Below are 55,289 nucleotides of genomic sequence, written 5' to 3' on the forward strand. Positions count from 1 at the left end.
CTGACGTCGATGCCTACCGTGAATCTGTGTCCCTACAATGCACAGGGGCCAATTCGTTGATGACTTTGACGGGATCGGTCCGGGTAAGCAGCCGATGGAGTGCATTCACGCGATCGCGTTTGCATAGCTGAGGGCCTCAGGCTCCTTTGCCTATCCATTCATCTTTGTGAATGGCAAGACTTCGAGAAGCGTCAATCCGGCCAGTAGAGCCTCATCGGATTGTCCACCAGCAGGCGGCGCTGCAGATCAACCGTCGGGGCGATACGAGGGATGATGTCGACCAGCGCGCCATCGTCCGGGATGGCATCCTGCATGTTCGGATGCGGCCAGTCGGTGCCCCACAGCACCCGATCCGGATAATCCTCCACCAGAGGGCGGACGGCGCGCGCGAAGTCATTCCATGGTGGCCCGTTGGGATCAAGCCTGTCGGGGCATGTCACTTTCGTCCAGATATCCTCGCGACTGTCGAGCAGCCCGCGCAAGGCGAGCATATCGGGTCCCTCCGGTCCCGGCGCCACATTCGGCCGCCCCATATGGTCGACCACGATCAAGGTAGGGATCGCATCGAGGAAAGGGCGAAGCTCTTCAAGAATGTCCGCTTCGAAATAGATGACGACATGCCAGCCCAGCCCCTTAATGCGCTGCGCTACCTCCAGAAACCTGTCCTTTGGCGCGTCGTCGACGAGGCGCTTGAGGAAATTGAACCGCACGCCGCGAATGCCGCCTTCGTGCAGCCTTTCCAGCTCCGCGTCGGAAATCGCGGGATCGACCACGGCGACGCCGCGGGCCTTGCCCTCCGACCTGGCGATCGCGTTCAGCGTCGCGCTATTGTCGGTTCCGTGACAACTGGCCTGCACGATCACGTTGCGCGAAAAGCCCAAGCGGTCCCGTAGGGCAAACAGCATGTCCGGCCCGGCATCTCCAGGCAGATATTTCGCTTTCGCGCTGAACGGGAAATCGGCCATCGGTCCGAAGACATGGCAATGGGCGTCCACTGCGCCAGGCGGAGGGGTGTAGGCAGGTCTGGACGGGCTGGGGTGCCAGCTGATGATACGGTCCTGCGTGTCGCTCATATCAGAAAATCTCTCCGTCCATCAGTTTGCGCGCGGTGCGGAGCAGCGCGGCGGTCTTGACCTGTCCCGCTTCGTCCAAATCCATGACGCAGGTCATCTCGCCGGTGGGATGCTCGACCGAAAGGGTCTTGCGCTGCCCTTCGGGGATCGAGGCGACCTCGGCGGCGGGCGAGCCTTCGATCAGGCAAGCGGTGGCGACGCTGACCGCGCCCAGCACGCCGACCGACGCATGGGCGCGGTGCGGAATGAAGCTGCGCACGGTGACGGCGCCGCCCTCGCGCGGCGGGGCGACCAGCATCATCTTCGGCACCGACTTTTCCCGGACGTCGCCGAGGTTCATGCGCTCGCCCACGGCAAGGCGGATCGCCTCAATCCTCGCCTTGAGGTCGGCTGCATTGTCGAGTTCCTCCCGGCTTTCATAGCCAGTGGCGCCGACATCTTCGGCCTTCATCACCACGCAGGGCATGCCATTGTCGATCAGCGTGACGCACACGCCGTTCACCTCGTCAGAGGCGTTGCCGGTCGGCAGCAGCGCGCCGCAGGACGAACCGGCGGTGTCGCGGAATTCCAACGGCACCGGCGCATGGGTGCCCGGCACGCCGTCGATGCGCGCCTTGCCTGCATAGGTGACCTTGCCACCCGGCGTGCACACGGTCGCGACCGCGATCTGGCCGGTATTCTCCATGAAGATGGTGACCTTGGTTTCGCCGTCCTGCGCGGGGACGAGCCCGCGTTCGATCGCGAATGGGCCAATCCCGGCAAGGATGTTGCCGCAATTCTGCGCATCGGTGACGATCGCCTGGTCGACGAATACCTGCAGGAAGAGATAATCGACGTCGACGCCCTCGCGCGCCGATTTGCCGACCACTGCGACCTTGCTGGTCAGCGGATCGGCGCCGCCCATGCCGTCGATCTGCTGCGGATCAGGGGACCCCATGATCCGCAGCAGCAGCGCGTCGCGCGCGGCGGTCTCGGCGGGCAAATCTTCCTTCAGGAAATAGCCGCCCTTCGAGGTGCCGCCGCGCATCCACATGACGTGCGTGCCGTCAGACATATTTCAGCCCCATCTCGGCAAGGCGGCCGCGCATCTCGTATATGTCTAGACCGAGCTCGCCCGAGGCGAGCCGCTGACGTTTGGCCTCCTCATTGGCTTCGCGCGTCTGGGCCATTTTCAATACTGCGGCGGCATCGGCTCGCGGCACGACGCACACGCCGTCGTCGTCGGCGATGACGACGTCTCCGGGATTGACCAGAGCATTGGCGCAGACCACCGGGACGTTTACTGAACCCAGCGTCGCCTTGACCGTGCCCTGCGCATGAACCGCCTTTGACCAGACCGGGAAGTTCATCTGGGTGAGATCGCGCACGTCGCGCACGCCGGCGTCGATGATGAGGCCGCGGCAGCCCCGCGCCTGCGCCGAGGTCGCCAGCAGGTCGCCGAAATAGCCGTCGGTGCAGGGGCTGGTCGGCGCCAGCACGAGAACGTCCCCCGCCTGAAGCTGCTCGATCGCGACATGCACCATCCAGTTATCGCCCGGGGGCGCCGAGATGGTGACCGCGCTGCCCGCGATGCGCGCGCCTGCGTAAATGGGACGCATATGCGGCGCCATCAGCCCGGTGCGGCCCTGCGCCTCATGGACGGTCGCAACCCCGCACAGGGCCAGACCGTCAACCACGGATGCTTCCGCACGCTCGATCGACTGAACGACGATACCGGACAAGGTGTTTCTCCTTTGACAGAACAGTCGAAAGAATGACCCCATGGCGCGCCAAGCCGCAAATGGGTTCTATGCCTGTCTGATAAGAATTTGCTAAGTCACGTCCATGGAACGGTTCAACGTCAATCTCCGCCACCTGCGCGCTTTCCTTGCGATCATGGAGACGGGCAGCGTCACGGCCGCCGCACGCGCCGTCCATCTTACGCAGCCCGCCGTCACGCAGGGCATCGCAAAGCTCGAGCGGCGGTTCGAAGCGTCGCTGTTCGAGCGGCAACCTGGCCAGATGATACCCACGCCGGCGGCGGAGCTTCTGGCATATCGCGCCGCGCCGATCATGCGGCTCGTGGGACAAGCGCGGGCTACCGCAGCGCAGGTGTCCGCTTTCCTCGCGCTCGCGCGCGCCGGCGGCTACGCGGGCGCGGCCACGGCCATGGATTTGAGCGAGGCGTCGGTGCACCGTGCCGTCAGCGATCTTTCGCTTGCCTTAGGACAGACCCTCGTCGAGCGGCGGGGAAGGGGGGTAGTTCTCACGGCGCGGGGGTTTGCGCTTGCCCGTAACTTCCGGTTGGCGCTGGCGGAACTGCGTTCGGCCGACGTGGAATTGGCGGCTCTGCGGGGACAGGAGACCGGACGGATCACGATCGGGGCGATGCCACTGTCACGCGCCCGCGTCCTGCCCAGCGCGATCGCGGCCTTTCATCGCGTTAAGTCCGACATAGACGTGGTGGTTGTCGAGGGATCCTACGCTGAGCTTGCGGGGCCTCTGCATGACGGTGAGATCGACATGATGGTCGGCGCCGTCAGGCCGCGGGTTTCGGCGGACATCACGCAAACGGCCTTGTTCGACGATCCGCTTATTGTTCTTGCCGCAGCCCATCATCCGCTCGCAAGAGCAGCGGAAGCGCCAACTATCGCCGACCTGGCGCGCTTCCCCTGGATTGTCGCGGCCGCAGGCACGCCGCTGCGGAACCATTGGCGGTCGATATTCGAGACAGCGGGCGTAGAGCCCCCTCGCGTTCCCATCGAATGCGGATCCGTGATGATGGTGAGGCAGATTCTTATTGAAAGCGATTTCCTGACCTTGCTGTCTCCCGACCAGGTCAGCGTAGAACTCGAAGCAGGTTGGCTCGTGAAGATAGAGAGCGCGGCATCGCTCCCGTCACGCACCATCGGCCTTACGCTCCGCGCGGATTGGCGCCCCACGCCAGCCCAGGCCACGATGATCAACCTGATCGAGGGACAGGCCAGATTGCTAGGCGATCACGAGACTTCGTAAATTCTAATGAAACGAGAGCCAATCCGATTGGCCGCGCCGCTGGCGTCGGCACTAGAGTTGGCCCATGGATCAGCATGGCGTCACCGTCATTGGTTTTGGAGAAGCAGGCCGCAGCTTTGCGAAAGCTGGACTGTGGTTTGCCTCCGCGCGCGTCTTCGATGTGGCGACCGATGACCCGGTCCACGCGAACGACAAGCGCGTCGACTATGCGGTAGCGGGCATCAGGGGATGCAATACGCTGGCCGAGGCGGTCGCAGGCGCGAGGCTGGTGCTGTCTCTGGTCACGGCCGATCAGGCACTGGCCGCCGCACGCGCGGTCGCGCCGCTAATCGAGAGCGGCGCCATTTTCTGCGACATGAACAGTGTTGCGCCTGCTACCAAGCGGAGCGCTGCTGAGGCGGTCGAAGGCGCCGGCGGTCGTTATGTCGACGTAGCAATCATGTCTCCCGTCGAGCCGGGGAGGCTCGGCGCGCCGCTGCTGCTGAGTGGGGCGGCAGCGGATCAGGCGGCAACCGCCCTCGCAGGGCTTGGCTTCACCAACATCCGGGTGGTGGGCGAGGAGATCGGTCAGGCCTCCGCAATTAAGATGATCCGCTCGGTAATGGTCAAGGGTATCGAGGCGCTGACCGCCGAATGCGTTCTGGCGGCGGAGGAAGCCGGAGTCACCGCGGAAGTGCTCGGTTCGCTCGGCCCCGACTGGGAAACCAAGGCCGACTATAATCTCGACCGAATGATGATCCACGGCCTGCGCCGCGCCGCGGAGATGGAGGAGGTGGCCGCCACGCTGGATGCCTTGGGCACGGGCAGCGGAATGACCCAGGCAGCCATCGCGCTGCACCGGCGCATCGGCCTGCTCGACATTGTCATGCCGCCCGAGGGCCTGACGGCCAAGATCGACCGCATCGCAAGCGAGATGGACAAGGACGGAAAGGCAAATGCCGCATGACGCTGATTATCGACTGCCACGGCCATTACACGGTGCTTCCCAAGGGGCACGACGCCTGGCGCGAAGAACAGAAGGCCGCATTCAAGGCCGGAACGCCCTGTCCGCCCTATCCCGATATTTCCGACGATGAGATTCGCGAGACGATCGAGGCGAACCAGCTCCGCCTCATCAAGGAGCGTGGCGCGGACCTCACCATCTTCTCTCCCCGCGCCTCGGCCATGGCGCCGCATGTCGGCGACGAGGCAGTGGCGAAGGAATGGGCGATCCGCTGCAACGACCTGATCGCCCGCGTGGTCGGCCTGTTCCCCGAAACCTTCGTCGGCGTGTGCATGCTGCCGCAGAGCCCCAAGGCAGACATGGCCAACTCGATCGCCGAGCTGGAACGTTGCGTGACGGAGTTGGGCTTCATTGGCTGCAACCTGAACCCCGATCCGGGCGGCGGTCACTTCACCCATCCGCCGCTGACCGACCGCTACTGGTATCCGTTCTACGAGAAGATGGTGGAGCTGGACGTGCCGGCGATGATCCACGTCTCGGGAAGCTGCAACCCGGCGATGCACGCCACGGGCGGCTATTACATCGCGGCCGACACGGTGGCCTTCATGCAATTGCTGGAAGGGGACCTGTTCAAGGACTTCCCGACCCTGCGCCTCATCATCCCGCATGGCGGCGGCGCGGTGCCCTATCATTGGGGCCGCTACCGGGGCCTCGCCGACATGCTGAAGAAGCCGTCGCTCGACACCCATCTGATGAACAACATCTTCTTCGACACCTGCGTCTATCACCAGCCGGGCATCGACCTGATGGCGGACGTGATCGAGAACAAGAACATCCTGTTCGGCAGCGAGATGGTGGGTGCGGTGCGGGGAATCGACCCGACCACCGGCCATTACTTCGATGACACCAAGCGTTACATCGACGCGCTCGAGATCAACGAGGCGGAGCGCCACGCGATCTTCGAAGGCAATGCGCGCCGTGTTTTCCCGAGGCTCGACCGACAGTTGAAGGAGAGGGGGCTATGAGCACGGACATTCACACCTATCTCGCCGAGTTCGACGATATTCCCGGAACCCGGGTCTATACGGCCAAGCGCGCGCGCAAGGGTTACTGGATGAACCAGTTCGCGATGAGCCTGATGAAGGCGGAAAACCGGGAGCGCTGGAAGGTCGACGAACGCGCCTATCTGGACGAATGGCCGATGACCGAGGAGCAGCGCCAGGCGATTCTCGACCGCGACTATAATCGCATGCTCGACCTGGGCGCGAACATCTATTTCCTGGCCAAGGTCTTCTCGACGGACGGACTTTCCTTCGTCCAGGCGGTCAGCACCATGACCGGCATGAGCGTCGACGAGTATCAGGCAATGATGCTTGCAGGCGGCCGCTCGCCCGAAGGGGTCCGTTCCATAAAGGAGAAGCGCTGATGGCTCGTATCACCGCCGGGCTGACGACCAGCCATATTCCCGCCATCGGCGCGGCGATCGACAATGGCAAGGCCGCTGAGCCCTACTGGCAACCGGTGTTTGCCGGCTATGAGTGGTCGAAACAATGGATCGCGCGGGAAAAGCCCGATGTCGTGATCCTGGTCTACAACGATCACGCGAGCGCCTTCGACATGAAGATCATCCCGACCTTCGCCATCGGTTGCGCGGATCGCTTCGGGATTTGCGACGAGGGCTGGGGGCCGCGTCCGGTGCCGGATGTGGAAGGCCATGCCGACCTTGCCTGGCATATCGCGCAGAGCCTGATCCTCGACGAGTTCGACATGACGATCATCAATGAGATGGATGTCGATCATGGCTTGACTGTGCCTCTGAGCCTGCTGTTCGGCCAGCCTGAAGCATGGCCGGTGAAGGTCATTCCGCTCGCGGTGAACGTGGTCACCTATCCGCCGCCCTCCGGCAATCGCTGCTGGCTGCTGGGCGAAGCGATTGCCCGGGCGGTGGAAAGCTTCCCCGAGGATCTGAACGTGCAGGTCTGGGGCACGGGCGGCATGAGCCACCAGCTGCAGGGTCCGCGTGCGGGGCTCATCAACCCCGAATGGGACAATCGCTTCCTCGACCTAATGAGCGAGGATGACGGCGAAGCGCTACGCGCCATCTCGCATATCGAATACCTGCGCGAAACCGGGTCGGAAGGCATCGAAATGGTGATGTGGCTGATCATGCGGGGCGCGCTGGGGCGCAAGGTCCGGCCGTTGCACCGCCATTACCATGTTCCTGCTTCCAACACCGCGGTCGGGCATCTGGTACTCGAGCCCGCGGCCTGACCCCTGACAAGGAGACCTCTCATGCGCATTGCCATGGCCGGTGCCGGCGCCTTTGGTGAAAAGCACCTCGACGGCCTGAAGAATATCGACGGCGTCACCGTTACCTCGCTCGTCGGTCGTGAGCTCGCGCCAACCAGGGTGGTCGCCGAGAAATACGGCATCGGTCACGTCACGACGGATCTGGATGAAACTTTGGCTCGCGATGATGTCGACGCTGTCATCCTGGCCACGCCGACGCAGATGCACGCCGCGCAGGCCATTGCCTGCATGGAGGCGGGCAAGCATGTCGAGGTGGAGATTCCGCTGGCCGACAGTTGGGCCGATGCGCAAGCGGTGCTGGCGAAACAGAAGGAAACCGGCCTCGTTTGCATGGTCGGGCACACGCGCCGCTTCAACCCGTCGCATCAATATGTGCATAAGCGTATCAGGGCAGGGGAGCTGAACGTCCAGCAGATGGATGTTCAGACCTATTTCTTCCGCCGCACGAACATCAACGCCAAGGGCGAACCCCGCAGCTGGACGGACCATCTGCTGTGGCACCATGCCGCGCATACGGTCGACCTGTTCGCCTATCAGGCGGGAAAGATCGTCGAGGCCCATGCCATGCAGGGACCGGTCCACCCCGAACTGGGCATCGCCATGGACATGTCGATCCAGCTCAAGAGCGAGACGGGCGCGCTCTGCACCCTTTCGCTGAGTTTCAACAACGATGGGCCGCTTGGCACCTATTTTCGATATATCTGTGACAACGGCACCTACATCGCGCGATACGATGATCTGGTGAACGGCAGAGAGGAGGCGATCGACGTCTCGAATGTCGACGTCTCCATGAACGGGATTGAGCTGCAGGATCGCGAATTCATCGCAGCGATCCGCGAAGGGCGCGAGCCGAACAGCTCGGTCGGGCAGGTTTTTGATTGCTATCGTGTGCTCGGAGAACTCGCCGACAGCTTTGAAAAGCGAGACGGATGGTCGTGAAACGACCATTGGTGGGCCGGTCGATCTCGCCGATCGGCCTCGGCTGCATGAACCTTAGCTGGGCCTATGCGGCACCGCCAACACAGGAGGACTCCGCGCGGTTGCTCAATCGGGCGCTCGACCTTGGCTACGAGCATCTCGACACCGCGCGGCTTTACGCGAATGGCGGTAACGAGACGCTGCTTGGCGAGGCGCTGAAAGGACGGCGCGCGGAGTTCTTCCTCGCATCAAAGACCGGGCTATTCGCCGAAGGGACCAAACGCTGGGTCGATTGCAGCCCCGCAACGATCAGGCGCAGCTGCGAAGAAAGCCTGAAGGCGCTCCGGACCGACTTTATCGACCTCTACTACCTGCACCGTCGCGATTTCACCGTCCCAATCGAGGAATGGGCGGGCGCGATGGGTGAACTCGTTCGCGAGGGCAAGATCGGCGGTTACGGCCTCTCGGAGATGAGCGCCGAAACGCTCCGCACAGCCCACGCAGTGCATCCGGTGGCGGCCGTGCAGGTTGAATACTCGCTGTGGACCCGCAATCCTGAGATCGCCATGCTGTCCGCATCGCGCGAGCTTGGCGTTGCCCTCGTCGCTTTTTCACCGCTTGGGCGTGGCGTCTTCGCCAACGGCGTGCGCGATCCATCCACGCTCGGCGAGCACGATATCCGCCGCGGTCATCCGCGCTTCAGTGCCCAGAACTGGCCCATAAATCTCTCGCTGGCGGAAAGCTTCAATCTCGTCGCCGCCAGACAAGGGGTATCGCCAGCCCAGTTGGCGCTGGCGTGGGTCCTCTCGCGGGGAGAGCATGTTCACGCCATTCCCGGCACTTCCAAGCTGGAACATCTCGGGGAAAATATTGGGCGGCCGGGCTGGCGTCCCGATCAGGCCGTTCTCGACGAGCTGGACGGGCTGATCAACCAGCGGACGGTGGCAGGCCCTCGCTATCCAGACGCGATGCAAAAGACCATGGATTCGGAAGATTTCAATTAGATTTCGCTTCTCGAGGAAGGTCGTCGTTTTGCGGCAAGGCCATCGAACCGAGACGGTGTCCAATTGTCCGCCAATCCGCCTGCGAGCACCATAGGAGAAGAAATCCCTGTGTCTGAACTTCAGTCAACCGACGAAAAACCTGCACGACGCCGATCTCGCAAGAATTTCCTCCCGTCGCCCTCGTCGTCCAACCAGGAAGATCTCCCGCCTGTTGCACGCTACCAGGCAAGCAAAGAGGAAATGATCGATCTTTATCGTCAGATGATCCTCATCCGGCGCTTCGAGGAAAGAGCCGGCCAGCTTTACGGCCTCGGCCTCATCGGCGGCTTCTGCCATCTCTATATCGGACAGGAAGCGGTGGCGGTTGGCCTCCAGTCGGCGATGACGGTGGGCAAGGACAGCGTCATCACCGGCTATCGCGATCATGGCCACATGCTCGCTTACGGCATCGACCCGAAGGTGATCATGGCCGAATTGACCGGTCGTGCCGCCGGCATCTCGCGCGGCAAGGGTGGCTCGATGCACATGTTCTCGGTCGAGCATGGCTTCTACGGCGGCCATGGCATAGTCGGCGCGCAGGTCAGTCTCGGCACCGGTTTGGCGTTCAAGCACAAATATACCGGGGATGGCGGAGTCTGCCTGGCCTATTTTGGCGACGGCGCGGCCAACCAGGGCCAGGTGTACGAGAGCTTCAACATGGCCGAGCTATGGAAGCTGCCGATCATCTTCGTGATCGAGAACAACCAGTACGCCATGGGCACCAGCGTCAACCGCGCCTCAGCTGAGGACCAGTTGTATCGCCGGGGCGAGAGCTTCCGCATCCCCGGGATGCAAGTCGACGGCATGGACGTGCTCGCGGTGCACGGCGCTGCCAAGGTGGCGCTTGAACGAGTGCGGGGAGGCAAGGGGCCGGTGCTCCTGGAACTGAAGACTTACCGCTATCGCGGCCATTCCATGTCTGATCCCGCCAAATACCGCTCGCGCGAGGAGGTGCAGGCGGTGCGCGAAAAGTCCGACCCCATTGAGCTTCTCAAGAAAGAGTTGGAGGCGGCCGGCGTTTCCGAGGACGAACTGAAGACGCTGGAGAAGGACATTCGCCGGATCGTGCAGGACGCTGCCGATTTCGCCGAGCAGGCGCCGGAGCCGGAGCTTTTCGAACTATATACCGACGTGCTGGTGGAACAGTATTGATGGCGATTGAACTGAAGATGCCCGCGCTTTCTCCCACCATGGAGGAAGGCACGCTCACCAAGTGGCTGGTCACGGAAGGCGACGTGGTTAAATCCGGCGACATCCTGGCCGAGATCGAGACCGACAAGGCGACGATGGAGTTCGAGGCGGTCGACGAAGGCACGGTCGCGAAGATCGTCGTCGCTGAGGGCACCGACGGGGTGAAGGTGGGCGAGGTAATCGCGCTGATCGCCGGCGAGGGCGCAGAAGAAGGCGCGGAAACTGCTTCGGCCGACGAGGAGAAGCGAGACGTACCCAAACCCGAATCCGCGGGAACCCAAAGAGCGGAGAACCGCGGCCAGCAGCTTGTGGTGTCGCCGACGCAGGCGACCGTCGCCGATCCGGACATCCCCGCGGGCACCGAGATGGTCAAGACCACCGTGCGCGAGGCGCTGCGCGACGCGATGGCCGAGGAGATGCGGGCCGACGACCGCGTTTTCGTGATGGGCGAGGAAGTGGCGCAATATCAGGGTGCCTACAAGGTGACGCAGGGCCTGTTGGACGAGTTCGGCGACCGGCGCGTCATCGACACGCCGATCACGGAATACGGCTTTGCCGGCGTCGGCACCGGCGCGGCGATGGGCGGCCTACGCCCCATCGTGGAGTTCATGACCTTCAACTTCGCCATGCAGGCGATCGACCACATCATAAATTCGGCTGCCAAGACCAACTACATGTCGGGCGGCCAGATGCGCTGCCCCATCGTGTTTCGCGGCCCCAATGGCGCGGCGAGCCGCGTCGGTGCGCAGCACAGCCAGAACTATGCCCCTTGGTACGCTAATGTGCCTGGATTGATCGTCATCGCACCCTATGACGCGGCTGACGCCAAGGGGCTTCTCAAGGCTGCGATCCGGTCCGAGGATCCAGTGGTTTTCCTCGAGAACGAACTGACATACGGCCGGGTCTTCGACGTGCCGAAGCTGGAGGACTGGGTCCTGCCGATCGGCAAGGCGCGGATCGTCCGAAAGGGCAGGGACGTGACGCTCGTATCCTACTCTATAGGGGTGGGGATCGCTCTGGAGGCCGCCGAGACGCTAGCGAGCGATGGGATCGAGGCGGAAGTCATCGACCTGCGCACGCTGCGTCCGCTCGACAAGGCAACTGTGCTGGAAAGCCTAAAAAAGACCAACCGCATGGTGGTGGTCGAGGAAGGCTGGCCGGTGTGCTCGATCGCGTCCGAGATTTCCGCGATCGCTATGGAGGACGGGTTCGATGATCTCGATGCACCCGTGCAGCGCGTGACCAACGAGGATGTGCCGCTGCCTTATGCCGCAAACCTGGAAAAGGCAGCACTCCTCAAGGCTGGGGATGTCATCGAGGCGGTGAAAAAAGTCTGTTACCGTTGAAGATTCCGGAGTTCCCAAATGCCGATCGATATCAAGATGCCCGCGCTCTCTCCCACCATGGAGCAAGGCACTCTGGCCAAGTGGCTGGTCAAGGAAGGCGATACGGTCTCGGCAGGCGATATCCTGGCGGAAATCGAAACCGACAAGGCGACAATGGAATTCGAAGCGGTGGACGAGGGCACGATCCTGTCCATCGCCATTCCCGAAGGCAGCGAAGACGTGAAGGTCGGCACGGTGATCGCCACGCTGGGGGAAGAAGGCGAGGAAGCCGCTGCTCCGGCACCGAAAGCCAAGGAAAAGCCAGCCCCCAAGGAAACGAAAGCCGAGGCGCAATCCGAACCCGCTCCTGCCCCAACGCCCGCACCCGCTTCGAAAGCCGCAGCCGCACCGGCGCAGAAAGGCGACCGGATCGTCGCCTCGCCGCTCGCGCGGCGCATCGCCGAGCAGAAAGGCGTCGATCTTGCGGCAGTGAAGGGCAGCGGCCCCAATGGCCGGATCGTGAAGGCCGACGTCGAAGCGACGAGGCCGGGCGCTCCTGCCGCCGAAGCGCAGGCCGTTTCCAGGCCGCTGACCGAAGCTGTGCCCGATTTCGGCATTCCGTTTGAGGATGTGAAGCTGTCCAGCATGCGCAAGGTGATTGCGCGCCGTCTGACCGAATCGAAGCAGCAGGTGCCGCACATCTACCTGACCGTGGACGTGCGTCTCGATGCACTACTCAAACTGCGTGCGGAACTCAACGACGCCTTGACGTCGCGCGGGGTCAAGCTTTCGGTCAACGATATGCTGATCAAGGCGTTGGGCTTGGCCCTGATGCAGGTTCCGGCCTGCAACGTGTCCTTCGCGGGCGATGTCATGCGCCAGTACAAGCGCGCGGATATTTCGGTGGCCGTCAGCATTCCCGGCGGGCTCATCACCCCGATCGTCACCGATCCCTCGGCCAAGGGGCTGGCCCAGATATCGGCCGAGATCGGCGATCTCGCCGCCCGGGCCAAGGACGGAAAGCTGCAACCGCACGAATATCAGGGCGGAACCGCCAGCCTTTCCAATATGGGCATGATGGGGATCAAGCAGTTCGAAGCGGTGATCAACCCGCCGCAGGGCATGATCATGGCCATCGGTGCGGGCGAGAAGCGGCCCTGGGTGTTGGAGGATGGCCAGCTCGGTGTCGCCACCGTCATGTCCGTCACCGGCAGCTTCGACCATCGCGCCATCGATGGTGCGGATGGCGCCCAGCTCATGACCGCTTTCCGCGAGCTGGTGGAAAAGCCCCTGGGTCTGTTGGCCTGAGCCCCGAATACGATCAATCGGAGGGTTCAATGTCCGAAAGCTACGACGTCATCGTTCTCGGTTCCGGCCCCGGCGGCTATGTGGCGGCGATCCGGGCGAGCCAGCTCGGTCTCAAAGCCGCGATCGTGGAGCGGGAGCTGCTGGGCGGTATCTGCCTCAACTGGGGCTGCATCCCCACCAAGGCGCTGCTGCGTTCGGCGGAGATCTTCCATTACATGCAACATGCCAAGGATTACGGGCTGGCGGCGGAGAAGATCAGCGCAGATCTCGATGCGGTGGTGAAGCGCAGCCGGGGCGTGGCGAAGCAGCTCAACCAGGGCATCACACATCTGATGAAGAAGAACAAGATCGCGGTGCATATCGGCGAAGGGACGCTGAAAACCGCCACCACGCTGGAAGTGAAGGGCGAGAAGGGCACGGAAACCCTCAGCGCGAAGCACATTATCGTCGCCACCGGCGTGCGGGCGCGTGACCTGCTGTTCGCCCCGGCGGATGGCAAGCGGGTGTGGACCTATCGCCATGCGATGGTCCCACCGGAAATGCCGACCAAGCTGCTGGTGATCGGCTCGGGCGCGATCGGCATCGAATTCGCCAGCTTCTACAACGATATGGGCGCCGAAGTTACCGTGGTCGAGTGCTCGACCGGATCGTGCCGGTGGAGGATGTGTCTGCCTTCCTCGAAAAGGCGCTTACCAAGCAGGGCATCGCGATCCAGACGGGTGCCGGCGTGGAAGAGCTCAAGGCCGGCGCCCAGGGCGTCAGCGCGAAGATCAAGGGGAAGGACGGCAAGGTCGCGGCGAGCGAATACAGCCATGTCATCGTCGCCATCGGTATCCAGCCCAAATCAAGCTCGCGAGCAGATGCTATCGCACCTATCCCATAGTGCCAAGCATCTGCTCCGCCACTGATAGATGCCCGCTCCGCCTTAGCGAATTGAATGAAGCCGAGCATAGTAAGTTTTCAAACGTACACGAAAATACGCGAATTGCGAAATTCAGACCTACGATAGCTTGAGGGTGCGCACGGGGATCAGACCATTAGATTACTGTGTCAAAGCCAGTCGGGTGAGCATGCGCGCTGATAGCAGTAGAAACCCGTGGCCAGGATTGGGTGAACCCATGATTGGCGATGTAGCCAAGACAGGTGCGGCTTCCGAGACCTCGGATGACACCTTTCTTTATGGCGTAGCTCGCAGATGAGCCACATCCTCTTGTTCATCTCCCGTCAGGAGCGCGAGTATCTTTCGCTTCATGATAGCGACAGTGCGGCGCTGGAGGCGCTCGTTCGCTATGTCGACGACCATTGGGCGGAGGCGGATCTCCCCGAGGATGCCGCCGATTCTGACCCTCTCATCCGTGTCGAAGCCTGGGTTGGTGCCACCCAGGCGCTCTATTTCATCGCCGAAGCCTCTATTGGCGGATAACCACTCGGTCCCCAGATAGCCCGCGATGCCCTGGGGTTGACAGTCTTGCCGTGAGCACGAGCATTGTCTCTGGCACGCCGACGAAACAGGGTTCTCCCATATGATGAAACATATAATCCCGGCGGTGATAGCCGCGCTTGCGCTTCCCGCTCCCGCGCTCGCCAGCGGCGGATCAACGCGTATCGTTGAGATCGTCCGCATGGGTCCGAGCGCGGCCGACGAAATGCAGGAACAGGAAGAAAATTCACAGCAGACTACCGCTGCAGGCGGTTTTCACCTGCTCGATCTCACGAGGACGCGGACCAGTGATGCCATGCTGGCAAGCTTCGGCGCGTTGGCTGTGGAGGGTGGAGACGTGATACGGCGGGATGCACTCGCCCCTTTTTCCGATATCGCAGTACCAGCATGGATGAGGCCGCCCCTGCTTTCCATGTGGCCGGAAGAGGGGCGCTATATCCCGTCGGACTGCATAACCGTTCCATACCGCCCAGTGGGCTTCCTAGCACACGACATCGAGGATCGTCGTCGCGCCGCTTACACAGCGATGAGTGCGGCGGCTTGTGATGCTGGGATTCCCGTCGGCCTTTTCGATGCATTGGTCCTGACCGAAAGCGCCTACAATCCGAGAGCAATCTCCTCAAAGCAAGCTTATGGACTTACACAACTCATGCCAGGAACAGCAGGGGATCTTGGTGTCGACCGCTATGATCCGGTCCAGAACCTGCGCGGCGGTGCGCGTTATCTTCGCGCGCAGCTCGACCGGTTCGGCAAGGTGCATCTTGCGCTTGCTGCCTATAATGCGGGACCAGGACGTGTAAAGGGCGGACAAATCCCACCGATCGCCGAGACGAAAGCCTATGTCCGCAACGTCCTGGACAAGTGGGCTCGTCTGGCTGGCCGCCATCAGGTTCTTGCGATTGGCGACTTCGCTGGCTCCCCGGCGGTCTCAATTGTGCCAACCAGGCCAGCGCGAGTGGCCTCACTACAGATCTTCTAGCATTCGTCAGATTTCGCGATCCCATCCGATCGCGCGCTCGGCTGCAATCCGTGTGATTTCGCTTACCAATCTCCTGACCACAGCACGCTGCAGTCCGGCCGCCCATTCCGGGCGGACATCGGAGCCATCAATGTGGTCAAACTCTTCAAGCGCGGCAAGGAGCTCAACTGGGAGATAGCGGAACACCACTCGCAACAAGGCGATTACCGAGCGATGGCGCGGCGCATCGAGCACGTCGATATCGTTGAAAGCCTCCACGCAGATGACAGCTTCAAACACGTCAATGTCGAGTGCGGCGAATAGCGCCTTCAGTTCGTCGAAGGTTATGGACGGGCGGCGCGCCGGATCGCTGTGCAGAAGCAGTCCGAGCCTTGATTTCCCGATACCTGTTCGGCGCTCAAGCGTGCGCAAGCTGACCCGATGAACACGCATCATGCGAAGGATCAGTTCAACATATCCATTCCGACCGTCGGCCGTTCTCGTGTCGATCGCTGTGTGATCCGGGTCGTCCGTTGAGGACATGCGTGGTCCCCTCGCCGCGCCGTCAGAACTTCCTAACAAAATCATAAATTGCTGATTCTCGCAAGGTGCAGCGGGCTTTCGCAACGACACCAGTTACGGCCGTTGGCATTGCGATTCACGTTCGGCGAAGGGCAATCATTTTTTGGGCGACTCAGAACGGCCCGAGTCGCCAAGGCCGATTTTTGGAAGAACGCGCGTTGCACTCTGTTTGACCAAGTAGTCGCAAATCAAGAGCGCGATCGCGTCGCTGATGGTCAAATTGCCACCGATTTCGCGGGAGAGATGTTTCTTGATTTCCACCAGCGAATCCGCGCTGGTCCGAGAGATATTGAGATGGATGCGAACGTTTCCGCGGGTGGGCAGATCATCGAGGTATTGGCGCAATTGCTCGGGATCGAGACTATCGGTTATCGCTGGGTTGTTGATACGCTTCGTCAGGAGCTGGGCGAGCGTCTGGTAGCGAAGCGTTTCATTCGAATGCAGCCTTATGCTCTCGGTGGTGAGCTTGAAAAGCTCCGCCGATATATTGAGCGCATAGCTGCGAGAACGGCCCGGCATCGTCAGCTTCCCTCCGAAATGGACGCTTCCGTCACGGAGTTGGCCGAGCGATCGGCCGTCCCGGCGAAGCGACTCATATTAGAGTAGATTACCCGATTCGCCGGTGTCCCTAAATCCCGGACAGCTTGTCCCAAAAAGCTCACCGATCTGTCCCGCTCACACTTACCCCATGTCCGGTATATCGGGACAGTATTAACGATTCATCGCAAAATCGGAAGAAAGTCCGCTTCTCCGGCAACCGATGCTGTCGTCGGTGCACGATCCTCGCAAGTCTTCATGGAGGGCGCGGCGAACATGCCTCTCCCAATGCCTCGAAAGGGATCGATATGACCGAGACCGCAATCAAGAAATCAGGCCACGCCGAGTTCGTCCTGCTGGTGCTCGCGCTGGTGCTCTTCACGTTCTTCTGGGCGAGCACCGCCTATGCAGGTGCCGACACGACCTTCAACACGGCTCTGACCAAGTTCACCGACTTCCTCGAAGGCTCGGGCGGCAAGATCATCACCGTGCTTTCGCTTGCCGGCGGCATCGTTGGCCTGGCTTCCGGGCGCTTCAGCCTCGGCCAGGTGGCTATCCCGGTCGGCGTGGGCGTCGGTGCCGGCACCGGTATTCCGATCGTCACCTCCACGGTCACCGCAACGATCTGATCAACTGACAGCCGTTGCCGGTCGCCGTCAGCCGCGGCGCGCCGGTCAACAGGGGGGTGGTGTATGGCGGCCGACACTTACGTCATTCCGGCGCATCTGGATGATCCCGAATTGATCGGGCTCTGGACGCTGGACGAGTTCCTCGCGATGGTCATTCCCTTCGCGTGGGGCGTCCTGACCCAGCATATCCTTATCGGTCTATTTCTGGCGTTTGCTGGCTGGTGGGGGTTGAGAAAGGCGAAGTCCGGACGCGCGGCCTCCTGGCTGATCCATCTGGCTTACTGGTATTTGCCGGCAGGCTTCCTGGGTCTCCGGGCGACACCACCCTCCTACCTTCGGCTGATGGCGGGCTGACATGGAGCTCGGCTACAGCCACGCCCAAGGCCAGCGCGTACTCAGGCAGCGCAACCTCCTTGCGCTCGCCACGCTGCTTCTCGGCGCCCTCGTCATCGTGCTCTTCCTCATCGCTTCGACCCGCGACCGCGAGATCGTGCTCCAGCCCGTCCTGCGCTCGAATCTGACCGTGAGCAGCGCCGGGGTGTCGAAGGACTATCTAGAGATGATCACGCGCGACGTCGCCGTGCTCACGTTGAATCGCAGCCCACGTAACCTCGAATACTGGATGAACGAGGTACTCGAGGTCACTCATCCCGGCTCGCAAGGCGCGGTCAAGGGCGAACTCCTGAAGATCCTCGACGAGCAACGCGGCTCGAGTATTTCGCAAACCTTCACGATCCAGTCGATGAAGGTCGATCCCAAAGCGCTGGTTTCCGAAGTGGCAGGCGAGTTGCAGACGATCGTCGGCAACCGAGTCATCTCGGTCGAGAACCGGCGGTTCCGTTACACCTGGGACTATACCGGACTCAGCCTCAAGCTGGTCGGCTTCGGCATGGTCACCGACAAGCCGGGGGAGAAGAGCTGATGGTCATGTGGGCGATCGGCACGCTTGCGGCAGGCACTGCACTTTCATCGCGGTCCTGGTGCCTGATGAGCCGCGGAGCAGGTGCCGTGCTGCTGGCGATCGGCGCGAGCCTGGCCTTTACCGGGCCAGCATGGGCAGATCAGACGGTGATGGCGGCCGACGGGTCGCGGGTCGATTGTGCGGCATCGTCGCGCGATCTCACCCGCATCAGCCTCGTGGAAGACCAGTTCGCCTCGGTCTCGAAGGTCTCGACGGGCAATCCCGCCGAAGATTTCACTGTGGTCAACGAACCGGTGCGCGGCGATATCTATCTCTCGGTTCCCGAAGGCTATTCGCGGCCCTCGCTCTCCTTCTTCGCCACATCGAAGCGCGGCTATGTCTACAAGCTCGTCTGCCGCATCGCAGGCGAGGATGCCGTCCAGGTCTTCATCTCCAACCCGGCGATCGCGAGCGAGCGCGCTCCTGCCGCGACGCGTGCCCGCGTGGAACCGCGCGAAGAGGCTGCGGCTCTGGTGCAAGCGATGTATTCGCAATCGGTCATCTACGGCTACCAGATGCGCCAGTCGGTGCGCAGTCCGGTGCAGGTCGGCACGCTGCGGGTGCAGATGATCGCGGAGTATCGCGGCGCCGAACTCAACGGCCGGGTGCTGCGGATCGAAAATCGCGGAAAGGAGACGGTCGAACTCGACGGCGCAACGATAGCGCCTGCGAGTGCGGTTGCCGTTTCGGTCGCCGAGCCGCGCCTGGCGCCCGGCCAGGTGACCACTGCCTATCTCGTCACTCGTACCGGGGAACGGCCATGAACCTGCGCACGCTTTTCTCACGCGAGCGCAAGCCGCTCGACGCCGCGGACATTTCTCCGGTTGGTGACGATCTTGCGGGCAACGAGGCCGTGCGCCGCAGGCAGCGCCTGCTGTTGGGCGGCGCTTCCGGTGTCCTTCTGATCGCGTCGGCCTTCTGGATCTTTGACGATGGTGACACGCCCGACGCCGAAACCTCCGGCGCGCAGGACGTAAAGATTGCCACCGATGATATGGTCAATCGCAACATATCCGAGCGCGAATGGATGGCCGCCTCGGAAAACCGTTTCCAGTCCACCGAAAACCAGCTGAAGTCGGTTGGGATGCAGCAGCAGCGGATTGACCAGCTCGCACAGCAGGTATCAGCCCTCCAGAGCCAGAACCAGTCGATGGCCGCCGACGGCCAGCGGGTGCTCAGCGCCTATCAGCAGGAAAACGAACAGCTGCGCGCGCAAGTAAACGCGGCAAGGGCCGCCCCCCCAGTGACGCCCGCGCCTGGACCCGCAGCGATGTACGGTTCGGGTTCGCCGGGCACCTATCAGCAGCCTCCCGGAACTGCGGCTCTTGCCGCCACGCCTGTGTCTCAGGTGAAGGTGGTGGCCTTTGAGACAGGCGGAGCCGCGCGCGTCGAGCGCGGCAACACGGTCTATTCGGACAGTCCCGACTATCTGCCGCCGAACAGCTTCGCTTCGGCGCGTGTCATCGTCGGCGTCGATGCAGGTGCTGGCGTCAACAGCCAGACCGATCCGCTCCCGGTAGTCCTGCGCATCACGGGCCCGGCACGTTCGGTCGTCCAGAACGGACGTGTGCTGACGACACGGATTGAGGGCTGCCTGGTCAATGGCGCGGCGCGCGGCGATCTTTCGTCCGAGAAAGTCTACGTGAAACTCCAGAAAATGACCTGCGAGCAGCCTGGCGGCCGTGTCGCTGTGTCCGAAGTAAAGGGTTTCATCGCCTTCGCTGGAAAGACCGGCGTACGCGGACGTGTCGTGAGCCGGGAAGGCTCCCTTGTCACCCAGGCGTTTCTCGCCGGGCTGGTCGGTGGGTTCGGCCGCGGCTTCAGCGCCAATACGAGTTCCCTTCTCTCCGGAACCAACATTTCGACGGATGGTAAACGCCAGCGGCTTTCAACCGGAGAAATCCTTGAGGGCGGATTCGGCGAGGGGGTCGCGCAAACCGGCGACATGGTCTCGCAATATCTGATCGAGCGTGCCGAACAATATCAGCCGGTAATCGAGATGCCGACGGGCATCGATGTCGAGATCGTTTTCCTGGAGGGCGCCTATGTCCGCAACTGAGCCCCGGTTCCCGCTACGGCGCTATTCCATTCACGCTGGACTTGTCGCCGGCGCATTGCTGCTTGCCGGTGTCGGCGTCGCATTTGCGAACGATATTGCCTGGCCCGATGGCAACAAGGTCACAGCCCTCCTCAAGGCGCGGCTGCCCAAGACGGAGATCACCAAGGTCGACTGCGCACGGATCGGTGGCCTTTGTGAGGTCGTTGCCGGCAGCAATCTCTTCTATGTCGATGCGTCCGCGCGCTATCTGGTGATCGGCCGTGTCTACGACATGGAATCGCGTCAGGATCTGACGGCTGCGCGCCTCCTCGAACTCAATCCTGCCATGCTGCTCGGCGGCGCGGCCAGCAGCGGGACTTCCGATGGCGAAGATCTCCCAGCTCCCGCGGTCGCTTCGCCAGCGGCGGCCGCGCGCGAGCCAATGCGCGCGCGGCCGGACCGCGCCCTGTCGCTCACCGGGCTCCCCAAGTCGGGAGCGATCATCTGGGGCAATATGTCGGGTCCGACGGTCACCGTGTTCAGCGATTTCACATGCGCCTATTGCCGGGCGCTCAGCAGCGTACTCTCCGAGCTCAATGTTCGCGTCGTGGAACGGCCGATCTCGATCCTTGGAAGCCGCGCGCTGAGTGAGCGCGTCTACTGCGCGAAGGACCCGGCCCGCGCACTACGCAGGGCCTACGCCGGCGATACGCTTGAACCAGCGAACTGCGATACCTCGGGGCTTGATGCCAACGAGAAGTTCGCGGCCGCCAACGGCATCGCAGGCACACCGGTCATCGTGCGCAGCGACGGCGCGATGATCGAGGGCTACCGCCCTAAAGACGCGCTCGCCGCCTGGTTGAAGGGAGCGCGGTGATGCGAGGCCGATCGATCGCATTTCGGGCGCGCATGGCAGCGCCTATCCTGGTGCTTGGCCTGCTTGGCGGCTGCTCGATACTGAACGGCAATGTGAAGGGCAATTTCGCGTGCCGTGCGCCCGACGGAACCTGCGCGCCCACCTCGCGCATCGATGATGCAGCAGTCGCGCTGCTGGTGGGAGAGACCGCAGAAGAAGCCAAGCCGGCGGCCACCCGCTGCGCCGGTGGGCAGTGCAGCAACACCCTGGCGAGAGCCGTCAACGCACCGCAGCGCCGCTCCGGGGAAAAGGTGCTGCGCATCATGTTCCCGTCCTATATCGACGACCTTGGCCGCCTCCATGAAGCGAGCGCGATTCACACCGTCGTCGAGAGTGGAGACTGGGTGCCGGCAGGCGAGGTGGCGCACGTCCCGGATGCCATAAGTGGTGCAACACCACGCGTCGCTGCACCACTCGCCGGCACGGCGATGGCAGCTCCGCCCTTGCGGTACGGCAATACCCTATCAGCCGCCGATGCCGAGATACCGGGGCAGGTCGCGACGGAAGCTGTGCGCCAACCTACTTCTGTCGAAGAGGTCCGCGCGAAAGTCGAAGCGGTGCTTGCAAGGCCCAAGCACGATACTGACCCTGATTCGAAGCCGTCCCCCTCCATTCCTTCGCAAGCCGTTTCGCCCGAGGCCAGCGCTACGGGCGCGGTACCCATACGCGCGCCGGGATTGCCGGGCGCTCCGGAGGAAGATTGATGACTGGACCCGGTCTTTTCAGCGGGATCGTCGAGCGGGTTCTTGGCGCGGACGGCAAGCCCGATACGCGCCCGCCCAGTCACGGAGTCCCAATGCTCGCACATTGGTTGCCCTATCGCAGTTTCGACCAGAAAACGTCGCTGTTCTTCAACAGCGGGTCGCGGGGTTTTGCAATCGAGGCGGCGCCGCTGGTCGGCGGAGACGAGCGGACGGCCGAGATCCTGACCCAGTTCCTCTCGGAGGCCATCCCAGCGCAATGCTGCGTCCAGATCCTTCACTGGATGTCGCCCCGGATCGGGGACCGGGTTTCGCAATGGTTCGTGCCCCGCTACCGGGCCCGTGGCATCTACGAGCGCATGGCACGACACCGCGCCGATTATCTGAGCGCCGGCGTCTGGCGGTCGCTGTCGGCCGATGCCCCCTTCCATCTTCGCAATCACCGTATCGTGATTTCGGTGAGCGTCCCCGATACTGCATCGGTAACGACCGACGCATTGGTTTCGGTACGAGAGGGCCTCGTCTCGACGCTCCAGTCGATCGATGTGCCGACCCGCGTCCTCGATCCCGTCGCACTCATTGCGCTCATTGACGACATGACGTCTCCGACAACGGCAGCGGGTGACGATCCGACCAGCTACAGTCCGTTCGACCCGATCGCCGACCAGGCCGTCCGGCGCGACATCGAGCTCAGGATCGAGCCCGACCGGCTCCTGCTGCGTACCGAGCGCTTCCGTCCGACGGGTGCGGATGTCGATGGTGCGCCCGAGATCGGCGAAATCTATCCCGACACGTTCGACCTGCGCTCCTTCTCGGTGCGCAACCTGCCGAGCCGCTGGGCGCCCTGGGATGTGGCGAGGCTAATCGGCGACCTGTTCACGGACAAGCTGCGGATGCCCTGTCCGGTTGCGACCGTGCTTTGTCTTCAATATCCCGACGAACAGGCGTCCGCGAGCAAGGCGGGCTACAAGTTCATGCGGACCACCAGCCTCGCCGATTCTAAATCGGCGCGCTTCCTGCCGCAGCTGCGCGAACAGTCGCGCGAATGGCAGTATGTCCAGGATGAGCTCCGACAGGGCCGCAAGCTTGTGCGCTGCTTCTACTCGCTGACGTCGTTCTCGCCCAAGGGGCAGGGCGACGCCCATGAGAGAATAGTGAAGTCCGTCTATCGCGCCGCAGGCTGGGACCTTCACGACGATCGCTATCTGCAGATCATGGGCCTGCTCTGCGCCATGCCGATCACACTCGCCGATGGTCTCTCACGCGATCTCGAGCGCATGAAGCGCATGCGCACGATGCTTACGACCACGGCCTGCAATCTCGCGCCCTTGCAGGGCGAGTATCTGGGCGGTCCGATCCCGCATCTCCTGCTGGTGGGCCGGCGTGGACAGCCCTTCTTCTGGTCGCCGTTCGAAAATGCCGCCGGCAATCATAATGTCGCAGTGTTCGGTAAGTCGGGCTCAGGCAAATCGGTTGCGCTTCAGGAACTGTGCGCATCGCTATGCGGTGCCGGGGCGAAAGTGGTGGTGATCGACGACGGACGTTCCTTTGAGCACTCTGCAAGGCTCCAGGGCGGTGCCTTCGTCGAATTCACCATGTCGTCCGGCTTCTGCCTCAATCCCTTTGCCATGATCGACGGCACGCGGGCGGAAGAGGACGAGGATTATCTGCTCGACTGCATGGCGATGCTGAAGGCGATCGTCTCGCAGATGGCGCGCCATATGGACCGGCTGAATGATACCGAGCGGGGACTGATCGACGGCGCTGTCAACCAGATCTGGAACGAGAAGGGCAGGGCGGGCAGCGTCGACGATGTGATCGCCGCGCTCGATGCCACCGGCAACATGCTTGCCGGAGATCTCGCCATCGCCATGCGCCCATTTTCGAGCGCGGGCACCTATGGCCGCTTCTTCAGCGGGGACGTGAGCTTCCGTCTCGAGGCCGATTTCACCGTGTTCGAGCTTTCCGACCTTGCATCCCGCGAGGAACTGCGTTCGGTCGTGCTGACCGCGATCATGTTCATGTCATCGCAGGCGATGCGCCGAATCGACCGCGCGATCCCCAAGGCGCTGCTCCTCGACGAAGCCTGGCAGATGCTGCGCGGCGGCGCGATGGCCGATTTCATCGAGACCTACAGCCGGACATGCCGCAAATATGGCGCGTCGCTCATCACCGCGACCCAGTCATTGAACGACTACTACAAGTCGGACGGATCAAAGGCCGCGCTTGAGAACAGCGATTGGTTCGTCATTCTTCAGCAGAAGCCGGAAACCATCGCCGATTTCAAAAAACACGACCGTTTCGACATGGACAGCCATACCGACGCGCTGCTCCGATCATTGAAACGCAACGGCACGGAATATTCCGACCTTCTGATCAAAGGCCCTGACACGCTGGCGCTGGGCCGGCTCGTGCTCGATCCCTTCTCGGCGGCGGTCTATTCGTCGAGCCCACGCACCTTCGCGGCGATCGAAGCGGGGGTACGCGAGGGACTCACGATCGAGGAAGCAATCGAACGGTTGCTCGAACCGGCGATAGAAGCAAACGGACAGGAGGCGAGCGGCAAGGTTACGCTCGCGGCGGAATAGCCATGCCGGTCCCCGAACGCATCGTGCTGCACCGCCACCGTCCTCCACGGCGTCGCCGTGTACTGAACTGGCAAGCGGTGATTTATCATGGGCTTCGCACAGCGGGATGGGCTGCAACCAACATGCTCGTAGTCCTCGGCCTGTTCGTCTGCTTCCTGGCTCTGCTCGGCAATCTCAGCTTCGATGGCTTCTTCCTCCAGCTGAGCAATCTTTCGGCGCGCTATCTCGAGGCGGGTGCACAGCGGCAAGGCTCGTTCCAACTGCTGCTGGTCGGGCTGGTTGCCATTCTGTTCCTGATCGTCGGTGTGCTCCGCTGGCATGCCCTGCGGCAATCCGGATCATCGGGGGGAGAGACGACATGACCGATCTTTCACACGAACCTGAGCTCGATCTCCCACGCCCTGTCGGCACGGAGCAGCCGCGCAAGCGCCGGACCGCGTTTGCAGGCCTGTCGGTGCTGCAGCTCGCAGCCCTGGCGATCCTCCTTGCCGCTCTCGCCTGGGGCATGTGGGTGACGCGCTCCTTACTCTCACCGCCATCGCAACAGCGCATCGTTGCGGTAAAGCTGTCCGGCCTTGTCGGCGAGTATATCCAGGCACAGGCCCGTAGCGCGTCGCCGCCCGATCAGGTCGAGCACGAGATGCGTGCCTTCATGGCATCGCTTGATGGCCAGATGGCTGTGCGCGCCGCCAAGGGCGAGACGGTCCTGGTCGCGGAAGCGGTCCTCACGCGCAATGTCCCGGATATCACCGATGAAGTGAGAAGGGCGGTTTATGCGAGTGGCATCGCTATTCCGCGTCCTGCCTCACCTGCCGAACTCCAGGCCAGGATAGGTGGTGGCTCTCCCGCTCCCGCACCGGCTGCACCGCAGACCGCACCTGCAACGGCCTCACCTTTCGGGAGCGCGCCCGATGGCCCCGCCAACTGAAACCCGCGGACCGGCTAGGCGGCGCTGGCTGCTGCTCGGCCTCATTGGGATTGGCGGCATCGCCGCGAGCGCGCTGTCGTCCTGGCGCGAGAACCACGCATTGTTCATCAACGCCTCTGAATCCCTGCCCAACTGGGCCTTCACCATCGACCGGGGCAGAGCGCCCAAGCGCGGCGATTATCTCTTCTTCGTCCCGCCCGTGAACGCGCTCGTGCGCGCGCATTTCGGCGAGAACCCAGGGGCATTCGGAAAGATCGTCTATGGCATGCCCGGCGATCTCGTCGAGCATCGAGGCGCAGAAGTCCTGGTGAACGGGCATCTCGTCGGCTCGATGAAGGAAGTGACGCGGCGCGGCGAGAAGCTGACACCTGGGCCGATCGGCACGGTGCCGGAGGGCTGCTATTTCGTGGGAACTCCGCATCCCGACAGCTTTGACAGCCGCTACGGCGAAATCGGGTTCATCTGCCGCCCGCAAATCCTCGGCACCGGGGAGGCGGTGTTGTGAGAGCTCCCGTCCTTCGCATAGTTGGGACAGGCCTTCTCGTCGCCGTCGGCGCCACCGCGTCCACCCAGGCGCGCGACTATGGGACGCAGGCACAAGCCTTTCCGATAATCGAGCCAGACCTGCTGGCGACGATCGAGGCCCGCTTGGCCCGGCTCCAGTCATCGGGCCAGATCGACGCGCTCAATCAACAGTTCGCGCGCCGCGTCGAGCAATCCGTGCGTCGGCCTAAGCCGGTCGCCGGGATAACCCCGGCGATCCGGGAGCGGAGCTGGCAATTCGATCCGGCGATGGTCGTCGAGCGGGACATCCGCGACCAGAAGGGCAATCTCATCGCAGCCGCTGGGCAGCGCGTGAACCCTCTCGATTTCGTGACGGTGCGCCAGGCACTCGTCTTCGTCGATGGCGACGATGCCAGGCAGATGGCGTGGGCGACCGGGCGCTGGAACGCAACGGACGCCAAGATCATCCTCGTTGCCGGCTCTCCGATCGATGAAATGACCAACCGCAAGCGCCGCTTCTATTTCGATCAGAACGGCGTGCTGACCGAGCGGTTCGGCATTCGCCACACGCCGGCAGTCGTGAGCCAGCAAGGCAAGGTCATGCAGGTGCGCGAGCATGTCCTAGCGCGGCAGGGGGCGAAGTGATGCCGATCTGGCTCGACATGCTGCGCACACCGATGGCAGCGCCCGAGACAAGGATGCTCCGCCGCAGGCGCCACTTGTGGCAACTCCTGTGCATCGCGCTTGCGGCCTCGATCCTCTGCCTGCAACCGCTTCGCGCGCTCGCGGGCAATGCCGCGGGCCTCGTTTGCGCCGTGCTGCTGCTCGCCGCACTTCTCTGTGGCATCCGCTACTTCCGGGCAAAGAACGCCGCCGACGATGCCTGGCTTGCCGGTCGACATGGAGAGGTCGAGCCGTGAGACCGCTCCGTCTCCTTGCCGCCATCTTGGCCCTGTTCGGCTCGGTTGCGCTCCTGCCGGGCCGCGCGGAAGCGGTCGGATGCTCGGGCAAGTTCGTCAATCCTGTTACGGACGTCTGCTGGTCTTGCCTGTTCCCGCTGTCGGTCGGTGGCCTCAAGATCTGGCCGAGCGGCAGGCCCGACACCAACAATCCAGCGTCGCCAATCTGCGCGTGTGCCGATCCTTTGCCGCGTATCGGGATTTCGGTCGGGTTCTGGGAGCCGGTCAGGCTGGCGGACGTGACTATGAAGCCATGGTGCTTCGTAAACCTCGGCGGGAAGAAGATCGCGCCCGGCTTCGACATCGGCCAGGGCATGCTTGCGGGACCGAGCCAGGTCGGCGGCAAGAGCCAGAACACGGCGAAGTGGCACGTCCACTGGTACGTTTACCCGCTGCTCTACTGGATGGAGATTTTGACGGACTTCCTCTGCTTCGAGCAGGCGTCGTTCGATATCGCCTATATGACGGAGATCGATCCGCTCTGGCAGGACGATACCCTGACCGCGCTTATCAATCCCGAGGCGGTGGTGTTTGCCAATCCACTCGCAGTCGCCGCCTGTGCCGGCGACTGCGTCACCTCGACCGTCAATTTGCCGCTCGACTCGCTGTTCTGGTGCGCGGGCTGTCAGGGGACGATGTACCCGCTTAACGGCAACATCCCTTCGCATATCGGCCATGTGCAGTCCTCGCGGCTCGCCCTCTCGCGCTTCGCGTACAAGATGCACCGGATGGGGCTGGCCTGGGGGACGATGGGCTCGAAGGGCCTTTGCAAGAAGTACCTCATGCCGATCATGCGCAAGCAGCAGTATCGCTTCCAGATGACCAACCCGATCACGACGGTGTCGGGGCGCTATGCCTGTTCGCCGATCGGCGCGTCGACCATGCCGCCCGACGCCGGCCGCGCCTATCCGGCCGCCGGCGAGGACATGGGCTACCTGGTCTGGCGCAAGCGCAACTGCTGTGTGCTGTAGGGGGAGGGGGCCGTGCGCAGGATTCTCATCACATGTGTCGCGCTTACAGGGGTTGTTGGTGTCTCCGCGCTGCTTGCGCAGACCACCGACGAAATCGACGTTCAGGCAATCAAGGCCCGCGCCGCGGCGATGGCAGAGGACGCCGAGACGTTCGTCGCGCATGTCAAGGATCGCGGGGATGCCCTGCGCGAGGAGGCCACGGCGACGGCCGATGGCGGCAGGGAAAACCTGAGACGCCTTTCGCCCGCGGACCTGCCCGTCGGTCCCAAGGGCGTCGTCGACTTCGACGAACTGGTCGCCGGCGCGGTCGGAAATATCGATGCGCCGCGTGGACAAGCCCCGCAGTTCATCGCCTTCGCCAGCCTGTCCATGCCGGAGGAGTCCCTGAAGCGAATGATTGCCGACGTCTCGCGCGCGGGCGGCGTTGTCGTGTTTCGCGGTTTCCCGGACAACTCCATGAAAGCGTTCCAGTCCGCGATCGCGCGACTGGTCAAGGACGAGGCCGACTATGCCAGCATAGGGATCGACCCTCGTCTATTCCGGGCATTCGAAGTCCAGGCCGTCCCGACTTACATCGCCGTCGGGTCCGATTTCGACCTGTGCGAAGGCTTTCGCTGCAAGACGGTGGTCCCGCCCAATGATCGCCTCACTGGCAATGTCACTGTCGAACATGCGCTGACATCCTTTGCCGATGGTCGTGGCCCCGGCGCGACGGTCGCCGGCGTGGCGCTCGCCAATCTCCGGAAGCGGCAATGAGCCTGCGTCGCGTCTTGCTGGCCTTCGCCGCGTTCGCGGCCGCGGCGCCTGCGCTGGCGCAGGAAACGACCGCGGATGCAAGAGCTGAGGGCAAGGCGATGGCCGAAGCCTTCCGCCAGGACGGCACGCTTATTCCGGACTCGGATGGCCAGGCACTAGAGGTGCCGGGCTATCAGGGCACCACGCTGCCTCAATCCTCCTATTTCGATGATCCCGACCGGATGGTGTCAGACGCATCGTCGCAGACCGGCTCGCATGAGGGCTATCGGACGATCATCGAAGGTGATCGCGTCCGCCCAAAGTTCGATGCAGCCGAAATCAAGGCCGATATCGCGCGCGGTCGAGCCATCGAGGAGGATCCGCAGGCATATCTCGAAGGCGAGGATATCAGCGGCGGGCAGGGCAGTTGCGTCCCGCTTCCACCTGGGGAGAAACCGCAGGGCTGGTACGAGACCAGCTGCAATGTTGGCAGCAAGCTCACCGAGCATGTCCGATCCTGCACGATCCCGCTTAGCGTTTCGGTCGAAAAGCGTGAAACCTATACCTATTGGGCCGGACGCATGAGCACGATGCCCACGGACGGCGGTGTCTATCCTGCCCGGGCGGCGTTCGACGATGAGGTGGCAAACGGTATCTGTCAGGAAACACGTGCAATCGATTATTGCAGCAATTTCGGCCCCTTCGGATTTACTGCCGCAACCTCTTGCCCGTCGCTCGGCCACACCGCCTATGAGCTAAAATGCAGCGGCCCGGCGCAAGGCATCACGCCCGGCTACTATCATCCCGGCATCGTCATCGCGACGGGCGAATATTGGCTGTCGAAGGACGCGGAAGCGACCAATGTCAGAGCAACGCGCAATGAGGCGGCCTGCGCCGCATTCGCCGGCGACAGGATGTGTGTCCAGCAAGAGGAGGTTTGCACATCAAGCGATCCCGTCACGCGGATCGTGGACGGCGTGGCCGTTACACAGCCCTGCTGGGCGTGGAACCGGACCTATCTGTGCCATACACTCTCCGCCGGCAACGATTGTCCGTCCCTCGAGGCGAACCCCCAATGCACGTTCGTCCGCGAAGAATGTCTTGACGACGATGAAGCCTCGCCCGGCTGCGAAGTGCGCGAGCGGATCTACAGGTGTCCCACGCCAGGGTCCGGCGGAGCTTCCGACGAACAGCAATATATCTGCGGAAACGACGTCTACTGCCTCAACGGCGAATGCGAGACGATCGAACGGGAGGCTTCGACAGAACTCAAGGATGCACTGGTTGCGCTGCACGCGATCGGCCAGGCGGGCGAGGAGTTCAATCCCGACGAATTGACGGTGTTCAGCGGCGAGCGCGAGACCTGCCACAAGCCGGTGTTCGGCCTCATCAACTGCTGCGCCGGCAAAGTGTCGGGCTTGCTCACTGTCGGTGCCGGAGCGGCTGCGCTCGCCGGCGGACCGGCTGCCATAGCGGCGCTTGCGACGCCATTCCTCACTCTGTTCGCCTGCTCCACCCAGGAGAAGATGCTCGACATCAAGGATCGCATGGGTTTCTGCTACAGGGTCGGAACCTATTGCTCGAGTAGCTTTCTCGGCATCTGCAAAACCAGGCGGACGGCCTATTGCTGCTTCGAGAGCAAGCTCTCACGCATCCTGCAGGAGCAGGGCCGCATCCAGCTCGGCAAGCCCTGGGGCAAACCCAAGAACGAGCAATGCCGCGGATTCAGCATCCACGAGTTCGCGAGCCTCGACCTGTCGAAGATGGATTTCACCGAGGTCTACGCCGAGTTCATCGACGCCGCGAAGCTGCCTGATGAAGTCCAGACCATGTCCGACATCCAGAAGAAGATAGAGGAATATTATGCCCGATCCGCTCCTGGCGGCGGCTGATCCGCGCCGCACTTCGCCGCTTTGTATCCCCGGCGTCTTCTGGCGTCGGCACTCCGTTGCCCGCGAGATGGGAGCATCGCACCGCCCCGTTCCTGCCCTGCTGACTGCTTTGGCGATTGCCGTTACGGCGTTCACGTCCGGCCCAGCGGCTATTGCTGGCGAGGAAGGCGGGGAACAATCTGCCGGCGACCCCTTCTATTGCGGTGAACGGCGCCTCGGCACATGGTTCTATTGTGATCCTGCTCGGCGAGCACCGAAGGACAAGCCGGTGTCCCCGCCGGTGCCGGCGGCCGAACAGCTTGCTGCTGTCAGGTCCACGCTTGATGAGCTGAAGGCACGCGCGATCCTCGATCCAAGCGAGGAGAATGTTGTGGCCTATGTCCGCTTCCAGCGCGAGCAGCTGGACCGCGCCTCGACCTTCTCCGACGTCTGGCAGCGGGCGATCTGGCAGCATCCGGACATGGACTACACTTTGCAACGCCCGGTCTCGACATTGGGCAAACGGACATGGATCGATAACCGCAAGGCGGACCGCGACGCGGTTCTGACCCGCCTCGGTGAGCGTTATGGCCTGTTCTATTTTTACGCACAGAGCTGCGCCGCCTGCGATGTCGCTGGACCCATTCTGCGGTCGGTGGCGGACAGCCACCGTCTGACGGTGATGGCTGTGTCGATGGACGGTGGCCCATCGAAGGATTTTCCCAACTATCTCGTCGACAGTGGCCAACGAGAGCGCATGGGCATCCCCGGCAAGGAAACCCCGGCGCTCGTCCTGTTCGACACGGTGACGAAGCGGACGATACCGGTAGGCTACGGCATCCTCTCGGCCGACGAGATCATGGACCGCATCTTCACGCTTACCAACATGACTGTGGGGAGTGATTTCTGATGAGCCATTCTCTTCGCTCCCGGTTCCGGTCTGCGGCGTCCGCGGCGGCCCTTCTTGCGTCGCTCCATCTCGCAGTGCCGTCGGCACATGCCGGTGTGGCAAGCGAGATGAACGCGTTCTTCAACGACGCTGGCGGCGCGGCCAACGTCACCGGGCCCAGTGCCTTCGAAGGCCAGTCGGCGGGCTACTATTCGCTTGGCAATCTGTGGACGCGCTTTCCCCAGAAGTCCGTTTCGCCGTTCAATCTGCAGCTGCCATCGGCCCGCGCGGGCTGCGGCGGCATCGATCTCTTCTCGGGCAGTTTCTCCTTCATCAACACGTCCGAGATCGTCGCCATGCTGAAGGCGACCGCCAACAATGCATTGGGTTTTGCCTTCAAGCTGGCGATCGATTCCATCAGCCCCGAGATCGGCAAGGTGATGGACGAGTTCGCGCAAAAGGCACAGCTCCTGAACCAGATGAATATTTCGAGCTGCGAGACGGCGCAGGCGCTGGTCGGCGGTATTTGGCCGCAAATGGACACGACCCGCGCCACGATCTGCGAGGCGGTCGGGAACAGCCAGGGCATATTCTCTGATTGGGCGGCGGCCCGGCAGAACTGCAACAACGGCAATCGGCGAGATTCGACGATCGCGGCCAACAGCGATCCGGCAATGAAGGACCAACTCGTCGGCGAGCCGCACAACTATACCTGGGAGGCGCTCCGCAAATCGCAAAAGTTCGGCGCGTTCGACAAGGAATTCAGCGAATACATCATGACGCTGGTAGGGACCGTCGTGACGCGACCTTCGACCGATCCAAGTGTCGGGGGCCAGGTGACGATGGTCGGGCCAGCTGAGGAAGCGGTCGTGACCGCGTTGCTGGACGGCACGTCAGGCGGCGCGACGGTCAACATCCTGCGCTGCGATGAAGAGACGCTATGTCTCAACATCTCGACCCAGACCCTCTCGATTCCTGAAAGCGCGGCATTGCGCCCGCGCATCGCCGCCATGATCAAGGATATCGCGACGAAGATCCGCACGGATGTGGCGATCGACGCGGCCGAAAAGCAATTGCTCAATATGTCGAGCATCCCGCTCTTCAAGATCCTCGCGGTGCAGTCGGCTGCACGCTACACGCTGACCGACGGCGAGATCCAGACGCTCGCCGAGATTGTCTCGGTCGATATCCTCAATGCCATGATCGACAACATGCTTGATCGCGTCGAGCAGGCGAAGATCCACTATCAGACCTTCGACCAGGAAACCGCGGCGCAGTGGCGCCAGCAGATTGCGGCCACGCGGCAGAAATTTCAGCAGCGCGGCGTGCGGCTCGATCAAAAGCTGCAAGTGACGATGCAGATCATCGATCGCTCGATCATGCTGGAATCGACGCTTCAGAACACGATGACGCCGGGGATGTCGGCCGCGCTCAACTTCTCCCGCGGACTCAGCGCCCAAGGCTTGCAATAGCAAGGAAGGGAAGGCCGGCCATGCTCGAAGTCTTCACGATCGGCGGCGGCGAATACTTCGTCAACACGTTCAACGCGGTTGCGGCCTGGGCTGGAGGAGGGGGCTACCGGTCGATGCTGCGCGTCGTCATGGTGATGGGCCTCATCTATTCGCTCCTCGTGGTGGCGTTCAACCTCGACTGGCGTGCCTGGCTGAACTGGTTCCTGCAGGCGACCGCGATCTACATGTGCCTGATGGTGCCCACCGTGGACATCAAGGTTACGGACCGCCTCAATCCTTCGCTGGCACCGGCGACGATCGACAATGTTCCAATCGGACTTGGGGTGATCGCCAGCTTCACAAGCCAGGTAGGCGACTATCTGACCCGCACCGCCGAGACGGTGTTCGTCATGCCGACATCGCTTAATTATACCACCAACGGCATGGTCTATGGCGCGCGGCTGTTCGATGCGACGCGCAACCTGCGTATCCGCGATGCCGAGTTTTCGACCAACCTTGAGGAGCATTTCAAGGCATGCGTCTTCTATGACGTGATGCTCGGCTTCAAGTCGATGACGGACCTCGCCAACTCTCCGGATCTGTGGGCCGCGATTGGTCCCGGTTCACCGGCGCGCTCGCAGATCTGGATTACGCGCGTTTCGGGTGGCGGCGTCGAAAGTCATATCCGGACATGCAACGATGCCTATTCGGCGCTCGATGGGCAGTGGACGCCGATGATCGAGGCCAACCTGCTGATCTGGGGTAAGGAACTCTATCCCAGGCTCAGCAATGCACTGGCCGCCCAGAAGCTGCGCGACGACGTGCCGGTGATCACCCAGGCCTTCACCGGAACCGCGGGCGGCCATGTGAGCATCCTGCGGCAAAGCACCGCGATCAACGCTTTCATGCAGGCGCGCAATTCGATGTCCGGGAGTACCGGCGCGGCGGCGATCGACACATTCGCTATGACACGGGCCGATATCCAGGCGCGCAATACGTACGGCTCGATCGCGCAGCAGGCAATGAGCTGGGTTCCTATTCTCAACGTCGTGCTGACCGTCGTCTTTTTCGCGATGTTCCCGGTCATCTTTCCGCTGTTCCTCATGCCGCGAACCGGCGTACCGACGCTCAAGGGCTACACGGCAGGATTCTTTTACCTGGCCGCCTGGGGTCCGCTCTACGTCGTGCTGCACATGATCATCATGAGCCGGGCAACCGGCTCGGCCGCGGCAATGGCACCCAGCGGCGTGACGCTCTCGACCTATGCGGGAATCGGCGCGGTCAATGAGGAAACCGCGACGATCGCGGGCTTCCTCCTGATGAGCGTGCCATTCCTCGCAGCGGGGATGGCTCGCGGCGCGATGGGGATCGCGAGCCATTCGATGGCGATGCTGGCCCCCGCACAGAATGCCGCCGAAGCGGCGGCGCTCGAGCAGACGACGGGAAACTACTCCTACGGAAATGTCAGTTACGCCAACAGTTCGGCCAATATGCGCCAGTCGGATCAATGGTCGACGGCGCCGAGCTACATGGCCGGCATTCCGAGATTGGATTACCGCGCCGACAACGGGGCGATCATCTCGAGCTATGGCAACGGCCAGGAAGTCATCGACACGACGGGGGCAATCTCGCGGCTTGCGTTCACGCCGACCATGTCGACGAACAGTGTCGCCGAGATGCGCGAAGTTGCCTCCGAGGCAAGACGGCAGGCGGAATCCTACCGCAACACGGCAAGCACTCTCCTTACTGCCACCGATCGGGACGCGTCGGTTCACACGCGCTCCAGCGAAACGACGTCAGGCGTCGAAAGCGCCAGTGGCTCCCAATCGGCCACGTCGGTCGATCGCTTCGATCGCCGAACCGCCAATACGTCCGAAGGGATCGAGCAATCAAATGCCGACACCGACCGCTTCTCGGTCACGGACAACCGCGGGCGCCAAGCCATAGTGCAACAATCCGTCGAAGGCTCTGTCGGCGCCGGAACGGGCGGTCGCGGGCGCGCCGGTGGCGGTAGTCCGCTGTCTGGCTCGCTGGGTGCGAGCGTTGGTGGACGTGGCATGCAACAATCCGACCTCAGCCACTCGACTAATCGCAATATTTCAAGCGAGGATCGCAGCGCAGCGTCGAGCAGCTTCCGCGACGATCATGCGAGCGGCTCCAGCGCCAGTGAGTCCGCCGGCACCTATGATCGTTCGGGCAGTTTCAGCCGGTCGTCCATTACGGACTCCAGCGCGAGGATTTCCGAAGAAAGCCTTGCTCTTGCTCAATCTTACCAACGATCGGCCGAGAAACTCGACGAGATCGCGCAATCCCTGTCGCGCGACGCCAGCTATGCGGAATCCCATGGGCTCAATCTCAGCGAAAACCTGAGCCAGGATCTGGCCCAATGGTATCGCGCGGAGCAGGCGCGTAACCCAGCAATCAATGTCCCCGACCTCTGGGCCACTGACTTGTCGGCGCATGATCGCGCCACGCGCAGCGCGATGATCGAAAGGTGGATGGATGATCGTCTCGATACCATCCGCAATGAAATCCGATCGGAGCTTCATGAACCGAATCTCGTGTCTGTTCAGCGTCCCGATGTCGCATCCGAGAGCGACGTCCGTGGTCACTACACACCTTCAGGAGGTGGCCGGCGACCCTCGGGCCCGGGAGGCGGAAACGATCCCGGCGCGGCTGCCGCGATCATCAATGAGGGTCGAAAGGAAATCGATGAAGGTCGCGCTGCTGCGCAGACGGGAAGAGCTGTCAACAGGCAAGGGGGATCACGTGCGAGGTCGGAAGTGTCGGACAGTCACAACGTCGGCTTCTTCAACGATCCAAAGTTACGCGAATGACGCATCCTACATGACGCTTGAGAGAAATCCGAAAAACGCCACGAGCGCTACCACAAACGCAATTGCGAGGGCGAGCTGCCATGACGACTGCGGAGCCGCGAAAGTCTCGTCCGCATTTACTCCGGGCACGACTTCATCCCAGTCCGTTTCCCACGAATACACGGGACCGCCAGCGCTGTCTTTTGTCGCGTTATACGTGCCCCAGTCGAACCGGCTCATCGAACCTACCTCCGAGATTGAACATAGCACGAACGACAGCAATCTCAAACATTGGAACTGGCTCGCAACGAATAATCCGCATCGGAGGAAAAGTGACTAAACAGAAGAGATCAGAAATCGAGAAGCTGCTGGGCGATCCTGCGACTAGCTTCTGGCTCAAGGCCGCGCTGCGCGCCGCATTGACGCGCGATCCGATCGATGCCGAGCGGGATGCCGGCACACTCTACCTCGTGCTGCGCTGCCGAGCTGAGCAAGCGTTGAAAGGTGACTTTGTGACAGCTCGGCCTCGCCTTGGCCGCTAGCGCGCGCCCCTCAGAAAGCGAAGGAGACGAAGATAGCGTGGGAATTCGAACAGGCCGGCAAGTTCGGCAGCGAGAAGGCAGCGGATGACTATGCCCGCCGCAACAATCTCGATCCGCGCGATGTCCAGATCGCCCGTAGGGGCAGTGAGGTCGAGCTCAACATCCGCCGGTCCGCGCTCGACGGTCGCAGCCTGCGCGACAATGGCGAGGGCCGGCGCGACGGCTGGTTCTAGCGCGGGATGAGGCAGGACAGAGCCGATGGGCATTCTCGAGGATGCTGCCGAGGGAGCGCGGCAAGCCGTCGAAGCAATGAAGGCTGCGAGCCAAGCAAGTGACGACACGACCGTCAATACGGTGCTTTCCCTCTTGTCTGCGCAGGAGGAGGAGGTTGTTCGCTATCGCTATGGGCTTGGGAGGGAACATCTCAAGACGTTTCGCCAGATCGGCGAAGCCATGGGTCTTTCCGCACAACGCGTTGGGCAGATCGAGCATAAGGCACGGCGCAGGCTGAGCTGGTTCGTTCGATGTGTCGGGCCAATCGGCAGTCCGGCCTTTGCGCGCTATTCGAGTGAGACATTAGCCCGACGGGCCGAGATAGAGCGCCTCAGAAGAGAGCGGATTGAGCAAGAAGCTGCGACCAAAGCCCGGCGTCGGGCGGAAAAGGCCGAGCGCGATGAAGTGCGTCGCGCGAGGGCGCGGTCGAAAGCGTGGCAGCGCAAGATCGACACCTTGGTGATGGAGCGGGATGCGGTGGCAGGGACAATAGCACGCCTTCGCGACCGCATCAGCGAGATCGAACGGCGCGGCTGGCTCGCGCGGTACATCCTTCCTCATGATAGGGTCTTGGCGCGATTATATGCCAAATTGGCCGATCTTGAGGCGAAAGTCAAAGCGGCCGGCTCTGGGATTGCGAGGCTTCGCGCGTCGCCACCGTCCTAATGGCTGATCGCTCAGACGCTATACGCACCCTCAAGAGGGCGCAAAAGGGAGAAATGTTCAGATTTCGTTCTTATCTTGATTTTTGCTCAGATATTGAACATATCTCCTGTCGAAAGGAGATCAGGTTCTCATGGCGAGCGCATCGCATGACACGGCGAAAGGCCGCAAGGATCTCACGGGGCCGGCGCTCCGGACGTTCTTCCGTATCGCGGAGGCCTGGGGCCTCAAGGAGCCTGAGCAGATGAGCCTGCTCGGGCTCGACAGCCGTTCGACGTTGCAGGCTTGGAAGCGCGGGGCGGTCGCCGCGATCCCCAAGGATGCACTAGAACGCATCTCCTACATCCTCGGAATCTACAAAGGCCTGCATATTCTCTTGCCCAAGACGGCGGATGAGTGGGTCCGCAAGCCGAACATGGCAGCCCTGTTCGGCGGCGGTTCCGCGCTCCAGCGCATGACGTCGGGCAATGTCGCCGATCTCTATGTGGTGCGCCAATATATCGACGCGCAGCGCGGCTAGGGGTGGATATTCCTGTCGCAGCCGTCCGGTGGCATCCCTGCTACCGGATCGTGCCCAGCCGTTTTCCGCCTATCGCCTTGTTCGAGGCCGTCGCCGACCCGGCCGACCTCGACGCGGTCTTCCAGATCGAGGCGATGACCAACGATCGGCTGCGCGAGGAGGCCGGCGACCTTGCGCTCGTTCCGATCGAGGACAGGGTGTCTGGTCCTGGCACGTCGCCGATCATGGCTGCTTTCACCCACCTCAATCCGCTTGGCGATCGCTTCACCGACGGATCTTACGGTGTCTTCTATGCAAGCTTGGCCCTGGAAACCGCGATTGCCGAAACGGCCTGGCATCGCACGCGCTTTCTCATGGCTACCGAAGAACCGGCGCAGGAACTGGACATGCGGGTCTATGCGGTCGACCTGACCGCCGACATACATGACATTCGCGCGATGCGCGAAAGCCATCCCGATCTTTATGATCCGGCGAACTATGCGATGTCGCAGGCGCTCGCCCGTGACCTGCGCGGCGCTGGCTCGGATGGTATCCTCTACGGGAGCGTGCGTGACGAAAGCGGGGAATGCGTGGCGGTATTCCGCCCCCGGCTTCTGTCCAATTGCCGCCAGGAACGCCACCTCTGCTATGTCTGGGATGGCCGGGTCATATCGACCGTCTACGAGAAGCGGAATCTCGAAGTCTGAGTGGGCCGCGGAAATTAGCGTCATCTGCGAACCCTCGAGAGCACCCGCGCTGCGACATTGCTGCGCACCGCGAGCTTTCGGCCGTAGCGCAGCGCGGTGGTCGGCGAGCTCCAGCGCAGCGCTTGGGCAATGCCAGCGCCGTCCTCACCCGCCGCAAAAAGATCCTGGGTCAAGCCGACGCGCAGCGAATGGGTGGACAAGGCCTTCACCGCGTCGGTTAACTTGCCTGCGGGCAATGTCACCAGTCCCTGCTCATAAGCTGCATAAGCCACGCGGCGATAGATGCCGTTGACACCCTGCCGCGTCAGGGGCGCCGTTCCAATGGAATAGGTCGTTCGCGCCAGGGCGGTTTCCGGTTCGGCTTCCCGCGCGCGCCGCCGGTCGACGCCGACCCTGCGGAACAGAGGGCCTTCTTTGATGCCGCTTGCTTCGAGCCACGCGCCAACCCGCCGCATCGTCTCAGCCGACAGCCATGCCCAGGCGCCTTCCTGCTCCTGGTCGGTCTTGGAGAAGGGGATGAACAGCGTCGCCGAACCATCCTCCTGCGGATCGATATGCAATCCTTCCACCACAGTGAGTTCGCTGACACGCAAGCCCGCATCATAGCCAAGCGATAGCAGGGCAGCGTCCCGCAGGCCCTGAAGGTCGCCGCCACAAGCGTCGAGCATGGCGGTCAGGGTGAAGCCCTTTGCGGCATGGGGATCAAGCGCCTTGCCCAGCCGCAGAGGGGTCGCCTGTCGCTGGAGCGCACCTCTACGCCGGCGGACGGCCTTCAGTGCATCGCGGACCATCGGGGCATCGGTCGGCGCGGCGGGCGAGGCCAAACCCATCAGCCGGTGGACCGAGCCAAGGCTCGCGATCCGCCGCGCCAGCGTTGCGGGCTTTTTGCCCCTGATGTCGAGCGCGTTCACATAGCGCACCATATCTTCGGGATCGGCGGGCAATGGCGTGCGGCCTTCCTCGCCGCACCAGTCGCGCCAGCAGTCGAGATCGGAGGCTATCGCCGCTTTCGATGCATCAGCCATGGCCGCCAGCGCGGTTTCGAGCCCGAGCTGGCTGATCGGCGGCAGGTCGGGCGGAACGATGCTGCCGATCGCGCGCAGCAGCCGTGCATCGACCGGTTCCGCCTCCGCTTTGCGCGAACGCGTCGGGAGCGCCGCATCCTGCGTTCTTACGACGATAATCTCTCCCTTGGAGAGTTCCGCGGGTTCCTCAGCCATTAGCGGCCAGCGTACCCCCAGGCTTTGTCAGGGTGCGGCACAAAGCGCGGCACATCTGTGCCGCATGGTTTATCCTGGCTCGTCATCATCGGTGAATTTGCCCTTCCCTGCCGCTTTCGCAACCATATACTTACCATAATGTTTGATTATGGTAAGTGCGAAAATGGCGCGGGGAGGGCGGTTTTGCGGCTTTCCCGATCTTGCTGCGCTCAGGGCGCGATATCTTCGCGAAACCGGTCCATCTGATGCATGCGCTCGTGCAGCACCGTCACGATGCCAACCGAACCATCGGACAAGACCCGCCAATAGACATAGTGATGCTCATGGCGGCCGAAGAAGCCATCGACCCCGAACTCTGCCGGAATGACGCGCCATGGCGTTTCGCGCCCGGCGATGCGATCGAAGACGCCGGTCGCATGCGCTTCGTCGATCATCAGAACGCCGTCATGTCGCGCGGCGATATCGGCGAGGTCGTGAAGCGGCGCCTCGTCGCCATCCATGCTGTAAAGGCTTTCGACGGCGATCCACGGCCGCCCGACACGCCGCCCGCGCGCCACTGCACAATCGCGTCGTCGATACAGCCGGCATCGTTGTGGCCAGCCGCCAAGGCGTCGGCACGGCTGAGTTTCACGCCTTCATGCGCGCTCGCGTGGATGAGGACATCGTAAACGATCAGATCGCCGCGCTGGGGCAACGTCGCGAACAGAGCGGCGTTTGCGGCATAGCCCGTCGCGAAATACAACGCCGTCTCGCTGCCGAACCACGCCGCAGCCTCGTGCTCGAGCGCTTCATGCTCCGGGTCGCTGCCGCGCAACAGGCGCGAGCCGCCCAAGCCGACCCCGACCCCGCGCCCGATCGTCTCGACGACCGCTCGCGCCAGACGGGGCGTGCGGCTCAAACCGATATAGTCATTCGACGAAAAAGCGGAGCCTCGCTGCAGTATCAGGCGACGGCGCCGATTTGCTCGGGACAACCGCTCGAGGTTATCCTCGAGCGCTCGGGAAACAGCCTCTTCGGAGCCGTTCGAAGTGGGTACTGGAGCTGTTTCGGTCATAGGATCGTGTGTCGGGATGCGATGGGACTGGCAAGATTTCGAACAAGCGGTGAGTGTGTAGGTACAGCAAGAAGAACCGGCGCGCGGGGACGTTTCCCCCGACGGGCTACGCTGCGGGGACCATCTCCTTGAGCGGTACGCTTGCGTCGGCCAATCGGGTCGGGCTCAGTACCGCACCTGTGGCGACGAGCGCCCGCCCTTGCACGTAGTCCTTGGTCGAATTGACGCAGTCGAGCGCGATCACGCGGCTGGCGCGCAGATAGACGATCGAGAAGCTGCGTGCCGCCCGGTCGCCACGGACGACGGTGGCATCGAAACCAGTGGAAAGCCCGATGGTCTGGAGCTTCAGATCATACTGATTGGACCAGAACCAGGGCACCGCGTCATAGGCTTCGAACTCGCCCATCAGCGCCTTGGCCACCGTCGCCGCCTGGTCGTTCGCGTTCTGAACCGATTCCAGCCGGATCACCGCTCCGTCTGCATACCGGTTGGCATGCGCCGCACAGTCGCCCAAGGCATAGACGTCATCGAGACTGGTGCGGCAGAACTCGTCGACCCAGACCCCGTTTGCGCTTCTCGCCCCTGCGGTGACCAATGGTGCGACCGCCGGAACGATGCCGATTCCGACGATGACCATCTCGCCGGCGATCGTCGAACCGTCTGCCAACCGGACACCGCACGCGGCACCCGCTTCTTCGTCGATGCATTCGATCGACACGCCTGTACGCAGATCGACGCCGTGCGACCGGTGCTCCTCCTCGTAGAACCGCGACAGTTCCTCGCCAGCGACGCGCGCGAGAACGCGGTCCTGCGCCTCGAGCACGGTGACGGGTTTGCCAAGCTTGGTGAGCACCGCCGCGGCTTCAAGGCCGATATAGCCGCCACCGATCACGATCACGCGAGTCACCGACGGCAGTTCGGCGATCAGGCGGTCGACGTCGGCGCGAGAGCGGACGGCGTGAACACCACGCAGGTCGTGCCCGGAACACGTCAATCGACGCGGCTGCCCACCGGTCGCCCAGACGAGCTTGCCGTAGGAAATCGTCGTGCCATCGGAAACCTGCAGCGTCCGAGCGGCGGGATCCACCGCGTCAGCCCGCCGTGACAGCAGGAGCGTGACGTCGCGGACAGCCCAGAATTCAAGCGGCCGGATCAACAGTCGATCGAACGTCTTCTCGCCCGACAGATATTCCTTCGAAAGCGGCGGTCGTTCATAAGGCGGATCGCCCTCGTCGCCCAGCAACGCGATCGACCCTTGGAACTTGCGCTGGCGAAGCGCGATGGCGAGCTGGGAACCGGCATGTCCCGCGCCGACGATCACCACGTCGAAGTGGCGAGGGTCGCTCCGCATCATCGTGCCGCGCCTCCAAGTCGCGCGGCGTGCCAACGCAGATGATCCGCCATGAAGCTCGAGATGAAGTAATAGCTGTGATCGTATCCGGCCTGGCGCCGAAGCGTCAGCGGAATACCGGCCTCGCGACACGCATTCTCGAGGAGATCGGGCCGCAGCTGCTCGGTCAGGAACTGATCATCCGTTCCCTGATCGACGAGGATGACGGGCACGCGCGCGCCGTCCTCGATCAGGGCGACGGCATCGTGTGATCGCCAGGTGGCGCGGTCGTGCCCGAGATAACCGCGGAGCGCCTTGATTCCCCACGGCACCTGGGTCGGCGCCACGATGGGTGCGAAGGCGCTCACCGATTGAAAGCGGCCCGGCTCGGACAAACCTATGGTCAGCGCACCGTGGCCGCCCATCGAATGGCCCATGATCGCCTGGCGCGACGGATCGCCGGGAAACCGGTCGAACACGAGCGTGGAGAGTTCCTCGAAATAGGATCTCATCCGATAGTTCGCCGAAAACGGGGGTTCGGTCGCGTCGACGTAATAACCGGCACCCAGGCCGAAATCGTAGCTGCCGAGAGGATCGTCGGGGACATTCTGGCCGCGCGGACTGGTATCGGGTGCCACGAAGATGAGGCCGAGCTCCGCGCACGCCCTGCGGTACTCGCCCTTCTCGGTCACGTTGGCGTGCGTACAGGTGAGGCCCGACAGAAACCATACCACCGGCAGTGTCTGTCCCGCCGGATGGGCGGGAACGAACACCGAAAAGGTCATGTCGGTGCCGGTCGCCGAGGAGGGGTGGCGATAGACGCCCTGGACGCCGCCAAAGGCCAGGTTGGTGCTGACCTCCTCCACCGGTCAGTTGCCGTCGCCGAAGGCATAGCCGCACACTCTGTTGCCGCCTGGGTCCCGAAGATAGGCCGCATGGGCCCCGGGCAGATGCCTGCGTTGTCCTGGCGCGCCCTCGTCGGTGCCGCCGGCCGCGAGCCCCGCCGCTTGAAAGGCGTCGACGCCCCGGGTCGCTTCCGCCGCGAACCCGATCGTCACGCCGCTTGACGACGCCTCGCCGGTACCGGGCCGCACGACCGGGAACGCGGGCTTGTTCCTGTCCCAAGGCATCCTCTCGTCGTCGAACGGGCCGAGGATCTTCCACCCGAGGGGAGACAATGCGGCATCGTAGAACCTCGCCGAGGCATCAAGGTCCCTGGCCCGGAGCATCGCGCGAGTGAAGATCCCATCCCCTGAAATGACCGCCACACTCAGTCTCCTGTCGACCGCGCGGACTTAGCCACGCGTTCGAATACCGTGGTACCCGTCAGCCCTCGGGGGCGATCGTGACGCGCAGACCGTCGAGCTCGCTGGAAAAAGGCAGCTGGCAGGACAATCGCGATGTCGCGACGCGATGATCCGAACTGTCGAGCAGATAGTCTTCATCCGGCTTCATCGGCGGCAGACGGTCGCTATCGGCCGGATCGACCTGAACGTGGCAGGTGGCGCACGACAGGCAACCGCCGCACTGGGCGAGCAGTTCGTCGATTCCGGCGTCCCGGATGAGCTCCATGACCGACAGTCCGTCGATCCCCTCCACCTCGATGACTTCGCGCTCGCGCGTCGTGACGAAGAAGCTGGCCATGTCAGTAGACCACCACGCTACGAATGCTCTGCCCTGCGTGCATCAAGTCGAATCCCCTGTTGATTTCTTCAAGGCCGAGGACGTGCGTGATCATCGGGTCGATCGCGATCTTCCCCTGCATGTACCAGTCGACGATCTTGGGCACGTCGGTCCTGCCCTTCGCCCCGCCGAACGCAGTGCCGCGCCAGTTGCGCCCGGTGACGAGCTGGAATGGCCGCGTCGCGATCTCCTTGCCGGCTTCGGCGACGCCGATGATGATGCTGGTGCCCCAGCCGCGATGACATGCCTCCAGCGCGGTCCGCATCACTTCGGTATTACCCGTGGCGTCGAAGGTGTAATCGGCGCCGCCGTCGGTCAGTTCGAGGAGCTTTGCGATCGTCTCTTCGCGGCTCAGGCCCTTGGAGTTGAGGAAGTCGGTCATACCGAACTTGCGGCCCCATTCCTCGCGATCGGGATTGATATCGACGCCGATGATCTTGCCCGCGCCGACCATCCTCGCGCCCTGGATGACGTTGAGCCCGATCCCGCCGAGCCCGAACACCACGACATTGTCGCCCGCCTGGACCTTGGCGGTATTGGTCACCGCACCGACGCCGGTCGTGACGCCGCAGCCGACGTAGCAGCTGGTCTGGAACGGCGCGTCCTGGCGGATCTTGGCGACGGCGATTTCGGGCAGGACAGTGAAGTTCGAGAAGGTCGAGCAGCCCATGTAGTGGAAGATCGGCTGGCCCTTGTAGCTGAACCGGCTCGTCCCGTCGGGCATCAGCCCCTTCCCCTGCGTGGCACGGATCGCCGTGCACAGGTTCGTCTTGCCCGACAGGCACGATTTGCACCGGCGGCATTCCGGTGTGTAGAGCGGGATGACATGGTCGCCCGGGGACACGCTGGTGACGCCCGCCCCCACCTCGCGCACGACGCCCGCGCCTTCATGACCGAGAATCGAGGGAAACAGTCCTTCGCTGTCAAAGCCATCGAGGGTATAGGCGTCGGTGTGGCAGATCCCCGTCGCCATGATCTCGACGAGCACCTCGCCCGCCTTCGGTCCCTCGAGATCAACCTCGACGATCTCCAGCGGCCTCTTGGCTTCGAACGCGACGGCTGCACGCGACTTCATCAAATTCTCTCCATTTCATAATCGAGACGACCGGCCTCGCGACCGGCGGCGCTTTCTGGCAGCGATGACGGCGTCAGTCCCAGTTTTCGGAACAGGTCCGCATCGGCGCCGGCTCCGGCGTTGCTCGTGGTGAGCAGCCGATCGCCGGTGAAGATCGAATTGGCGCCGGCCAAGAAGCAGAGCGCCTGCGTGGCATCCGACATGCTTTCGCGACCTGCCGACAGCCGGACCATCGACCTCGGCATCGCGATGCGGGCGACGGCGACGGTGCGGACGAACTCGATGTCGTCGATCCGCACCTGCTGCGAAGTCGATAGCCGGTCACCCAACGCCGTCCCCGCGATGGGAACGAGCGCGTTCAGCGGAACGCTCTGCGGTGGTTCGGGCAAGGAGACGAGCGCGTGGATGAATGCCACGCGGTCTTCCCGGCTCTCCCCCATGCCGAGAATGCCTCCGCAACAGACGGCGATGCCGGCGGCGCGAACGCGCTCGAGCGTCTCGAGCCGATCCTGGAAGGTCCGCGTCGTGATGACGCGATCGTAATATGCGGGGCTGGTGTCGATGTTGTGGTTGTAGAAATCCAGGCCCGCGCCTGCAAAGCGCTCCGCCTGTCCGTCATCGAGCATGCCCAAGGTCATGCAGGTCTCCAGGCCCAGCGCCTTGACCTCCGCCACCATGGCAAGCAGCGCGGGCATGTCGCGTTCCTTCGGACTCCGCCAGGCCGCGCCCATGCAAAACCGCGTCGAACCGGCCGCCTTGGCCGCGCGAGCAGCGGCGACTACGGCGTCGGCGCTCGCCAGCCTCTCGGCCTTCAGCCCCGACTTCGCCTTGATCGATTGGCTGCAATAGCCGCAATCCTCAACGCATCCCCCGGTCTTGATCGACAGCAGGGTCGATAGCTGGACTTCGTTCGCCGCATGATGTCGGCCATGCACGTCGTGCGCACGAGCCACCAGGTCGAGAAACGGAAGCTCGAAAAGCCCGCGGATCGCCTCGAGCGACCAATCCGTCGACGCACCGGTCATTTCGCCATGCATCCCCCGTCGACGACCAAGGTCGCACCGGTCACGAAATCCGACGCCCGCGAGGCGAGATACACCGCGGTGCCCTTGATCTCGTCGGCCTCGGCGATCCGCCCTGCCGGCGTGAAACCCTGCGTCGCGGCGAGAAAATCTGGATCGTCATAGGGACCCAATGCCGTGCGGAAGAAGCCGGGACAGATCGCGTTCACGGTGATGCCGTGTGGCGCATATTCGAGCGCTAGTTCGCGCGTCAGATTGACGACAGCTCCCTTGGTCGCAGCATAGGCCGGTAGCGGCGCGACGCTCGAACTTCCCGCCAGACCCCACATCGAAGCGACATTGACGACTTTCCCGCTGTGGCGTGGCAACATGCGGTTCAGTCCTGCGCGTGCGCAATGGAAGACACCGTGCAGGTTCACTGCGGTCACCTTATGCCAGACATCGGTGGGGCAATCGTGAAGGGGCGCGGGCACGGTGTCCGCGATCCCCGCATTGTTAACCAGGATGTCGAGCCGCTCGAATCCGCGGTCGAACTCGGCGAAGGCTGCTTCGACCGCCGCCTCGTCGCCGACATCGACGACGATCTCAATGGACTGCCGTCCGCCGGTTCGGATCGCGGCGGCCGTCGCTCCCAATCCCGCCGCGTCGATGTCCATAACCGCGACGTCGGCGCCCGCTTCCGCGAGCCCGACCGCGATCGCGCGCCCCAGCCCGCCAGCGGCGCCGGTGACGATCGCCGTACGGCCGGTAAGACGGAACATCGCCGACAAATCAGTCATCGAAGCCTCGCCGGTTGATCGTGATGCTCTCACCGCTGGGCGAGTCCTAGAATGTCGCGCGCTTCGGCGGGGGACGTCGGCTGCAGTCCTAGCGCCTTGGCGATGCCCACCGTGCGCTCGACGAGCATCTCGTTGGTCGCGAGCACGCCCTTGCTGAAATAGTTGTTGTCCTCGAGGCCTACGCGGACATGACCGCCCAACAGCATCGCCTGCGTGGTCGCGGGCAATTGCGCCGGCCCGATCGCCGATACGCAGAAGATCGATTGCGGCGGAAGCGCCGCGACCATCGCGGTCAGCACGTCGTGACTGTAAGGCATCGCGCCCTGGAAGCCCTTGTCGGCGCCGAGGACCATGTTGATGTAGTAAGGCGGCTTGTCATAGCCTTTCTGGATCAGGCGGGTGACGTCCTGCAGGATGTGGTTCGGCGCGAAGACTTCCCACTCCGGTTTTATGCCACGATCGGTCATGCGCTTGACGAGCGTCTCGCAACGGCTAGGCGGCGTGATAACGAGAATTTCCTTCCCGCCGTGCACATCCACGAACGTCATGCCGTCGAATGTGGCCATTTCGGCACCGGCCTCGCAACCCTTCAATCGTTCCTCGAAGCTGGACTCGTAAAGGCCGTCCTGGCGCTCGATGAGCATGTCGCCGCTGGAGCCGCCGCCGGTCGAGTTGTTGATGACGATGTCGCATTTGGCTCGAATGCGCTCGTTGATGTCGCGGTAGATGTCGGCGTTGCACGTCGCGCCGTCATCGGGCCGACGCGCGTGCAGGGCCGCGATGCACGCGCCCGCCTTGAAGCTCTTGTACACCGACTCGGCGATCTCGCCCGGTTGCGTGGGCAGGTTCGGGTTCTGCGCCTTGGACGCCATGCCGCCGGTCGGCGCCACCGTGATCATTACCTTCGACATGTCTACTCCAGTCAGGGTTGACGCTCGAGCGGCCCGCTTTCGAGCGCCGCGCGAACGATTTCGGGAATGGGAATACCAGTGATGCGATGCGGATCTTCGGGATGAACACCGGCCCAGACCCGCTTCTCGGTCGCCTCGATCGCCAGCACGCCACCTGTGCGGAACACGCGGTGTGAAATGCCGAAGCTGCTACGGCCGAGGTCCGTCGCCTGGGTCTCGATCGTCACTTCGTCGCCGAACTTGCTCGGGACGAAGAAGCGAGCTGCCGTGTCGACCATTGGGAAGCCGATCATCTCGAACTTGGCGATCATTTCGCGTTTGTGCATTCCGAGCACCGCTGCAAAGAGATGCGCGGTGGACGCGTCGAACATGGCGAAGTAGCGCGGATAGAAAACGATCCCGGCGGGATCGCAGTCGCCCCATTCGATGGTGACCCGCCGGCGGTTGACGTACATCAGTTCAGGGCCTCCAGGATCGGTTGCAGTCCCGGCAGGATCGCGTCAGCCCGCTCCGGCGAACCGCGCGCCATGAAGTCGTCGCGGCTGCACAGCCCGGTCGTGACAGCCACACCGATCGCCCCAGCCGAGCGCGCCATGCGCATTTCGAGCGCGGGATCGTCGCCGACGATCACCGTCGACGCCTCGGCGGAGACCGGCAATTTCATAAGCGTCAGTGCGCTGCGAAGGGCCTCGCGCGACGGCTTCCCGAGGACCTTGGCGCGCTTGCCCGTCATTGCGCGGATCATCGCGTTGATCGCATAACTCGCGCCGATCGCGCGACCACCCGCTGTCGCAAAGAACGGTACGTTCGACGCGGTCGTCAACATCGCGCCCGCCCACACGTCCTTGTATGCCGCTTCGAGGTCCGGGAACGTGAATTCGCGAAACCAGCCGGTGTAGACCGCCTCGACCCCTTCCGCCTTTTCCGAAGGACCGATCACGTCGAGGCCCGCCTCGATCAACGGCGCCTGAACGCCCGCGAGGCCGAGGACGCGGACGCGCTTTATCCCCTTGGCCACGAACCAGGCTGCGGCGGCCGTGGACGGCGTCATCATCTCGTGGTCGGCGACGTCGAGCCCGGCGTGGCGCAGGCTCGATGCGTAGACTTCGGGTGGCTTTGCCGTGCCGTTGGTGAAAACACGAAACGGCGTGCCGCGCACCCTCAACTCGGACAGCAGCGCAGCGGCACCAGGCAAGGACTGATGCCCGCCGCTCGCGGCGTCGCCGAGCACCAGCGTGCCGTCCATGTCGAAGACGAACGCCGACGCCGCGGCGATCCTGTCCGCCAACAAGGGAGAGAGCTCAGGCAATTGCGTCTCCCGCGTGAAGCGCCAAACGCAACCCCGGGCGCTCGACGACGATGTCTCTGGCGGCCGGGCGGGCGGCGAGCGCGCGCAGCAACTCAAGCATGGGGACGGCCCCCGGATTGTACCGCGCCAAGCTGGGCCCCGCCGCGAGCATCGCATCGACCTGCTCGCCGGGCATCACCGCACGCAGCAGGAATTCCTCGTCGTCCATGGACGCGCCGAAGCGGCGGCGCAGATCGGCGAGTGTCGGAAAATCCGGCTCCGCGGCGATTTCCGCAGCCCGGTTGCGGTTGAGGATCGCGGCTTCGACCACGGGATCGACCGGCCGCGTCGGCCGACCGAATTTCCCCATCACGTAGCGGAGCACTTGATCGGACACTTGGGCATACCGGCCCGTGCCGATGACGTTGAACAGAGCCTGGCTCATGACCATCTGCGGGAACGGCGTCACCATGATCGGCTGGCCGAGCTCGGATCGCACCCGCTCGGTTTCGGCGATGACTTCAGGCAGACGGTGCAGCAGGTTGAGTTCCTGCAACTGGCGCTTGGTCGTCGTCATCACGCCGCCGGCGATCTGGTGCCGCAGAAAACTCGCATCGTAGCTCTGCGGGGTGCCAGGTTCCAGCTTCTCCGCCCGCGCGAGCCGCCACCAATAGTCGCTGATCTCGGAGAGCAGCCCGGCGTCGACCGGTACCGGATGACCGGCCTCCGCGAGGTTCGCGAGCATGCGACCGGCTTCGGGCAGCGAGCTGCCGTCGCCGAGCGGGCCGATCCCGACGTGCACGGCGGAGACCGCGCCGGTCTCGACCGCGGACAATGCCGCGACGGGGCCGAAGCCGATCGTGCAATGCGGATGGATCTCGAGCGCCTTGTCGCCGATCGACGCCTTGATCGCAGGTGCCAGCGTCTTCGCGCGCTCCGGGGACAGCAAGCCCCCCGGATCCTTGATGTAGAACAGATCGATGTCAGGGCTGCCCGCCAGCTGCGCGGCGAAGTTGGCGTAGAACGCATCGTCGTGAACGTCGGACAGTGTGAAGGTGAGAGCGGCCATCACCTCCGCATCGCCCTCTTCCTTGACGATGCGTGCTGCCTCCAAAACGGCGGCGACGTCATGCATCGGGTCCAGCATCACGAACCGACGGATGCCGTTAGCCTGCAAGCGCCGGTAGACGATCCGCATGAAGTCGGGATCGGCCTGCTGCCAGGCGATGAAGCGCAGGCCAGTCGTGATGAATTGCAGCGGCGTTCGCGGCATCGCGGCGCGCATCCGCCGGATACGCTCCCATGGATTGTCCCGAAAGTAGCGAACCGCCACCGCCATGTGGCTCGAAGACGTGAAGTCGATCGCGCGGAAGCCGGCTCGGTCGAGCTTCCCCGCGATCTCCAGCATCTGCGCGGACCGCAGACCGGTCGCGCCCCACAGCTTTGATTCCCGTCTCGCATGGAGACGTCGACGAGGCCGATTTCAGCCATGTGCCAGTCCTTCGAAAAAGCGCGTGTCGACGCCGCCCGCGCGGAAGCGGGGATCGGCTACGATCCGGCCGTGAAGGTCGACGGTGGTCGCGACCCCTTCGATCTGCATGGCCCGAAGCGCACCGTCGAGGCGTTCGACCGCTTCAGCGCGGTCGGTTCCAAGGACGATCAGCTTACCGATCAGCGAGTCGTAGAACGGCGGGACTTCGTCGCCGCTCGCGATGTGGCTATCGACTCGGATGCCGGCGCCGGCAGGCCACGCCGCCCGCTGCACCGTTCCGGGCGACGGCCGGAAGTCGGCCGTCCATTCTTCCGCGTTGATACGCGTCTCGATGGCGTGACCGGTGATCGAAACGTCGTCCTGGGCGAGGCCGAGCCGCTGGCCGTCCGCGACCAACAATTGTTGCTCGATCAAATCCACGCCGGTGATCGCTTCCGTGACCGGATGCTCGACCTGAATGCGCGCGTTCATCTCGAGAAAGAAGAAGTCGAACGTCTCGGCATCGACGAGAAACTCGACCGTCCCGGCGCCGCGATAGCCAAGATGGCGCGTGAGCCGGACCGCGGCCTCCATCAGGGCTTCGTGCTTCTCGCGCGGGATGCCCGGCGCCGGCGCTTCCTCGACGAGCTTCTGGAAGCGTCGCTGAATCGAGCAGTCGCGGGTGCCGAGGTGGATCGCATCGACGCCGTCGCCGAGCACCTGGACCTCTACGTGTCGGCCGCGTGCGATGTAGCGCTCGACATAGACGCGAGCATCGCCGAACGCGGCGAGCGCCTCGGCCATCGCCATGTCGATTTGCGAATCCAGCTGCTCGGGCGCGTCCACGCGCTTCATCCCTCGCCCGCCGCCGCCGGAAACGGCTTTGAGCAACAGCGGGTAGCCGGTTTCTCCGGCACGGGCGCGTGCGGCGTCCTTGTCGGCCGCCTCGCCGCCCGGGACCACCGGCAGGCCGGCCTCGATCCCGACCTTCCGTGCCATCAGCTTGTCACCCATCGCACGCAGGCTGGCCAGCTCGGGTCCGACGAAGATTATCCCGGCTTCGGCAAGCGCTTCGGCGAACGCAGCATTTTCGGACAGGAAGCCATAGCCCGGATGCACGGCGTCGGCGCGAGCCGCCCGGGCCGCCGCGACCACGCGCTCGATCGAGAGATAGCTGTCACTCGACCGGGCCGGCCCGACCAGGACAGTCTCGTCGGCGGCGCGCGCCGGCATCGACTGGCGATCCGCTTCCGATACGCCGAGGATCGTGGTGATCCCCATCCGACGCGCCGTTCGTATGATGCGCAGCGCGATTTCGCCGCGATTGGCGATGAAGAGCCGCTTGATCACGCCGGCACCGGCGTGACGCGCAGAATGACTCCGTCCTTATCGACCTGCTCGGCATTGTCGACCGACCAGGAGGCCACCGTGCCGGCGATGCCGGCGTGGACGGGGTTCATGAGCTTCATCGTTTCGATAATGCCGACGACCGTGTCCGGTGCGACGGTGTCGCCGACGTCGACGAACGGCGCCGCACCAGGCTGAGGCGAACGATAGAACACGCCGGGCAAGGGAGATCGCACGGCGACAGTGCCGTCATCGGGCACCCCGGTCGCACTGCCCGACGACAGCGGCTCGATCGGGCCTGCCGATGCTGCCTGGGCATCCTCATCCTGCTTCCAGGACCAGTCCTGCGTCCAGCCGTCACCCGACCGCGCGACGCGCAGGGTGAACCGGCTCGTGGTGATGTCGATACGCTCGTACGACGTGCCATCGAGAATGGCGACGATGTCGGCGACATCTTCGGGGGTAAGAATGGGCTCGGTGCTCATGCTTCGATCTTATTGGCAACCATCTCGCGCACGGCGTCGGCCAGCGCGTCACCGAAGGCCGCATCGTTGATATGAGCGTCGAACGTGCGGACATCGACGTTGTCGGGCATGACCTTCTCGACATACTCCGCGAACTTGGGCGGCAGCGACGGATCGTGCAGTTTCCCTTCCTCGCTGTCGTGGCTAGAGAAGCCATGAAGCGGAACGTAGAAGCGTACCGGTCCCTTCGCGCCGCGCACCAGCTCGGCCATGTGATCGGCGAGCATCTCCAAGTCCTTTTCACCCGTTCTGACGGCCGTGAGCGCAGCGTTGTGGATGTGGAACCGGCGGCCATCGAAGGGATCGTCGCCGACCGCCATCGGTGACGGCATGATATAGAAATCGATGTTGCCGGGGGCGAAGACGACGGGAATTCCGCGTTTGGGCCCCGCTTTCGAGCGGTCGGGCCCCGCGCTGCAGATTCCCTGGTGCAAAAGGTCGTTCACTTCGACCAGCGACATGTCGACGATGGCGGCGACATCCCGCTCGGAGGCGATCGCGTCGAGCGTCTGGCCGCCCATGCCGGTGGTATGGAACACCATCACCTCGTAGCCGTCGGCTTCGAGACTTTCGCGCAGGCGGCGCATCCCCTTCTCGGTCGTGCCGAGCGTACTCACGAGGACGAGCGGCTTGTTCTCGGCGACGCCGGGCGCGTAATGCCGCGCCATGCCGGCCACGGCGAACGCGCCGTTGCGGTACACGTCGCGGGTGATGCTGTTGATGCCGGATATGTCGCACACCGAATTGTGCATCACGATGTCCTTGATGCCCACGAACGGCACCGTGAACCCGGAGGCCAGGGTCGAGATCATCACCTTCGGCATGCCGTAGGGGAACGCGCGCATCACCGCGGTACCCAGGGTCGTGCCCATAGACCCGCCGATCGAGATGATCCCCGACAAGGGAGTCTGCTCATGGCGGGCAAGCGCCAGCTTGGTCGCGCCGGCGATCATCTCCAATTGGATCTTGCCCTCGTGACCGATCGCCCGGATCTCCTCGATCGACTTCCCGGCGGCCGCGGCGACTTCGTCAGGTCCGATTTCGGCGCCGCCGACCGTCTGGCGGACGCTGGGATCGAGGTGGATGACCTCGCAGCCGGCTTCCTCCAGGCAGTCGCGAAGGAACGCGCCTTCGATCTTCTTGGTATCCTGCGTGACGATCAGGAGAACACGGGGCTTCTCAGGCATTTTCCATCTCCGCTGCCGGCACCAGCGTCACGGGCAGACTGTCGAAGTTGCGGATCAGATTGTTCAGGTGGCGCTTCGGCGTCCCGACCTCGAACCGCTCGACCTTGCGCGCCAGCGCCGCGAGCAGCGAGTGCGCCTCGAGACGGGCGACGCCCTGCCCCGCGCAATTGTGGATCCCGAAACCGAGCGCGAGGTGATCGGCGGAGCGACGTCGCACGTCGAACTTGTCCGGATCTTGCCAATGGCGTTCGTCCCGGTTGGCCGAACCGTAGAGCAGCAGGACGGCGTCGCCCTCGCGCATCAGCGCATCGCCCAATTGGACGTCCTTCGTCAGCGTCCGTCGGAACGTTTGGACTGGCGACTCGATGCGCAGGATCTCGTTGTAGACGTGCGGTATGCGCGCGGGGTCGCTCCTTGCGATCGTCCACTGCTCGGGATTCCGTCCGAACAGCCAGACGGCGTTGGCGATCGAAGAGATGGTGGTGTCGAGTCCCGCCATCAGATAGGCCGCCATGAGACGCCCGCACTGCTCGAACTTAAGTTCGCCGCGCTCGGACGCCTCGTAGATCTCGCGCCCCATGCTGCCTTCGCGCAACTTCGACGGGTCGGCGTCGAGGCTCGCGATGTAGCCGAACATCTCGCCGACGATCGGCATCGAAGAGACTGCACGATCGTTCGCCGGGCCGAACGTGTTGAAGCCGGCATCGGCCCAGCCGAGCAAGCTGCCATGATCGTCTCCGGGCAGCCCGATGAGGTCGGCCATCACCATCAGCGGAAACTTCCGAGCCAGGTCGGGCATCGCGTCGAAGGACCCCTTCGCGACGATGCTGTCAACGAGGGAGTTCGCCGCCGCTTCGACCTCGGGCTGCAGAGCACGGATCCCGCGGGGCGACATGCGATCGGCCAGCACGCGACGGAGAGCGCCATGTTCGGGCGGATCGCTGGCGATCACCGTACCCTCAAGCGCCTCATTGGCAGGTCCGTACAGGCCGACGCCCTTGCCCGAAATGTAGGTCTCGTTGTCGGCCAACGCGCGCTTGACGTCGTCGAACCGAGACAGGATCCAGACCTCGTGTCTGGTCGACCATACAGCAGGACCGGCGTCTCGCCAGGTTCGATAAGACTCGTACGGGTCGAGCAGGGTTTCGTCCGCGAACAGGTCGATGTCAGTCGTCGGGGGTGAGCCGGATGGTTGCGTTGCCATGTCGTGGATCTCTTGCGAAATAAAAGGGAGACATCGGGTGGTTCAATACTTCCAGCCGAGCGTCACGCCGAAGGTGCGAGGCTGGCCGTAGATGCTCGCCGCGTAGCTCAACGCCGACACGTCGAGACCCCAGATGCGGTACTTCTCGTTGTTCACGTTGCGCACGAAGGCGGCGACGTTCCAACGATCGCCCGGGAAGGTGTAGTCCACCCGCAAGTCGACCGTCGTATACGCCTTCTGGAAGTTGGTCGGTTCATTGAGTGCAGTCAGATAATGCGATCCGACATAGTTGACGTTCGCCTGGCCGGCGAGCTTACCGCCGAGCGCGTCGAAGGAGTACCGCGCGAACCCGGTCAGCGAGAGTCCTGGGGCGTTGGGCAATTCGCGATCCGCCAACGCGCCGTCGGGTAGTGGGACGTCCTTCACCTTGCTGTGGCTGACGGCGGCCGACACCGCCAGGTCGAGGCCGCGGGTCGGATTGACCTTGAATTCGACCTCGCCGCCATAGTTGGTCGCGTCGACGTTAAAGATCTTTTGAACGAGATTGACGATCGCGAACGCCTGATAGTCCTTATAGTCGTAGTAGAACACCGATCCGTTCAGCGTCGCGCGGCCGTCGAGGAACCTGATCTTTGCGCCCGCTTCGTAGGAGGTCAGAACCTCCTGCCTGTGTGGAAGCGAGGAGACATCGATCGGCGGGAAGATCGGACCCGACCAGTTGCCGCCCTTATGCCCTCGGGTATAGCCGGCGTAGAAAAGCGTGTTTGCGTCGGGCGCGTAGTTCAACTGCGCCTTGGCCGACACGTTGTTGAAGGATCGGTCCGCGGTCGGGTCAGTCGATGGATTGTAGACGACGTTCGCCGGTCCGCCCGTCAGCACCGTCTGGAAGCCGAGTTGGTCGCGCCAGCGATAGTCGAATTTTTTGCGATC

59 protein-coding genes and 3 pseudogenes (1 of these 62 running past the window's edge) are annotated in these 55,289 nt (G+C 63.3%); 36 read left to right on the forward strand and 26 right to left on the reverse strand.

The window, feature by feature from the left end; translation table 11 throughout:
- Positions 1 to 191 precede the first annotated feature (191 nt).
- From L858_RS0115165 to ligK, 3 genes are read right to left on the reverse strand one after another with little or no spacing between them, the layout of a single operon-like run.
- Positions 192 to 1,073: an amidohydrolase family protein gene (locus L858_RS0115165; RefSeq protein WP_022684008.1), complete on the reverse strand. Its 882-nt coding sequence runs from the start codon at positions 1,071 to 1,073 to the stop codon at positions 192 to 194.
- A 1-nt stretch (position 1,074) separates the two neighbouring features.
- Positions 1,075 to 2,127 carry a 4-oxalomesaconate tautomerase gene (locus L858_RS0115170; RefSeq protein WP_022684009.1) on the reverse strand — a complete coding sequence of 351 codons (1,053 nt, stop codon included), beginning with the start codon at positions 2,125 to 2,127 and terminating at the stop codon, positions 1,075 to 1,077.
- On the reverse strand, positions 2,120 to 2,794 hold the full coding sequence (gene ligK, locus L858_RS0115175) for a 4-carboxy-4-hydroxy-2-oxoadipate aldolase/oxaloacetate decarboxylase (protein WP_022684010.1): 675 nt from the start codon (positions 2,792 to 2,794) through the stop codon (positions 2,120 to 2,122). Before ligK ends, L858_RS0115170 begins: the two co-directional genes overlap by 8 nt.
- A 103-nt stretch (positions 2,795 to 2,897) precedes the next feature.
- Here ligK and L858_RS0115180 point away from each other — a divergent pair, with 103 nt between their 5' ends.
- From L858_RS0115180 to L858_RS21025, 13 genes and pseudogenes are all read left to right on the forward strand, one after another.
- A complete protein-coding gene (locus L858_RS0115180) occupies positions 2,898 to 4,067 on the forward strand; it encodes a LysR family transcriptional regulator (RefSeq protein WP_022684011.1) in 1,170 nt (389 codons plus the stop codon).
- A gap of 64 nt (positions 4,068 to 4,131) precedes the next feature.
- Positions 4,132 to 5,013 carry an NAD(P)-dependent oxidoreductase gene (locus L858_RS0115185; protein WP_022684012.1) on the forward strand — a complete coding sequence of 294 codons (882 nt, stop codon included), beginning with the start codon at positions 4,132 to 4,134 and terminating at the stop codon, positions 5,011 to 5,013.
- Positions 5,010 to 6,035 carry an amidohydrolase family protein gene (locus tag L858_RS0115190; RefSeq protein WP_022684013.1) on the forward strand — a complete coding sequence of 342 codons (1,026 nt, stop codon included), beginning with the start codon at positions 5,010 to 5,012 and terminating at the stop codon, positions 6,033 to 6,035. Before L858_RS0115185 ends, L858_RS0115190 begins: the two co-directional genes overlap by 4 nt.
- Positions 6,032 to 6,436, forward strand: a complete 405-nt coding sequence (gene ligA / locus L858_RS0115195; RefSeq protein ID WP_022684014.1) for a protocatechuate 4,5-dioxygenase subunit alpha — start codon at positions 6,032 to 6,034, stop codon at positions 6,434 to 6,436. The genes L858_RS0115190 and ligA overlap by 4 nt, the downstream gene beginning before the upstream one ends.
- Positions 6,436 to 7,281 carry a class III extradiol dioxygenase subunit beta gene (locus L858_RS0115200; protein WP_022684015.1) on the forward strand — a complete coding sequence of 282 codons (846 nt, stop codon included), beginning with the start codon at positions 6,436 to 6,438 and terminating at the stop codon, positions 7,279 to 7,281. Before ligA ends, L858_RS0115200 begins: the two co-directional genes overlap by 1 nt.
- Before the next feature lie 21 nt (positions 7,282 to 7,302).
- Positions 7,303 to 8,259 (forward strand): Gfo/Idh/MocA family oxidoreductase, encoded by a 957-nt coding sequence (locus L858_RS0115205; RefSeq protein ID WP_022684016.1) that lies wholly within the window; start codon positions 7,303 to 7,305, stop codon positions 8,257 to 8,259.
- Positions 8,250 to 9,242, forward strand: coding sequence for an aldo/keto reductase (locus tag L858_RS0115210; protein ID WP_022684017.1), 993 nt, complete (start codon positions 8,250 to 8,252; stop codon positions 9,240 to 9,242). Before L858_RS0115205 ends, L858_RS0115210 begins: the two co-directional genes overlap by 10 nt.
- Before the next feature lie 102 nt (positions 9,243 to 9,344).
- On the forward strand, positions 9,345 to 10,433 hold the full coding sequence (gene pdhA, locus L858_RS0115215) for a pyruvate dehydrogenase (acetyl-transferring) E1 component subunit alpha (RefSeq protein WP_420801836.1): 1,089 nt from the start codon (positions 9,345 to 9,347) through the stop codon (positions 10,431 to 10,433).
- On the forward strand, positions 10,433 to 11,818 hold the full coding sequence (locus L858_RS0115220) for a pyruvate dehydrogenase complex E1 component subunit beta (RefSeq protein ID WP_022684019.1): 1,386 nt from the start codon (positions 10,433 to 10,435) through the stop codon (positions 11,816 to 11,818). Before pdhA ends, L858_RS0115220 begins: the two co-directional genes overlap by 1 nt.
- An 18-nt stretch (positions 11,819 to 11,836) precedes the next feature.
- A complete protein-coding gene (locus L858_RS0115225) occupies positions 11,837 to 13,105 on the forward strand; it encodes a pyruvate dehydrogenase complex dihydrolipoamide acetyltransferase (RefSeq protein ID WP_022684020.1) in 1,269 nt (422 codons plus the stop codon).
- 29 nt (positions 13,106 to 13,134) lie between these two features.
- Positions 13,135 to 13,952 (forward strand): annotated as a pseudogene (locus tag L858_RS20260) (FAD-dependent oxidoreductase); the annotation flags it as partial.
- Positions 13,953 to 14,300: 348 nt separating this feature from the next.
- Complete coding sequence (locus tag L858_RS0115235; RefSeq protein ID WP_022684021.1) at positions 14,301 to 14,528, forward strand: hypothetical protein; 228 nt, start codon at positions 14,301 to 14,303, stop codon at positions 14,526 to 14,528.
- A gap of 100 nt (positions 14,529 to 14,628) precedes the next feature.
- Positions 14,629 to 15,525, forward strand: a complete 897-nt coding sequence (locus tag L858_RS21025) for a lytic transglycosylase domain-containing protein (RefSeq protein WP_022684022.1) — start codon at positions 14,629 to 14,631, stop codon at positions 15,523 to 15,525.
- 6 nt (positions 15,526 to 15,531) lie between these two features.
- Here the strand turns inward: L858_RS21025 and L858_RS0115245 are convergent, their stop codons facing one another.
- Entirely contained in the window at positions 15,532 to 16,047 is a 516-nt protein-coding gene (locus tag L858_RS0115245; protein ID WP_022684023.1) for a helix-turn-helix domain-containing protein, read from the reverse strand.
- Positions 16,048 to 16,182: 135 nt separating this feature from the next.
- Positions 16,183 to 16,605, reverse strand: a complete 423-nt coding sequence (locus L858_RS20270) for a hypothetical protein (protein ID WP_022684024.1) — start codon at positions 16,603 to 16,605, stop codon at positions 16,183 to 16,185.
- Positions 16,606 to 16,931: 326 nt separating this feature from the next.
- Here L858_RS20270 and L858_RS0115255 point away from each other — a divergent pair, with 326 nt between their 5' ends.
- From L858_RS0115255 to L858_RS0115345, 19 genes are all read left to right on the forward strand, one after another.
- Positions 16,932 to 17,252, forward strand: coding sequence for a TrbC/VirB2 family protein (locus L858_RS0115255; protein ID WP_022684025.1), 321 nt, complete (start codon positions 16,932 to 16,934; stop codon positions 17,250 to 17,252).
- 63 nt (positions 17,253 to 17,315) lie between these two features.
- Entirely contained in the window at positions 17,316 to 17,606 is a 291-nt protein-coding gene (gene traL, locus L858_RS0115260; RefSeq protein WP_006960957.1) for a type IV conjugative transfer system protein TraL, read from the forward strand.
- A 1-nt stretch (position 17,607) separates the two neighbouring features.
- On the forward strand, positions 17,608 to 18,174 hold the full coding sequence (locus L858_RS0115265; protein ID WP_022684026.1) for a type IV conjugative transfer system protein TraE: 567 nt from the start codon (positions 17,608 to 17,610) through the stop codon (positions 18,172 to 18,174).
- Complete coding sequence (locus L858_RS0115270) at positions 18,174 to 18,977, forward strand: type-F conjugative transfer system secretin TraK (protein ID WP_022684027.1); 804 nt, start codon at positions 18,174 to 18,176, stop codon at positions 18,975 to 18,977. The genes L858_RS0115265 and L858_RS0115270 overlap by 1 nt, the downstream gene beginning before the upstream one ends.
- A complete protein-coding gene (locus L858_RS0115275) occupies positions 18,974 to 20,272 on the forward strand; it encodes a TrbI/VirB10 family protein (protein ID WP_022684028.1) in 1,299 nt (432 codons plus the stop codon). Before L858_RS0115270 ends, L858_RS0115275 begins: the two co-directional genes overlap by 4 nt.
- The gene (locus L858_RS0115280) at positions 20,259 to 21,128 is read left to right on the forward strand and encodes a DsbC family protein (protein WP_022684029.1); all 870 of its coding nucleotides are present in this window, start codon (positions 20,259 to 20,261) and stop codon (positions 21,126 to 21,128) included. Before L858_RS0115275 ends, L858_RS0115280 begins: the two co-directional genes overlap by 14 nt.
- A complete protein-coding gene (locus L858_RS21030) occupies positions 21,128 to 21,871 on the forward strand; it encodes a TraV family lipoprotein (RefSeq protein WP_022684030.1) in 744 nt (247 codons plus the stop codon). Before L858_RS0115280 ends, L858_RS21030 begins: the two co-directional genes overlap by 1 nt.
- Positions 21,871 to 24,456: a type IV secretion system protein TraC gene (gene traC, locus L858_RS20280; RefSeq protein WP_022684031.1), complete on the forward strand. Its 2,586-nt coding sequence runs from the start codon at positions 21,871 to 21,873 to the stop codon at positions 24,454 to 24,456. Before L858_RS21030 ends, traC begins: the two co-directional genes overlap by 1 nt.
- Positions 24,457 to 24,458: 2 nt before the next feature.
- On the forward strand, positions 24,459 to 24,818 hold the full coding sequence (locus L858_RS20285; RefSeq protein WP_022684032.1) for a hypothetical protein: 360 nt from the start codon (positions 24,459 to 24,461) through the stop codon (positions 24,816 to 24,818).
- The gene (locus L858_RS0115300) at positions 24,815 to 25,384 is read left to right on the forward strand and encodes a TrbI F-type domain-containing protein (protein ID WP_022684033.1); all 570 of its coding nucleotides are present in this window, start codon (positions 24,815 to 24,817) and stop codon (positions 25,382 to 25,384) included. Before L858_RS20285 ends, L858_RS0115300 begins: the two co-directional genes overlap by 4 nt.
- A complete protein-coding gene (locus tag L858_RS0115305; RefSeq protein WP_022684034.1) occupies positions 25,368 to 25,889 on the forward strand; it encodes a S26 family signal peptidase in 522 nt (173 codons plus the stop codon). Before L858_RS0115300 ends, L858_RS0115305 begins: the two co-directional genes overlap by 17 nt.
- Positions 25,886 to 26,533, forward strand: a complete 648-nt coding sequence (traW, locus tag L858_RS0115310) for a type-F conjugative transfer system protein TraW (protein WP_022684035.1) — start codon at positions 25,886 to 25,888, stop codon at positions 26,531 to 26,533. The genes L858_RS0115305 and traW overlap by 4 nt, the downstream gene beginning before the upstream one ends.
- The gene (locus L858_RS0115315; RefSeq protein ID WP_022684036.1) at positions 26,533 to 26,808 is read left to right on the forward strand and encodes a hypothetical protein; all 276 of its coding nucleotides are present in this window, start codon (positions 26,533 to 26,535) and stop codon (positions 26,806 to 26,808) included. Before traW ends, L858_RS0115315 begins: the two co-directional genes overlap by 1 nt.
- On the forward strand, positions 26,805 to 27,818 hold the full coding sequence (gene traU / locus L858_RS0115320; RefSeq protein WP_022684037.1) for a conjugal transfer pilus assembly protein TraU: 1,014 nt from the start codon (positions 26,805 to 26,807) through the stop codon (positions 27,816 to 27,818). The genes L858_RS0115315 and traU overlap by 4 nt, the downstream gene beginning before the upstream one ends.
- 12 nt (positions 27,819 to 27,830) lie before the next feature.
- Positions 27,831 to 28,574 (forward strand): type-F conjugative transfer system pilin assembly protein TrbC, encoded by a 744-nt coding sequence (gene trbC, locus L858_RS0115325; RefSeq protein WP_022684038.1) that lies wholly within the window; start codon positions 27,831 to 27,833, stop codon positions 28,572 to 28,574.
- Entirely contained in the window at positions 28,571 to 30,445 is a 1,875-nt protein-coding gene (locus tag L858_RS0115330) for a conjugal transfer protein TraN (protein ID WP_022684039.1), read from the forward strand. Before trbC ends, L858_RS0115330 begins: the two co-directional genes overlap by 4 nt.
- A gap of 67 nt (positions 30,446 to 30,512) precedes the next feature.
- Entirely contained in the window at positions 30,513 to 31,334 is an 822-nt protein-coding gene (locus L858_RS0115335) for a conjugal transfer protein TraF (protein ID WP_028056195.1), read from the forward strand.
- Complete coding sequence (locus L858_RS0115340) at positions 31,334 to 32,785, forward strand: conjugal transfer protein TraH (RefSeq protein WP_022684041.1); 1,452 nt, start codon at positions 31,334 to 31,336, stop codon at positions 32,783 to 32,785. Before L858_RS0115335 ends, L858_RS0115340 begins: the two co-directional genes overlap by 1 nt.
- 20 nt (positions 32,786 to 32,805) lie before the next feature.
- Complete coding sequence (locus L858_RS0115345) at positions 32,806 to 35,601, forward strand: conjugal transfer protein TraG N-terminal domain-containing protein (protein WP_022684042.1); 2,796 nt, start codon at positions 32,806 to 32,808, stop codon at positions 35,599 to 35,601.
- A gap of 6 nt (positions 35,602 to 35,607) precedes the next feature.
- On the opposite strand, the gene L858_RS21710 is transcribed toward L858_RS0115345, so the two are convergent.
- Positions 35,608 to 35,820, reverse strand: coding sequence for a hypothetical protein (locus L858_RS21710; RefSeq protein ID WP_022684043.1), 213 nt, complete (start codon positions 35,818 to 35,820; stop codon positions 35,608 to 35,610).
- 92 nt (positions 35,821 to 35,912) lie between these two features.
- Here L858_RS21710 and L858_RS20290 point away from each other — a divergent pair, with 92 nt between their 5' ends.
- The gene (locus tag L858_RS20290; RefSeq protein ID WP_022684044.1) at positions 35,913 to 36,122 is read left to right on the forward strand and encodes a hypothetical protein; all 210 of its coding nucleotides are present in this window, start codon (positions 35,913 to 35,915) and stop codon (positions 36,120 to 36,122) included.
- On the opposite strand, the gene L858_RS22555 is transcribed toward L858_RS20290, so the two are convergent.
- On the reverse strand, positions 36,119 to 36,388 hold the full coding sequence (locus tag L858_RS22555; protein ID WP_022684045.1) for a hypothetical protein: 270 nt from the start codon (positions 36,386 to 36,388) through the stop codon (positions 36,119 to 36,121). The genes L858_RS20290 and L858_RS22555 overlap by 4 nt on opposite strands.
- Between L858_RS22555 and L858_RS0115365 the strand changes: the two genes are divergently transcribed.
- From L858_RS0115365 to L858_RS0115375, 3 genes are all read left to right on the forward strand, one after another.
- On the forward strand, positions 36,381 to 37,061 hold the full coding sequence (locus L858_RS0115365; protein WP_081643371.1) for a sigma factor-like helix-turn-helix DNA-binding protein: 681 nt from the start codon (positions 36,381 to 36,383) through the stop codon (positions 37,059 to 37,061). The genes L858_RS22555 and L858_RS0115365 overlap by 8 nt on opposite strands.
- 130 nt (positions 37,062 to 37,191) lie before the next feature.
- Entirely contained in the window at positions 37,192 to 37,578 is a 387-nt protein-coding gene (locus L858_RS0115370) for an antitoxin Xre-like helix-turn-helix domain-containing protein (RefSeq protein ID WP_022684047.1), read from the forward strand.
- A 2-nt stretch (positions 37,579 to 37,580) separates the two neighbouring features.
- Positions 37,581 to 38,264, forward strand: coding sequence for an RES family NAD+ phosphorylase (locus tag L858_RS0115375; RefSeq protein ID WP_022684048.1), 684 nt, complete (start codon positions 37,581 to 37,583; stop codon positions 38,262 to 38,264).
- Positions 38,265 to 38,284: 20 nt separating this feature from the next.
- Here L858_RS0115375 and L858_RS0115380 read toward each other — a convergent pair whose 3' ends face one another.
- From L858_RS0115380 to L858_RS20325, 19 genes and pseudogenes are all read right to left on the reverse strand, one after another.
- The gene (locus L858_RS0115380; RefSeq protein WP_022684049.1) at positions 38,285 to 39,484 is read right to left on the reverse strand and encodes a tyrosine-type recombinase/integrase; all 1,200 of its coding nucleotides are present in this window, start codon (positions 39,482 to 39,484) and stop codon (positions 38,285 to 38,287) included.
- 209 nt (positions 39,485 to 39,693) lie between these two features.
- A pseudogene (locus L858_RS22315) lies at positions 39,694 to 39,888 on the reverse strand (type II toxin-antitoxin system RelE/ParE family toxin); the annotation flags it as partial.
- A pseudogene (locus L858_RS20300) lies at positions 39,886 to 40,538 on the reverse strand (aminotransferase class I/II-fold pyridoxal phosphate-dependent enzyme); the annotation flags it as partial. The pseudogenes L858_RS22315 and L858_RS20300, both read right to left, overlap by 3 nt.
- A gap of 106 nt (positions 40,539 to 40,644) precedes the next feature.
- Positions 40,645 to 41,892, reverse strand: a complete 1,248-nt coding sequence (locus L858_RS0115395; RefSeq protein WP_022684050.1) for an NAD(P)/FAD-dependent oxidoreductase — start codon at positions 41,890 to 41,892, stop codon at positions 40,645 to 40,647.
- Positions 41,889 to 42,734: an S-formylglutathione hydrolase gene (gene fghA, locus L858_RS0115400; RefSeq protein WP_022684051.1), complete on the reverse strand. Its 846-nt coding sequence runs from the start codon at positions 42,732 to 42,734 to the stop codon at positions 41,889 to 41,891. The genes L858_RS0115395 and fghA overlap by 4 nt, the downstream gene beginning before the upstream one ends.
- 3 nt (positions 42,735 to 42,737) lie before the next feature.
- Positions 42,738 to 43,136 carry a VOC family protein gene (locus L858_RS0115405; protein WP_022684052.1) on the reverse strand — a complete coding sequence of 133 codons (399 nt, stop codon included), beginning with the start codon at positions 43,134 to 43,136 and terminating at the stop codon, positions 42,738 to 42,740.
- A gap of 58 nt (positions 43,137 to 43,194) precedes the next feature.
- On the reverse strand, positions 43,195 to 43,512 hold the full coding sequence (locus L858_RS0115410) for a 2Fe-2S iron-sulfur cluster-binding protein (RefSeq protein WP_022684053.1): 318 nt from the start codon (positions 43,510 to 43,512) through the stop codon (positions 43,195 to 43,197).
- Position 43,513: 1 nt separating this feature from the next.
- Positions 43,514 to 44,626, reverse strand: a complete 1,113-nt coding sequence (locus tag L858_RS0115415) for an S-(hydroxymethyl)glutathione dehydrogenase/class III alcohol dehydrogenase (protein ID WP_022684054.1) — start codon at positions 44,624 to 44,626, stop codon at positions 43,514 to 43,516.
- Positions 44,626 to 45,651: a biotin synthase BioB gene (gene bioB / locus L858_RS20305; protein ID WP_022684055.1), complete on the reverse strand. Its 1,026-nt coding sequence runs from the start codon at positions 45,649 to 45,651 to the stop codon at positions 44,626 to 44,628. The genes L858_RS0115415 and bioB overlap by 1 nt, the downstream gene beginning before the upstream one ends.
- Entirely contained in the window at positions 45,648 to 46,427 is a 780-nt protein-coding gene (locus tag L858_RS0115425) for an SDR family NAD(P)-dependent oxidoreductase (RefSeq protein ID WP_022684056.1), read from the reverse strand. Before L858_RS0115425 ends, bioB begins: the two co-directional genes overlap by 4 nt.
- A gap of 29 nt (positions 46,428 to 46,456) precedes the next feature.
- Positions 46,457 to 47,338 (reverse strand): beta-keto acid cleavage family enzyme, encoded by an 882-nt coding sequence (locus tag L858_RS0115430; RefSeq protein ID WP_022684057.1) that lies wholly within the window; start codon positions 47,336 to 47,338, stop codon positions 46,457 to 46,459.
- Positions 47,339 to 47,349: 11 nt separating this feature from the next.
- Positions 47,350 to 47,793 carry an acyl-CoA thioesterase gene (locus tag L858_RS0115435; protein WP_022684058.1) on the reverse strand — a complete coding sequence of 148 codons (444 nt, stop codon included), beginning with the start codon at positions 47,791 to 47,793 and terminating at the stop codon, positions 47,350 to 47,352.
- A complete protein-coding gene (locus tag L858_RS0115440) occupies positions 47,793 to 48,647 on the reverse strand; it encodes an HAD-IIA family hydrolase (protein WP_051132662.1) in 855 nt (284 codons plus the stop codon). Before L858_RS0115440 ends, L858_RS0115435 begins: the two co-directional genes overlap by 1 nt.
- A complete protein-coding gene (locus L858_RS20310) occupies positions 48,640 to 50,034 on the reverse strand; it encodes a biotin carboxyl carrier protein (protein ID WP_238564978.1) in 1,395 nt (464 codons plus the stop codon). Before L858_RS20310 ends, L858_RS0115440 begins: the two co-directional genes overlap by 8 nt.
- Positions 50,035 to 50,109: 75 nt before the next feature.
- On the reverse strand, positions 50,110 to 51,447 hold the full coding sequence (locus tag L858_RS0115450; protein ID WP_022684060.1) for an acetyl-CoA carboxylase biotin carboxylase subunit: 1,338 nt from the start codon (positions 51,445 to 51,447) through the stop codon (positions 50,110 to 50,112).
- Positions 51,444 to 51,929 (reverse strand): acetyl-CoA carboxylase biotin carboxyl carrier protein, encoded by a 486-nt coding sequence (locus L858_RS20315; protein ID WP_022684061.1) that lies wholly within the window; start codon positions 51,927 to 51,929, stop codon positions 51,444 to 51,446. Before L858_RS20315 ends, L858_RS0115450 begins: the two co-directional genes overlap by 4 nt.
- Positions 51,926 to 53,155 carry a Tm-1-like ATP-binding domain-containing protein gene (locus L858_RS20320; RefSeq protein ID WP_022684062.1) on the reverse strand — a complete coding sequence of 410 codons (1,230 nt, stop codon included), beginning with the start codon at positions 53,153 to 53,155 and terminating at the stop codon, positions 51,926 to 51,928. Before L858_RS20320 ends, L858_RS20315 begins: the two co-directional genes overlap by 4 nt.
- On the reverse strand, positions 53,148 to 54,359 hold the full coding sequence (locus L858_RS0115465) for a cytochrome P450 (RefSeq protein WP_022684063.1): 1,212 nt from the start codon (positions 54,357 to 54,359) through the stop codon (positions 53,148 to 53,150). Before L858_RS0115465 ends, L858_RS20320 begins: the two co-directional genes overlap by 8 nt.
- A gap of 42 nt (positions 54,360 to 54,401) precedes the next feature.
- Positions 54,402 to 55,289, reverse strand: partial view of a TonB-dependent receptor gene (locus tag L858_RS20325; protein WP_022684064.1) — the end only. Its footprint extends 1,533 nt past the window's final position; the window shows 888 of its 2,421 coding nt (coding positions 1,534–2,421); the start codon falls outside the window, past its right edge; it ends in the stop codon at positions 54,402 to 54,404.

The sequence above is a fragment of the Sphingobium bisphenolivorans genome (assembly GCF_000412635.1).
GTDB classification, from domain to species: Bacteria; Pseudomonadota; Alphaproteobacteria; order Sphingomonadales; family Sphingomonadaceae; genus Sphingobium; species Sphingobium bisphenolivorans.

What these genes read in the sequence shown, in the direction of transcription:
- L858_RS0115165 (WP_022684008.1), bottom strand. Translation starts at nt 1,073, where the DNA reads ATGAGCGACACGCAGGACCGTATCATCAGCTGGCACCCCAGCCCGTCC.
- L858_RS0115170 (WP_022684009.1), bottom strand. Translation starts at nt 2,127, where the DNA reads ATGTCTGACGGCACGCACGTCATGTGGATGCGCGGCGGCACCTCGAAG.
- L858_RS0115180 (WP_022684011.1), top strand. Translation starts at nt 2,898, where the DNA reads ATGGAACGGTTCAACGTCAATCTCCGCCACCTGCGCGCTTTCCTTGCG.
- L858_RS0115185 (WP_022684012.1), top strand. Translation starts at nt 4,132, where the DNA reads ATGGATCAGCATGGCGTCACCGTCATTGGTTTTGGAGAAGCAGGCCGC.
- L858_RS0115190 (WP_022684013.1), top strand. Translation starts at nt 5,010, where the DNA reads ATGACGCTGATTATCGACTGCCACGGCCATTACACGGTGCTTCCCAAG.
- ligA (WP_022684014.1), top strand. Translation starts at nt 6,032, where the DNA reads ATGAGCACGGACATTCACACCTATCTCGCCGAGTTCGACGATATTCCC.
- L858_RS0115200 (WP_022684015.1), top strand. Translation starts at nt 6,436, where the DNA reads ATGGCTCGTATCACCGCCGGGCTGACGACCAGCCATATTCCCGCCATC.
- L858_RS0115205 (WP_022684016.1), top strand. Translation starts at nt 7,303, where the DNA reads ATGCGCATTGCCATGGCCGGTGCCGGCGCCTTTGGTGAAAAGCACCTC.
- L858_RS0115210 (WP_022684017.1), top strand. Translation starts at nt 8,250, where the DNA reads ATGGTCGTGAAACGACCATTGGTGGGCCGGTCGATCTCGCCGATCGGC.
- L858_RS0115220 (WP_022684019.1), top strand. Translation starts at nt 10,433, where the DNA reads ATGGCGATTGAACTGAAGATGCCCGCGCTTTCTCCCACCATGGAGGAA.
- L858_RS0115225 (WP_022684020.1), top strand. Translation starts at nt 11,837, where the DNA reads ATGCCGATCGATATCAAGATGCCCGCGCTCTCTCCCACCATGGAGCAA.
- L858_RS0115235 (WP_022684021.1), top strand. Translation starts at nt 14,301, where the DNA reads ATGAGCCACATCCTCTTGTTCATCTCCCGTCAGGAGCGCGAGTATCTT.
- L858_RS21025 (WP_022684022.1), top strand. Translation starts at nt 14,629, where the DNA reads ATGATGAAACATATAATCCCGGCGGTGATAGCCGCGCTTGCGCTTCCC.
- L858_RS0115245 (WP_022684023.1), bottom strand. Translation starts at nt 16,047, where the DNA reads ATGTCCTCAACGGACGACCCGGATCACACAGCGATCGACACGAGAACG.
- L858_RS20270 (WP_022684024.1), bottom strand. Translation starts at nt 16,605, where the DNA reads ATGCCGGGCCGTTCTCGCAGCTATGCGCTCAATATATCGGCGGAGCTT.
- L858_RS0115255 (WP_022684025.1), top strand. Translation starts at nt 16,932, where the DNA reads ATGACCGAGACCGCAATCAAGAAATCAGGCCACGCCGAGTTCGTCCTG.
- traL (WP_006960957.1), top strand. Translation starts at nt 17,316, where the DNA reads ATGGCGGCCGACACTTACGTCATTCCGGCGCATCTGGATGATCCCGAA.
- L858_RS0115265 (WP_022684026.1), top strand. Translation starts at nt 17,608, where the DNA reads ATGGAGCTCGGCTACAGCCACGCCCAAGGCCAGCGCGTACTCAGGCAG.
- L858_RS0115270 (WP_022684027.1), top strand. Translation starts at nt 18,174, where the DNA reads ATGGTCATGTGGGCGATCGGCACGCTTGCGGCAGGCACTGCACTTTCA.
- L858_RS0115275 (WP_022684028.1), top strand. Translation starts at nt 18,974, where the DNA reads ATGAACCTGCGCACGCTTTTCTCACGCGAGCGCAAGCCGCTCGACGCC.
- L858_RS0115280 (WP_022684029.1), top strand. Translation starts at nt 20,259, where the DNA reads ATGTCCGCAACTGAGCCCCGGTTCCCGCTACGGCGCTATTCCATTCAC.
- L858_RS21030 (WP_022684030.1), top strand. Translation starts at nt 21,128, where the DNA reads ATGCGAGGCCGATCGATCGCATTTCGGGCGCGCATGGCAGCGCCTATC.
- traC (WP_022684031.1), top strand. Translation starts at nt 21,871, where the DNA reads ATGACTGGACCCGGTCTTTTCAGCGGGATCGTCGAGCGGGTTCTTGGC.
- L858_RS20285 (WP_022684032.1), top strand. Translation starts at nt 24,459, where the DNA reads ATGCCGGTCCCCGAACGCATCGTGCTGCACCGCCACCGTCCTCCACGG.
- L858_RS0115300 (WP_022684033.1), top strand. Translation starts at nt 24,815, where the DNA reads ATGACCGATCTTTCACACGAACCTGAGCTCGATCTCCCACGCCCTGTC.
- L858_RS0115305 (WP_022684034.1), top strand. Translation starts at nt 25,368, where the DNA reads ATGGCCCCGCCAACTGAAACCCGCGGACCGGCTAGGCGGCGCTGGCTG.
- L858_RS0115315 (WP_022684036.1), top strand. Translation starts at nt 26,533, where the DNA reads ATGCCGATCTGGCTCGACATGCTGCGCACACCGATGGCAGCGCCCGAG.
- L858_RS0115330 (WP_022684039.1), top strand. Translation starts at nt 28,571, where the DNA reads ATGAGCCTGCGTCGCGTCTTGCTGGCCTTCGCCGCGTTCGCGGCCGCG.
- L858_RS0115335 (WP_028056195.1), top strand. Translation starts at nt 30,513, where the DNA reads ATGGGAGCATCGCACCGCCCCGTTCCTGCCCTGCTGACTGCTTTGGCG.
- L858_RS0115340 (WP_022684041.1), top strand. Translation starts at nt 31,334, where the DNA reads ATGAGCCATTCTCTTCGCTCCCGGTTCCGGTCTGCGGCGTCCGCGGCG.
- L858_RS0115345 (WP_022684042.1), top strand. Translation starts at nt 32,806, where the DNA reads ATGCTCGAAGTCTTCACGATCGGCGGCGGCGAATACTTCGTCAACACG.
- L858_RS21710 (WP_022684043.1), bottom strand. Translation starts at nt 35,820, where the DNA reads ATGAGCCGGTTCGACTGGGGCACGTATAACGCGACAAAAGACAGCGCT.
- L858_RS0115365 (WP_081643371.1), top strand. Translation starts at nt 36,381, where the DNA reads ATGGGCATTCTCGAGGATGCTGCCGAGGGAGCGCGGCAAGCCGTCGAA.
- L858_RS22555 (WP_022684045.1), bottom strand. Translation starts at nt 36,388, where the DNA reads ATGCCCATCGGCTCTGTCCTGCCTCATCCCGCGCTAGAACCAGCCGTC.
- L858_RS0115370 (WP_022684047.1), top strand. Translation starts at nt 37,192, where the DNA reads ATGGCGAGCGCATCGCATGACACGGCGAAAGGCCGCAAGGATCTCACG.
- L858_RS0115380 (WP_022684049.1), bottom strand. Translation starts at nt 39,484, where the DNA reads ATGGCTGAGGAACCCGCGGAACTCTCCAAGGGAGAGATTATCGTCGTA.
- L858_RS0115395 (WP_022684050.1), bottom strand. Translation starts at nt 41,892, where the DNA reads ATGATGCGGAGCGACCCTCGCCACTTCGACGTGGTGATCGTCGGCGCG.
- L858_RS0115410 (WP_022684053.1), bottom strand. Translation starts at nt 43,512, where the DNA reads ATGGCCAGCTTCTTCGTCACGACGCGCGAGCGCGAAGTCATCGAGGTG.
- L858_RS0115415 (WP_022684054.1), bottom strand. Translation starts at nt 44,626, where the DNA reads ATGAAGTCGCGTGCAGCCGTCGCGTTCGAAGCCAAGAGGCCGCTGGAG.
- bioB (WP_022684055.1), bottom strand. Translation starts at nt 45,651, where the DNA reads ATGACCGGTGCGTCGACGGATTGGTCGCTCGAGGCGATCCGCGGGCTT.
- L858_RS0115425 (WP_022684056.1), bottom strand. Translation starts at nt 46,427, where the DNA reads ATGACTGATTTGTCGGCGATGTTCCGTCTTACCGGCCGTACGGCGATC.
- L858_RS0115430 (WP_022684057.1), bottom strand. Translation starts at nt 47,338, where the DNA reads ATGTCGAAGGTAATGATCACGGTGGCGCCGACCGGCGGCATGGCGTCC.
- L858_RS0115435 (WP_022684058.1), bottom strand. Translation starts at nt 47,793, where the DNA reads ATGTACGTCAACCGCCGGCGGGTCACCATCGAATGGGGCGACTGCGAT.
- L858_RS20310 (WP_238564978.1), bottom strand. Translation starts at nt 50,034, where the DNA reads ATGCTGGAGATCGCGGGGAAGCTCGACCGAGCCGGCTTCCGCGCGATC.
- L858_RS20315 (WP_022684061.1), bottom strand. Translation starts at nt 51,929, where the DNA reads ATGAGCACCGAGCCCATTCTTACCCCCGAAGATGTCGCCGACATCGTC.
- L858_RS20320 (WP_022684062.1), bottom strand. Translation starts at nt 53,155, where the DNA reads ATGCCTGAGAAGCCCCGTGTTCTCCTGATCGTCACGCAGGATACCAAG.
- L858_RS0115465 (WP_022684063.1), bottom strand. Translation starts at nt 54,359, where the DNA reads ATGGCAACGCAACCATCCGGCTCACCCCCGACGACTGACATCGACCTG.